At 68.2% G+C, this 56,189-nt stretch carries 52 protein-coding genes and 1 pseudogene (2 of these 53 only partly in view); 31 read left to right on the top strand and 22 right to left on the bottom strand.

Going from position 1 to position 56,189, the window contains the following annotated elements; translation table 11 throughout:
* A protein-coding gene (locus tag AB6807_RS25825) for an LLM class flavin-dependent oxidoreductase (RefSeq protein ID WP_371086771.1) crosses the window boundary here: on the top strand, window positions 1-1,016 show its 3' portion. The gene continues 28 nt to the left of window position 1, outside the view; only the last 1,016 of its 1,044 coding nucleotides appear in the window; the start codon falls outside the window, past its left edge; it ends in the stop codon at window positions 1,014-1,016.
* A 159-nt stretch (window positions 1,017-1,175) separates the two neighbouring features.
* Window positions 1,176-1,553 carry a helicase SNF2 gene (locus tag AB6807_RS25820; protein ID WP_371086770.1) on the top strand — a complete coding sequence of 126 codons (378 nt, stop codon included), beginning with the start codon at window positions 1,176-1,178 and terminating at the stop codon, window positions 1,551-1,553.
* 109 nt (window positions 1,554-1,662) lie between these two features.
* Here AB6807_RS25820 and AB6807_RS25815 read toward each other — a convergent pair whose 3' ends face one another.
* Window positions 1,663-2,052: a DUF427 domain-containing protein gene (locus AB6807_RS25815; protein WP_116907208.1), complete on the bottom strand. Its 390-nt coding sequence runs from the start codon at window positions 2,050-2,052 to the stop codon at window positions 1,663-1,665.
* 226 nt (window positions 2,053-2,278) lie between these two features.
* Window positions 2,279-3,190 carry a class I SAM-dependent methyltransferase gene (locus tag AB6807_RS25810; RefSeq protein WP_371086769.1) on the bottom strand — a complete coding sequence of 304 codons (912 nt, stop codon included), beginning with the start codon at window positions 3,188-3,190 and terminating at the stop codon, window positions 2,279-2,281.
* A gap of 138 nt (window positions 3,191-3,328) precedes the next feature.
* Between AB6807_RS25810 and AB6807_RS25805 the strand changes: the two genes are divergently transcribed.
* Window positions 3,329-4,297, top strand: a complete 969-nt coding sequence (locus AB6807_RS25805; RefSeq protein WP_116907210.1) for a tripartite tricarboxylate transporter substrate binding protein — start codon at window positions 3,329-3,331, stop codon at window positions 4,295-4,297.
* Window positions 4,298-4,376: 79 nt separating this feature from the next.
* Window positions 4,377-5,009: pseudogene (locus AB6807_RS25800) on the top strand (FABP family protein); the annotation flags it as partial.
* A gap of 166 nt (window positions 5,010-5,175) precedes the next feature.
* Here AB6807_RS25800 and AB6807_RS25795 read toward each other — a convergent pair.
* Complete coding sequence (locus tag AB6807_RS25795) at window positions 5,176-6,093, bottom strand: LysR substrate-binding domain-containing protein (RefSeq protein WP_371086768.1); 918 nt, start codon at window positions 6,091-6,093, stop codon at window positions 5,176-5,178.
* 114 nt (window positions 6,094-6,207) lie between these two features.
* Here AB6807_RS25795 and AB6807_RS25790 point away from each other — a divergent pair, with 114 nt between their 5' ends.
* The 4 genes from AB6807_RS25790 to AB6807_RS25775 all read left to right on the top strand — a co-directional run bounded on the left by AB6807_RS25790 (window position 6,208) and on the right by AB6807_RS25775 (window position 11,170).
* The gene (locus AB6807_RS25790) at window positions 6,208-7,599 is read left to right on the top strand and encodes an acyclic terpene utilization AtuA family protein (protein WP_371086767.1); all 1,392 of its coding nucleotides are present in this window, start codon (window positions 6,208-6,210) and stop codon (window positions 7,597-7,599) included.
* On the top strand, window positions 7,596-7,973 hold the full coding sequence (locus AB6807_RS25785; protein ID WP_371086766.1) for a hypothetical protein: 378 nt from the start codon (window positions 7,596-7,598) through the stop codon (window positions 7,971-7,973). Before AB6807_RS25790 ends, AB6807_RS25785 begins: the two co-directional genes overlap by 4 nt.
* A 52-nt stretch (window positions 7,974-8,025) precedes the next feature.
* On the top strand, window positions 8,026-8,991 hold the full coding sequence (locus AB6807_RS25780) for a Bug family tripartite tricarboxylate transporter substrate binding protein (RefSeq protein ID WP_371086765.1): 966 nt from the start codon (window positions 8,026-8,028) through the stop codon (window positions 8,989-8,991).
* A 79-nt stretch (window positions 8,992-9,070) separates the two neighbouring features.
* Entirely contained in the window at window positions 9,071-11,170 is a 2,100-nt protein-coding gene (locus tag AB6807_RS25775; RefSeq protein ID WP_371086764.1) for an alpha/beta hydrolase domain-containing protein, read from the top strand.
* Window positions 11,171-11,176: 6 nt separating this feature from the next.
* Here AB6807_RS25775 and AB6807_RS25770 read toward each other — a convergent pair whose 3' ends face one another.
* The gene (locus AB6807_RS25770) at window positions 11,177-11,983 is read right to left on the bottom strand and encodes an NAD(P)H-dependent oxidoreductase (protein WP_371086763.1); all 807 of its coding nucleotides are present in this window, start codon (window positions 11,981-11,983) and stop codon (window positions 11,177-11,179) included.
* Window positions 11,984-12,072: 89 nt separating this feature from the next.
* Between AB6807_RS25770 and AB6807_RS25765 the strand changes: the two genes are divergently transcribed.
* The 4 genes from AB6807_RS25765 to AB6807_RS25750 all read left to right on the top strand — a co-directional run bounded on the left by AB6807_RS25765 (window position 12,073) and on the right by AB6807_RS25750 (window position 15,870).
* Window positions 12,073-12,966, top strand: a complete 894-nt coding sequence (locus AB6807_RS25765) for a LysR family transcriptional regulator (protein ID WP_371086762.1) — start codon at window positions 12,073-12,075, stop codon at window positions 12,964-12,966.
* 93 nt (window positions 12,967-13,059) lie between these two features.
* Window positions 13,060-13,455 (top strand): hypothetical protein, encoded by a 396-nt coding sequence (locus AB6807_RS25760; RefSeq protein WP_371086761.1) that lies wholly within the window; start codon window positions 13,060-13,062, stop codon window positions 13,453-13,455.
* Between the two features lie 46 nt (window positions 13,456-13,501).
* On the top strand, window positions 13,502-14,206 hold the full coding sequence (locus AB6807_RS25755; protein ID WP_371086760.1) for a hypothetical protein: 705 nt from the start codon (window positions 13,502-13,504) through the stop codon (window positions 14,204-14,206).
* Between the two features lie 242 nt (window positions 14,207-14,448).
* Window positions 14,449-15,870 (top strand): NHL repeat-containing protein, encoded by a 1,422-nt coding sequence (locus tag AB6807_RS25750; protein ID WP_371086759.1) that lies wholly within the window; start codon window positions 14,449-14,451, stop codon window positions 15,868-15,870.
* A 254-nt stretch (window positions 15,871-16,124) separates the two neighbouring features.
* Here the strand turns inward: AB6807_RS25750 and AB6807_RS25745 are convergent, their stop codons facing one another.
* Window positions 16,125-17,102: a YhcG family protein gene (locus AB6807_RS25745; RefSeq protein ID WP_371086758.1), complete on the bottom strand. Its 978-nt coding sequence runs from the start codon at window positions 17,100-17,102 to the stop codon at window positions 16,125-16,127.
* 274 nt (window positions 17,103-17,376) lie between these two features.
* On the opposite strand from AB6807_RS25745, the gene AB6807_RS25740 reads away from it, so the two are divergent.
* Together AB6807_RS25740 and AB6807_RS25735 are read left to right on the top strand one after the other, a co-directional pair.
* Window positions 17,377-17,655 carry a hypothetical protein gene (locus AB6807_RS25740; protein ID WP_371086757.1) on the top strand — a complete coding sequence of 93 codons (279 nt, stop codon included), beginning with the start codon at window positions 17,377-17,379 and terminating at the stop codon, window positions 17,653-17,655.
* Between the two features lie 12 nt (window positions 17,656-17,667).
* Window positions 17,668-17,916, top strand: coding sequence for a hypothetical protein (locus AB6807_RS25735; protein WP_371086756.1), 249 nt, complete (start codon window positions 17,668-17,670; stop codon window positions 17,914-17,916).
* Window positions 17,917-18,022: 106 nt separating this feature from the next.
* Here AB6807_RS25735 and AB6807_RS25730 read toward each other — a convergent pair whose 3' ends face one another.
* Window positions 18,023-18,364: a hypothetical protein gene (locus AB6807_RS25730; RefSeq protein ID WP_371086755.1), complete on the bottom strand. Its 342-nt coding sequence runs from the start codon at window positions 18,362-18,364 to the stop codon at window positions 18,023-18,025.
* A gap of 468 nt (window positions 18,365-18,832) precedes the next feature.
* Between AB6807_RS25730 and AB6807_RS25725 the strand changes: the two genes are divergently transcribed.
* Window positions 18,833-19,813 carry an OmpA family protein gene (locus AB6807_RS25725; RefSeq protein ID WP_371086754.1) on the top strand — a complete coding sequence of 327 codons (981 nt, stop codon included), beginning with the start codon at window positions 18,833-18,835 and terminating at the stop codon, window positions 19,811-19,813.
* A 50-nt stretch (window positions 19,814-19,863) separates the two neighbouring features.
* Here AB6807_RS25725 and AB6807_RS25720 read toward each other — a convergent pair whose 3' ends face one another.
* Window positions 19,864-20,439: a hypothetical protein gene (locus tag AB6807_RS25720; RefSeq protein ID WP_371086753.1), complete on the bottom strand. Its 576-nt coding sequence runs from the start codon at window positions 20,437-20,439 to the stop codon at window positions 19,864-19,866.
* Between the two features lie 209 nt (window positions 20,440-20,648).
* On the bottom strand, window positions 20,649-21,143 hold the full coding sequence (locus AB6807_RS25715) for an Lrp/AsnC family transcriptional regulator (protein ID WP_207786605.1): 495 nt from the start codon (window positions 21,141-21,143) through the stop codon (window positions 20,649-20,651).
* 65 nt (window positions 21,144-21,208) lie between these two features.
* On the opposite strand from AB6807_RS25715, the gene ilvB reads away from it, so the two are divergent.
* The gene (gene ilvB / locus AB6807_RS25710; RefSeq protein ID WP_371086752.1) at window positions 21,209-23,008 is read left to right on the top strand and encodes a biosynthetic-type acetolactate synthase large subunit; all 1,800 of its coding nucleotides are present in this window, start codon (window positions 21,209-21,211) and stop codon (window positions 23,006-23,008) included.
* Between the two features lie 352 nt (window positions 23,009-23,360).
* On the opposite strand, the gene AB6807_RS25705 is transcribed toward ilvB, so the two are convergent.
* Complete coding sequence (locus AB6807_RS25705) at window positions 23,361-24,335, bottom strand: helix-turn-helix domain-containing protein (protein WP_371086751.1); 975 nt, start codon at window positions 24,333-24,335, stop codon at window positions 23,361-23,363.
* 201 nt (window positions 24,336-24,536) lie between these two features.
* On the opposite strand from AB6807_RS25705, the gene AB6807_RS25700 reads away from it, so the two are divergent.
* Together AB6807_RS25700 and AB6807_RS25695 are read left to right on the top strand one after the other, a co-directional pair.
* A complete protein-coding gene (locus tag AB6807_RS25700) occupies window positions 24,537-25,328 on the top strand; it encodes an aldolase (protein WP_371086750.1) in 792 nt (263 codons plus the stop codon).
* Complete coding sequence (locus AB6807_RS25695; RefSeq protein WP_371086749.1) at window positions 25,325-26,629, top strand: MFS transporter; 1,305 nt, start codon at window positions 25,325-25,327, stop codon at window positions 26,627-26,629. The genes AB6807_RS25700 and AB6807_RS25695 overlap by 4 nt, the downstream gene beginning before the upstream one ends.
* 184 nt (window positions 26,630-26,813) lie before the next feature.
* On the opposite strand, the gene AB6807_RS25690 is transcribed toward AB6807_RS25695, so the two are convergent.
* The 10 genes from AB6807_RS25690 to AB6807_RS25645 all read right to left on the bottom strand — a co-directional run bounded on the left by AB6807_RS25690 (window position 26,814) and on the right by AB6807_RS25645 (window position 39,629).
* Window positions 26,814-28,049, bottom strand: a complete 1,236-nt coding sequence (locus tag AB6807_RS25690) for an NHL repeat-containing protein (protein WP_371086748.1) — start codon at window positions 28,047-28,049, stop codon at window positions 26,814-26,816.
* A 483-nt stretch (window positions 28,050-28,532) separates the two neighbouring features.
* Entirely contained in the window at window positions 28,533-30,257 is a 1,725-nt protein-coding gene (locus AB6807_RS25685; protein ID WP_371086747.1) for a hypothetical protein, read from the bottom strand.
* A 23-nt stretch (window positions 30,258-30,280) separates the two neighbouring features.
* On the bottom strand, window positions 30,281-30,988 hold the full coding sequence (locus AB6807_RS25680; protein WP_371086746.1) for an FMN-binding negative transcriptional regulator: 708 nt from the start codon (window positions 30,986-30,988) through the stop codon (window positions 30,281-30,283).
* A 17-nt stretch (window positions 30,989-31,005) separates the two neighbouring features.
* The gene (locus AB6807_RS25675; protein ID WP_371086745.1) at window positions 31,006-32,001 is read right to left on the bottom strand and encodes an alpha/beta hydrolase fold domain-containing protein; all 996 of its coding nucleotides are present in this window, start codon (window positions 31,999-32,001) and stop codon (window positions 31,006-31,008) included.
* Window positions 31,998-33,689 carry an ABC transporter ATP-binding protein gene (locus tag AB6807_RS25670; protein ID WP_371086744.1) on the bottom strand — a complete coding sequence of 564 codons (1,692 nt, stop codon included), beginning with the start codon at window positions 33,687-33,689 and terminating at the stop codon, window positions 31,998-32,000. The genes AB6807_RS25675 and AB6807_RS25670 overlap by 4 nt, the downstream gene beginning before the upstream one ends.
* Window positions 33,686-34,501, bottom strand: coding sequence for an ABC transporter permease (locus AB6807_RS25665; protein WP_165840255.1), 816 nt, complete (start codon window positions 34,499-34,501; stop codon window positions 33,686-33,688). Before AB6807_RS25665 ends, AB6807_RS25670 begins: the two co-directional genes overlap by 4 nt.
* Complete coding sequence (locus AB6807_RS25660; RefSeq protein ID WP_116907229.1) at window positions 34,498-35,442, bottom strand: ABC transporter permease; 945 nt, start codon at window positions 35,440-35,442, stop codon at window positions 34,498-34,500. The genes AB6807_RS25665 and AB6807_RS25660 overlap by 4 nt, the downstream gene beginning before the upstream one ends.
* Window positions 35,443-35,460: 18 nt before the next feature.
* On the bottom strand, window positions 35,461-37,086 hold the full coding sequence (locus AB6807_RS25655; protein ID WP_371086743.1) for an ABC transporter substrate-binding protein: 1,626 nt from the start codon (window positions 37,084-37,086) through the stop codon (window positions 35,461-35,463).
* A 54-nt stretch (window positions 37,087-37,140) separates the two neighbouring features.
* On the bottom strand, window positions 37,141-38,244 hold the full coding sequence (locus tag AB6807_RS25650) for a C45 family peptidase (protein ID WP_116907230.1): 1,104 nt from the start codon (window positions 38,242-38,244) through the stop codon (window positions 37,141-37,143).
* Window positions 38,245-38,264: 20 nt separating this feature from the next.
* Window positions 38,265-39,629: an aspartate aminotransferase family protein gene (locus AB6807_RS25645; protein ID WP_371086742.1), complete on the bottom strand. Its 1,365-nt coding sequence runs from the start codon at window positions 39,627-39,629 to the stop codon at window positions 38,265-38,267.
* 165 nt (window positions 39,630-39,794) lie between these two features.
* Here AB6807_RS25645 and AB6807_RS25640 point away from each other — a divergent pair, with 165 nt between their 5' ends.
* Together AB6807_RS25640 and AB6807_RS25635 are read left to right on the top strand one after the other, a co-directional pair.
* The gene (locus tag AB6807_RS25640; RefSeq protein ID WP_371086741.1) at window positions 39,795-40,721 is read left to right on the top strand and encodes a GntR family transcriptional regulator; all 927 of its coding nucleotides are present in this window, start codon (window positions 39,795-39,797) and stop codon (window positions 40,719-40,721) included.
* 19 nt (window positions 40,722-40,740) lie between these two features.
* A complete protein-coding gene (locus tag AB6807_RS25635) occupies window positions 40,741-41,997 on the top strand; it encodes a serine hydrolase domain-containing protein (protein ID WP_371086740.1) in 1,257 nt (418 codons plus the stop codon).
* Here the strand turns inward: AB6807_RS25635 and AB6807_RS25630 are convergent, their stop codons facing one another.
* Together AB6807_RS25630 and AB6807_RS25625 are read right to left on the bottom strand one after the other, a co-directional pair.
* Complete coding sequence (locus AB6807_RS25630) at window positions 41,998-42,399, bottom strand: hypothetical protein (RefSeq protein ID WP_371086739.1); 402 nt, start codon at window positions 42,397-42,399, stop codon at window positions 41,998-42,000.
* Between the two features lie 30 nt (window positions 42,400-42,429).
* The gene (locus AB6807_RS25625) at window positions 42,430-42,813 is read right to left on the bottom strand and encodes a response regulator (protein WP_116907235.1); all 384 of its coding nucleotides are present in this window, start codon (window positions 42,811-42,813) and stop codon (window positions 42,430-42,432) included.
* A gap of 243 nt (window positions 42,814-43,056) precedes the next feature.
* Between AB6807_RS25625 and AB6807_RS25620 the strand changes: the two genes are divergently transcribed.
* From AB6807_RS25620 to AB6807_RS25600, 5 genes are all read left to right on the top strand, one after another.
* On the top strand, window positions 43,057-43,398 hold the full coding sequence (locus tag AB6807_RS25620; RefSeq protein ID WP_165840257.1) for a response regulator: 342 nt from the start codon (window positions 43,057-43,059) through the stop codon (window positions 43,396-43,398).
* Window positions 43,399-43,519: 121 nt separating this feature from the next.
* On the top strand, window positions 43,520-44,323 hold the full coding sequence (locus tag AB6807_RS25615; RefSeq protein WP_371086738.1) for an acetoacetate decarboxylase family protein: 804 nt from the start codon (window positions 43,520-43,522) through the stop codon (window positions 44,321-44,323).
* A 22-nt stretch (window positions 44,324-44,345) separates the two neighbouring features.
* On the top strand, window positions 44,346-45,158 hold the full coding sequence (locus tag AB6807_RS25610) for an AraC family transcriptional regulator (protein ID WP_371086737.1): 813 nt from the start codon (window positions 44,346-44,348) through the stop codon (window positions 45,156-45,158).
* Window positions 45,159-45,194: 36 nt separating this feature from the next.
* A complete protein-coding gene (dusA, locus tag AB6807_RS25605) occupies window positions 45,195-46,196 on the top strand; it encodes a tRNA dihydrouridine(20/20a) synthase DusA (protein ID WP_371086736.1) in 1,002 nt (333 codons plus the stop codon).
* Window positions 46,197-46,424: 228 nt separating this feature from the next.
* Entirely contained in the window at window positions 46,425-47,210 is a 786-nt protein-coding gene (locus AB6807_RS25600) for an IclR family transcriptional regulator (RefSeq protein ID WP_116907239.1), read from the top strand.
* A 117-nt stretch (window positions 47,211-47,327) separates the two neighbouring features.
* Here the strand turns inward: AB6807_RS25600 and AB6807_RS25595 are convergent, their stop codons facing one another.
* Entirely contained in the window at window positions 47,328-47,969 is a 642-nt protein-coding gene (locus tag AB6807_RS25595) for a GntR family transcriptional regulator (RefSeq protein ID WP_371086735.1), read from the bottom strand.
* Between the two features lie 129 nt (window positions 47,970-48,098).
* Here AB6807_RS25595 and scpA point away from each other — a divergent pair, with 129 nt between their 5' ends.
* From scpA to bioB, 6 genes are all read left to right on the top strand, one after another.
* A complete protein-coding gene (gene scpA / locus AB6807_RS25590; protein ID WP_371086734.1) occupies window positions 48,099-50,261 on the top strand; it encodes a methylmalonyl-CoA mutase in 2,163 nt (720 codons plus the stop codon).
* Window positions 50,262-50,275: 14 nt separating this feature from the next.
* Complete coding sequence (locus AB6807_RS25585) at window positions 50,276-50,749, top strand: GNAT family N-acetyltransferase (RefSeq protein ID WP_116907242.1); 474 nt, start codon at window positions 50,276-50,278, stop codon at window positions 50,747-50,749.
* A gap of 44 nt (window positions 50,750-50,793) precedes the next feature.
* On the top strand, window positions 50,794-51,792 hold the full coding sequence (meaB, locus tag AB6807_RS25580) for a methylmalonyl Co-A mutase-associated GTPase MeaB (protein ID WP_371086839.1): 999 nt from the start codon (window positions 50,794-50,796) through the stop codon (window positions 51,790-51,792).
* An 81-nt stretch (window positions 51,793-51,873) separates the two neighbouring features.
* Window positions 51,874-53,418: an acyl-CoA carboxylase subunit beta gene (locus tag AB6807_RS25575; RefSeq protein ID WP_116907243.1), complete on the top strand. Its 1,545-nt coding sequence runs from the start codon at window positions 51,874-51,876 to the stop codon at window positions 53,416-53,418.
* Between the two features lie 20 nt (window positions 53,419-53,438).
* Window positions 53,439-55,487, top strand: coding sequence for an acetyl-CoA carboxylase biotin carboxylase subunit (accC, locus tag AB6807_RS25570; protein WP_116907244.1), 2,049 nt, complete (start codon window positions 53,439-53,441; stop codon window positions 55,485-55,487).
* On the top strand, window positions 55,487-56,189 hold the 5' portion of the coding sequence (gene bioB / locus AB6807_RS25565) for a biotin synthase BioB (RefSeq protein WP_371086733.1). The gene runs 344 nt beyond the window's last position; only the first 703 of its 1,047 coding nucleotides appear in the window; it begins with the start codon at window positions 55,487-55,489; its stop codon lies off the right edge, out of view. The genes accC and bioB overlap by 1 nt, the downstream gene beginning before the upstream one ends.

The raw sequence follows: 56,189 nt of genomic DNA, 5'->3' as shown, positions 1-56,189 counted from the left end.
GCATCGACCTGGCCGGCTACTCGCGCGAAGCCACGCTGGGCGACCATCGCGCGTTCCTGGCCTTCTTCGAAGAGGCCGAGCGGCTGGGCTTCGACGGCGCGTGGTTCCATGAATTCAGGCTGCTGCCCGCCGGCGGGCCGTACCCGTCGCCGATGCTGCTGGCCGCGGCCTTGCTGGCGCGCACCGAGCGGTTGCGCGTGGGCATCTCCGCGCTGGTGCTGCCGCTGCACCACCCGCTGCTGCTGGCCGAGCAGATCGCGCAGCTCGACGTGCAGAGCGACGGCCGCTTCGACGTCGGCATCGGGCGGGGCACCGATCCGTCGACGCTGCGCGCGCTGCAGATCGACCCTTCGACCACGCGCGAGCGCTTCGAGCGCGCCTGCCTGCTGCTGCGCGATGCGCTCTGCGGCAAGGCGGTGTCTTCGTCGGAAGGCCCATGGCGTTTCGACGCGCAGACCGTCGGCCCCGCGTGCGTGCAGCGCCCGCATCCGCCGCTGTACATCGCGGGCTCCACGGCCGAGACCATGGGCTTCGCGGTGGCGCATGGCTTTCCGCTGCTGCTGAGCCTGGAGCCGCCGGAGACCGCGCAGCTCGCGCATGTGGATGCGGCTTTCGCTGCCTTTACGCCCAGCGGAAGCGAAGGGCGCGCCGTGATGCTGGCGGGCTCGTCGCTGTCGCGCTACGTGTGCATCGGTGCGACCGAGGCGCAGGCCAGGGCGCAGGCCGACCGGCTGCTGCCGCTGCTGTACGCACGCCGGCTGCATTTCGCGCGGCTGCGCGGCGTCATGCCCGAGCAGGTGCCGCCGCTGGACGTGGAACGCGTGCTGCGCGAGCAGGTGCTGCTGGGCGATCCGCAGGCGTGCGCGATGCAGATCGGGCAGCTGGTCGCGCGCACAGGTGTGCGGCAGCTGCGGTGCGTGTTCAACGGCAACGGGGTGCTCGAGCGCGACGAGGCGCTGGCGGGCATGCGGCTGTTCGCGCAAGAGGTGATGCCGGGGCTGCGCCAAGGGGTTTGAGGCGTCGGCGAATGTCTCCTGATTGTTTCCGGCACATGAACACCGCGGTTCCTTTTGCATAGGGTTTCTACCGAGGGTATCGGCGCACAATTCTTCCCATGGACCAGCCCTTCAGCTGATCCAGGTAAAGCAAACCGAAACCAATTGAAGGAAATCCAAATGACCGCCTCGAAGCTCCTCTCCGCCATCTCCCTTGCACTGCTGGCTGCTGCCGGCGCCGCCCATGCCGAAAGCTATGACGGCGTGCATCAACTGACCTCGGCCACCAGCCGCGCCGCAGTGTCCAGCCAGGCCGTGGTTGCAGCGCACAGCGCCGACCCCTATGCCGAAGGTGCCAACCAGGGCCCGGTGCAACTGGTCTCCAGCACCAGCCGCGCAGCTGTCCGCGCCGAAGCCGTGGCCGCCGCCCACAGCGACAACCCCTACGCAGAAGGCGTGACCTCCCGCGTGGCCCCGGTGCTGGCCAGCGGTATCGACCGCTCGACGGTGCGCGCCGCAGCCCGTGCTGCTGCTCGCGGCGACGCACTGCCGCTGTAAATCGCCTGGACCAGCCCTTGTCTAGGGCAAAGGCAAAGGTACGAAAGCCGGGCCCTGCGAAAGCGGGGCCCGGCTTTTTCGTTGCCAGGAATGAAAAGGGGTGGGCCGCTTAGACGACCCGCTCCTCGATGGGCCCCACCCGGTCCGGATAGAAAGCCACATGGTCCTTGATCTGCGCGACCGAGTCGTAGGGCGTCTCGTAGGTCCACACCGCGTTCTCGGAGCGCTCGCCGCCCGCGGGAATGCTGTAGTAGTTGGCCTCGCCCTTGTACGGGCAGTAGGTGGCGTGCGAGGTGCGCTGCAGCAGCGTCATCTTCACGTCCTTGCGCGGTATGTAGTGCACGGTGCCGAAGTGCGCTTCGCGCAGGGTGAGCGCGTCGCGCGTGTCGGCGATGACATGGCCGTCGACCGACACCACCACGCGAAGCGGGTTCTTCGCGATGGTGATGGGATGTTCGGGGCCGGGAATCTTGATGGTGCGTTCTGGCGTGGCGAACATGGGGCAGCTCCTTCGGGTCGGGGTGACGCAAGAATCGGCGGATGCGCATCTTGCCGCGATGCGCGGCCGGTTTGAAGCCCCCGCGGAATCGGCCTGTTCCCAGCGTGGTTAAAGGCCCGCGGAAGGGCTGCAGACTGAGTTCTTTCGCATTCAGCCGTTGACGAGCAGTCACGAAAACGTGGCCGTGAAGGCACGTGCGATCGCACGTTCGCGCTTGTTCGAACGTTCAGGCCGTGGCCGCGCGCGGTCCACGCAAAGCACGCGGCTTGACGAATTTCAGCGTCATGCGGTCCGACTCGCCGATGGCCACGTACTTCGCCCGGTCGAGCTCGCCGCCGCGCAGCGTGGGCGGCAGCGACCACACGCCGTTCGCGTGGTCGCGGGTGTCGCGCGGGTTGGCGTTGACCTCGCTGCTGCCCGCGAACTCGAAGCCCGCCGCCTTCGCGCGCTCGACCACCAGCGCCTGCGGCACGTAGCCCTGCGAAATCACGCGTGCCAGCGGCGTGCCCGGTGCCGCGCGGTGCTCCTCCACGCCCAGCACGCCGCCGGGCTTGAGCACGTCGAAGAAGGCGCGCAGGCTCTCGTCGAAGTGCCCGTCCTCGATCCAGTTGTGGATGTTGCGAAAGGTCAGCACCGCATCGGCGCCGCCGGGCGGGCGGATGTCGGTGAAGGCGGCGGTGGGCATGGTGCCGAGCACGACGCGGCCGTACACCTTGGGGTCGCGCGCGAGCTTCTCGGCAAAGGCGGCGCGTGCGCGCTGCTGGCCGGCCGAGCCGTGGGCCGGCTCGTGCGCTGCGTACAGACGGCCGTGGTCGTGCAGGTAGGGCGCGAGGATCTCGGTGTACCAGCCGCCGCCGGGCGCGATCTCGATGACCGACGCATCGGGGCGAATGCCGAAGAAGGCCAGCGTTTCCAGCGGGTGCCGCGCACCGTCGCGCGCCCGGTTGGCGGCGCTGCGTTGCGGGCCGTCGACCGCTGCCTGCAAGGCTTTGATGGCGTCAGGCGGCAGGTCGCCGGCGTCGGCCGCCAGGGCATGCGCGCGACCGGTGACGCCCGCGAACGGCAGCAGCGCGGCCATGGCCACCAGGCCGCGGCGACGGGCGGAAAAGGGTGCGGAAAAGGGTGCGAAAAAGGTCATCGCCGGATCATGCGGGAATCGGCATTCGGCTGCTGGCACGGGCGATGCGAGCGCTTTCGGGGATTTTTTGGGGATGTTTCGGTGATAAAACTTCGCGCCGTTCCACCAGAGTTTCCACCGCGCCCCAAGACCACCGAAGTGAAGATGAACAAGCTCGCCACCTTCCTCCTCGCCAGCCTGCTGGCCGTCGGCGCCTGCGCACAGGAGTGGCCGTCGAAACCCGTGCGCATCGTCGTCCCCGCGCCCGCGGGCAGCTCGCTCGACCTGATCGCGCGCACGCTGGCCGACCGCCTGCGCGTGATGTGGAAGCAGCCCGTGGTCGTGGAGACCAAGGCGGGCGCGGGCGGCCTCATCGGCATGGACACCGTGGCCAAGGCGCCGCACGACGGCTACACGCTGGGCATCGGCTTCAACGGGCCCATCGCCTTCGGGCCCTACATGTACGCGCGCATGCCGTACGCGCCAGCGCGCGACCTGATGCCCATCGTGCTCACCACCTCGCAGCCCAACGTGCTGGCGGTGCAGGCGAGCAACCCGGCGAACACGCTGGCCGAGTTCGTCGAATGGGCGAAGCGGCGCGGCGACCGGTTCAGCTATGCGTCGGTGGGCGCGGGCAGTTCGTCGCACCTCACGATGGAGCTGTTTCGCAGCGTGGCGCACATCGAGGCGGTGCACGTGCCCTACACCGGCTCGCCGCCCGCGGGCCTGTCGCTGGCCGCGGGCGACACGCAGGCGCTGTTCGCGGTGCAGCCCGCGCTGCTGCCGCTCATCCAGGGGCAGCGCGTGAAGCTCATTGCCGTGACCAGCGCGCACCGCTCCGAGCTCATGAAAGACCTGCCCACGGTGGCCGAGTCGGGCTACCCGGGCTTCGAGTCGCTCGCATGGAACGGCCTGTTCACCGCCACCGGCACGCCGGGCGAGGTGGTGCGCCGCATCAACACCGACGTGAACACCGTGCTGCACGAGCCCGCCGTGCGCGAGCTGCTGGCCAACCAGGGGCTGGTGGCGGGCGGCGGGTCGAGCGAGGCCTTCGCGGCCTTCATCGACAGCGAAGGGCGCAAGTGGGGCGCGATCATTGCAAGGGTGGGCATACGGCTCGACCAGTGAGGCGCGCGGCGCGCGCGGGTTTATTAACCCGCGAACCTGCAAAGACATTCGAATCAAGAAAACCACGAGAAAGAATCCCATGGCCAGCTACCCCGACGACATCTACACCGAACCCGAGCCCGACCCGCACACGCTCGCCAACCTGGGCCCGCTCGCGGCGCTGGCCGGCCTGTGGGTGGGCGGGCACGGCCACGACGTCAGCCCCAAGGCCGACGGGCCCGAGGCCGAGGCGTACATCGAGCATGCGGACTTTCAGCCCATCGACGCGCAGACCAACGGGCCGCAGATTTTCTACGGGCTGCGCTACCACCTGCGCATCGTGAAGCCGAACGAGGTCGAGAGCTTTCACGACCAGGTCGGCTACTGGCTGTGGGAGCCGGCCACGGGCGCGCTCATTCAGACGCTGTCAATTCCGCGCGGCCTTACCTGCATGGCCACCGGCCACGCGCAGGCCGACGCGCGCAGCTTCCGGCTGGAGGCGGTGCGCGGCGGCGAGACCAACGGCATCCTGGCCAACCCCTTTCTCGAGCATGCGTTCAAGACGCTGAGCTACAGCATCGAGGTGACGGTGCACGACGACGGCGGATGGTCTTACGTGCTCGAAACGGTGCTGAGCGTGCGCGGCCAGGCCGAGCCCTTCAAGCACACCGACCGCAACACGCTGCGCAAGATCGGCGAGCCCACGCCGAACCCGACCGCCCGCGCGGCGCTGGCCGAAGAAGCCGCGAAGGCGGCGGCAGCCGAGGCGGCGCAGGCGGTGTCGGCCATTGCCGCGGAGGCGGCGAACTCGGAGGGCGCTGCGGGGGCTGCCGGTGTTGCGGGTACTGCGGGCACGGCCGGCGTGCCCGACGCGGTGGCCTGAACCGCCGCCGCCCGCCTCAGTCCAGCTTCAACGACCCGAGTCGCTGCACGATGAGGTCGTGCAGCGTTTGCGCCGCCACTGAAAGGCTGCCCTCGCGCCGCTGCACCAGGTACAGCGTGCGCGTCAGCGCCGCCACCGGCAGCGGCCTTGTCACCAGCGTTTCGCGCTGGAAGTGGAACAGCGTCAGCGCCGGCACCACGCTGATGCCCAACCCCGCCTCGACCAGCCCCATGACGGTGGCCAGGTGTTCCACCTCGAACACCGCGTTCATGCGCTGCGGGTGCAGCGCCACGTCGAGGGCCTGCCGCACGCTGCTGTTGCGCGCCATCTGCACGAAGGGGTAGGGCGCGATCTTCTTCACCGTCAGGCGCGGCTCGCGCGCCAGCAGGTGGTCGGCGCGGCACACCAGGTGAAAGCGGTCGCTGCACAGCTTGCGCGCGCGCAGGTCGCTGTCGGCCGTGCCACCCGCGCCCGAGGCCGCCAGCGCGAAGTCGGCCTGCCCGTTGCGCACCAGCGCGATGCAGGCGTCGGACAGCGCGTCGTCCAGGTCGACGCGAATGCCGGGCCAGGCCTGCATGAACTCCGCGAACACCGCCGGCAGCCAGCCCGCCGCGAGCGACGGCAGCGCGGCCACGCGCACGCGGCCCTTGCGCCGCTCGACGTGGTCGGCCAGGTCGTCCATGGCGCTGCCCATGTCGTCGAGCAGGCGGCGCGCCGAGCCCTCGAACAGCAGGCCCTCGGGCGTGAGCTGCACGCTGCGCGTGTCGCGGTCGAACAGGCGCGTGCCCACCGCGTCTTCCAGCGTGCGAATCAGCGCGCTGAACGCCGGCTGCGACAGGTGGCAGGCATGCGCCGCGCGCGTGAAGTTGCGGTGCTCGGCCAGCGCCTGGAAGGCGCGCAGCTGCCGGGTGGAGAGGTCGGGCGTCTTTCGCATGTCTGGAGGATGGAAGGAGGGCGAAGGTGGCCGTCCTTGTTATTTGAAAAGCAGATCAATTGATCCGAACTTTCGATTTTACGGATGACCAGGCGCTGCCTACAGTGCACGCCAATGAACCCTACAGAACCGCCCAGGCTGTTGATCGGTTGCGCCGCCGGCTTCTCCGGCGACCGCACCGACGCCGCGGGGCCCGTGGTCGACACGCTGATCGCGCGGCTGGCCGCCGGGCCCGAGGGCCAGCGCGCCTTCCTGATCTTCGAGACGCTGGCCGAGCGCACGCTGGCGCTGGCCCAGCTGCGCCGCCGCGCCGACCCCGACGCGGGCTACGAGCCGCTGCTCGACGACATGCTGCGGCCCGTGCTGGCGCGCTGCCTGGCGCACGGCATTTGCATCGTGAGCAACTTCGGCGCGGCCAACCCGCGCGCCGCGGCGCGCCACATCGCCCGCATGGCGCGCGAGCTGGGCGCCGACGCGCCGCGCATCGCCGTGGTGGAGGGCGACGACCTGTCGGGCCCCGCGCACCGCGCGCTGCTGACCGAAGCGCTGGGCGAGCAGATGAACGGGCTGCGCGTGGTCAGCGCCAACGCCTACATCGGCGCGGAGCCCATCGCCGCCGCGCTGGACGCGGGCGCGCAGATCGTGGTGTGCGGCCGCGTGGCCGACCCCTCGCTCACCGTGGGCCCGGCCATGTCGCACTTCGGCTGGCGCGCCGACGACTGGAACCGGCTGGGCCGCGCCACCATGGCGGGCCACCTGCTGGAGTGCGGCGCGCAGGTGTGCGGCGGCTACTTCGCGGACCCGGGCTACAAGAACGTGCCGGGGCTGGCGGCGGTGGGCTTCCCTATCGCGGAGATCGACGCCGACGGTCGCTGCACCATCGGCAAGGCCGACGCCACCGGCGGCCTCGTGAGCGAGGCGACGGTGAAGGAGCAGCTGCTGTACGAGGTGCACGACCCGGCCGCCTACCTGACGCCCGATGTGGTGGCCGACATCTCCGAAGCGGAGGTGCGCGCGCTGCCGGGTGAAGACCGCGTCGAGCTGTCGGGCGTGCGCGGGCACGCGCGGCCGGGCCGCTACAAGGTCAACGTGTGCCATGAGGGCGGCTGGCTGGCCGAGGGCGAGATCTCTTACGCAGGGCCACGTGCGGAAGCACGCGCGCGCCTGGCTGCCGATGTGCTCAGGCAGCGTTTGACGGGCCTCACGTTGCGCGTGGACCTGATCGGCGCGCTGAGCATCTTCGGCGACGACGCCGGCCGCGCGCTGGCCGACACGCCCGACACGGGCCTGCGCGACGTGCGCCTGCGCGTCGCGGCCACGCACACCGAGCGCGCGCAGGCCGAGCGGCTGGCGCGCGAGGTGATGGCGCTCTACACCTGCGGCCCCGCGGGCGGCGGCGGCGTGCGCACCGCGCTCACGCCACGGCTGAACACGCTGTCGTGCCTGTTGCCGCGCGATGCCATTCCGGTTCGCTTCGAACTGCTGACCGCGGAGGCCTTGGCATGAACACGACCGACACCGCCACCACGCCGACTGTCGAGGTGCCCCTGTACCGCGCCGCCCATGGCCGCACGGGCGACAAGGGCGATCGCTCGAACATCAGCGTCATCGCCTGGCACGCCGAGCTGTTCGACGTACTGGTCGAGCAGCTCACGCCCGAGCGCGTGGCCGCGCAGTTTCGCCACCGCGCGCCGTCGCAGGTGCAGCGCTTCGTGCTGCCGAAGCTGCACGCGATGAACTTCGTGCTCGACGCCGTGCTCGACGGCGGCGTGAACGACGCGCTGAACCTGGACGCGCATGGCAAGGCGCTGTCCTTCCTGCTGCTCGACATGCCCGTTCGCGTGCCGCGCGCGCTGGTGCCCTTGCTGGCGGGGCCGTAGCGGCACGCCTTTCCTTTCTTCCTTTTCACCCATGCCATCCGGAGACAAAACAATGAAACGATTTCCCCTCACCGTGCTGACAGTCGCGCTGGCCCTGGCGCCCTTGCTCGGCCACGCGCAGGCCTTTCCCGAGAAGGCCATCACCTTCGTCGTGCCCTTCGCGGCCGGCACCGCCACCGACCAGATCGCGCGTGCGCTGGGCAACCAGATTGCCACCGAGACCAAGCAGGCCGTCATCATCGACAACAAGGCCGGCGCCAGCGGCTTCATTGCATCGCAGGCCGTGGCCAAGGCACCGGCAGACGGCTACACGGTGCTCATCACCACCAACACCACGCACGCGGCCAACGAGCATCTGTTCAAGAAGCTGCCCTACGACCCGGTGAAAGACTTCGCACCCGTCGCCGCGCTGGGCAAGGGCGGCCAGATCATGGTGGTGAACCCGTCGTTCCCCGCGAAGAGCGTGGGCGAGTTCATCGCGCTCGCGAAGAAAGACCCGGGCAAGTACAGCTTCGGCAGCGGCAGCTCGTCGAGCCGCATGGCGGGCGAGCTGCTGCAGCAGATGGCCGACATCAAGCTGCTGCACGTGCCCTACAAGAGCAACACGCTGGCCGTGACCGACCTGCTGGGCAGCCAGATCAACATGATGATCACCGACACCGCCACCGGCCTGCCGCAGGTGAAGGCGGGCAAGCTGCGCGCACTGGGCATCTCCAGCGCCGCGCGCTCGCCGCTGGCGCCCGACGTGCCCACCATTGCCGAGGCCGGCGTGAAGGGCTACGAAATGGGCTACTGGTTTGCCGCCTACGCGCCGGCCAAGACACCGCCCGCCGTGGTCAAGCGCCTGAACGAACTGCTGGTGAAGGCCGCGAAGAGCGAGGCCGCCAGGACCGCCTTCTACGAGCCCACCGGCACCGAGGTGTTCACCACGTCGCCCGAAGAGCTGGGCAAGTTCCAGACGGTCGAGTCGCAGAAGTGGGGTCGCATCGTGAAGGCCGCCGGCATCGAGGCCGAATAGCCGCCGAAGCCGAGTACGCCGTAGCGGAGACCGGCGCCGCGCCCTGACAAGACACAAGACACACAACAGGAGACAAACCATGAAACGCTGGAGCCTCGCGGCTGCCACGGTGGCTTCGGCCGCCCTTTTTCTAAGCGCCTGCGGCGGCAGCGGCGGTGGAGGAGGGGGCGGCTTGCTGCTGCCACCGCCCACCACCACCACGCCCCCACCCGTGACCACGCCACCCGTGACCGCCACCGCGCCCCGATACAAGCTCGCCATCACCGCCACCGAAGACGTGCCCGGCACCTTCGGCAGCGCCGGTGCCTACGAGAAGCTCAGCGGCACCTTCACCGGCGAGGTCGACCCCAAGGACCCGCGCAACGCCATCATTCAAGACCTGCAGCTCGCGCCGCTCAATGCCAACGGCAAGGTCGAGTACACGTCCGACTTCGTGCTGTTCAAGCCGAAGGACATGGCCAAGGCCAGCGGCGTGCTGCGCTACGACGCGCCCAACCGCGGCAACATCGTTTCCCTCGACCCGTACTTCGCCTCGCGCGGCTACGTGTTTCTCACTGCTGCATGGCAGGGCGACGTGCCGGCCGGCCCCGGAAAGCTCACGCTCAAGGTGCCGGTCGCGAAGAACCCCGACGGCAGCAGCATCACCGGCACCTACCGCGCCGAGCTGCTGCCCACCGCCGCCACCAACGATTCGCTGCCGCTGCCCGGCGGCCCCTTCAACGCGGCCATGCAGGCCTACGCCACGGCCAGCCTGGACAACACGCAGCCCGGCTACGTGCTCACGCGCCGCGTGAACGAGGGCGACGCGCGCCAGCTCATTCCCGCGAGCGAATGGAAGTTTGCGAAGTGCAATACGGCCACGCCGTTCCCCGGCACGCCCGACGAAACCAGCGTGTGCCTGAAAGACAAGTGGGACCCGGCGTACCTGTACGAGCTGGTCTATATCGCCAAGGACCCGAAGGTCATGGGCCTGGGGCTGGCCGCGTTGCGCGACATGATCGGCTTCTTCCACCGCAGCGCCAGCGATGCGGCCGGCACCGCCAACCCGGTGGCCGCGGCCATCCGCAATACCATCGCCTCGGGCGTGTCGCAGTGCGGCAACTTCATGAAGACCTTCGTGCACCTCGGCTTCAACGAGGACACCGGGGGCGCCAAGGTGTTCGACGGCGTGTTCGCGCAGATTGCGGCGCGCCAGACCAACATCAACATGCGCTTCTCGGTGCCCGGCGGCGGTGGTGGCGTGCGCGCCGACCACACGGCCTTCGGCCAGGCCGGTGCGCGCGGCCTGTCGAAGGACTACGTGGACGACGTGGCCCAGCGCCGCGGCGGCATCCTGTCGCGTTGCGAAGCCAGCGGCACCTGCCCCAAGCTTTTCATCGGCTTCAGCGGCACCGAGTTCTGGACCCTGCAGGGCTCGCCGCTGCTCACCGATGCGTGGGGCGGCGTCGACCTGGTGCAGCCCGGCAACGCGCGCATCTACTACTACGCCAGCTCGCACCACCTGCTGGGCCTGGCGTCGGTGCCGGGCGCGGGCGCCGGCGCGCTGTATGCCACCAACGCCAACACCAGCGTCATTCCGGTGGTGCGCGCGCTGTACCAGAACCTCGAAGACTGGGTCGTGCGCGGCACCACGCCGCCCGACAACCAGGTCCCTCGGCTGGCCGATGGCACGCTGGTGCGCCCGCAGCAGGTGAGGTTTCCGGCGATTCCGGGCGCGAGCTACACCGGGCTGGTCAACACCTACTCGCTGCTCGACTGGGGCCCCGGCTACCGCCCGCAGGACGAGAGCGGCATCGCCACGCAGGTGCCGCCGGCCAGGCTGGGCCGCGACTACGCGATATTGGTGCCGCAGGTGGACGCCGACGGCAACGACGTCGCCGGCATCCGCAGCCTGGACGTGGCCGTGCCGCTGGGCACCAACACCGGCTGGAACACCACCAACGTGCCCGGCCGCATCGACCAGGCGGGGCTGTTCGGCGCGTACTTTCCGTTCGCCAAGACGCTGGCGCTGCGCGCGGGCGATCCGCGCCCGTCGGTGCAGGAGCGCTACGTGGACCAGGCCGGCTACGTCGCCGCGCTCACCTCGGCGGCCAACGACCTGGTGGCCAGGCGCTTCATGCTGCGCGTGGATGCCGACGCGGCGATTGCGAACGCGGTCGCCAACCCGGTGCTGCCTTAGCCGCTGCTAGCCCGCACGCGGGGCCATGTCCGATGTGTGTGACGTGTGCACCGCGAACCCCGTCTGCCCCGGCGCAATGTCGGGCCGCAGCGTGAGCGCGGGAATGTCGTAGTCGCCCGCGTTCTGCGGGCGAAACGCAATCGGCTCGGTGGTGAACAGCGCGTCGAGCCGCGCGCCCAGTTCTTCGGTGATGCGCGCATAGGCCGCCTCGTCCACCTTGTGCGTTCGATGCACCACGAAGGGCGGCAGCACGTCGAAGCCGGGGTAGTAGAGGACGCCGTGCTGAATGGGAAACAGCAGGTCGTCCATCGGCCCGTTGATGCCGCGCGGCGCGTAGTGCGAGACCCAGCCGCCGGTCGTCACCACCAGCATCGCGCGCTTGCCGGCCAGCGTGCCTTCGCCGAAGCGGTCGCCCCAGTGCGTGTCCGAATGCTCGCCCACGCCGTACGCGAAACCATAGGCGTAGATGCGCTCCACCCAGCCCTTCAATATGGCGGGCATCGAGTACCACCACAGCGGAAACTGCAGCACCACCGCGTCGGCCCACAGCAATTTCTGCTGCTCCGCGGCCACGTCGGGCGTTTGCGTGCCGGCCTCGAACGCGCGCAGCGAATCGAGGGACGGGTCGAAGCGCGCGGCGTTGTCGCGCGCGGGAAAGTCGTCGGCGTCCAGCGCGGGCTTCCAGCGCATGGCGTACAGGTCTGACACCTGCACCGAATGGCCCGCGGCCTGCAGGCGCTCGCGCATGAAGCGGTGCAGCGAGCCGTTGAGCGAGGCGGTTTCGGGGTGGGCAAGAACCAGCAGGATGTTCATGGTTTCACGAGAGAACGAATGAGGAAGCCCGCAGGTTAGGGAATCAGGCGATATATTGGAAATGAATAGTCTGAATTCCAGCCATTGCCATGAACAATTTCAGCCGCCTCGACCTCAACCTGCTCGTCACGCTCGACACCCTGCTGGCTGAGCGCAACGTGACCCGCGCCGCCGAGCGCCTGAACCTGTCGCAGCCTTCGGTGAGCGTGCAGCTCGCCAAGCTGCGCGAGGCCTTCGGCGACCCGCTGCTGGTGCCCGCGCAACGCGGCATGCGCCCCACCGCGCGCGCCGACGAGCTGCGCGAGCCGCTGAGGGAAGCGCTCGAGTCGCTGGGCCGCGCGGTGGCGCCCACCAAGCCGTTCGACCCGGCCGAGGCCACCACCGCCTGGCGTGTGGCCGCGGCCGACTATGCGGAGTCGGCCATCCTGCTGCCCGCGCTCGCCGGCCTGCGCGCCGCCGCGCCGCACACGCGCCTGGCCGTGGTCGACGCCGTGCCGACGCGCATGGCGCGGCAGCTGGAGCAGGGCGAGATCGACCTGTTCTTCCACACCAGCGTGGGCGCGCCGCCTGGCCTGCACCGGCGCGTGCTGTTCCATGAGCGCTACGTGCTGGCCGGGCGGGCAGGGCACCCGCGCCTGAAGCGGCGCCCCACGCTCGCGCAGTTCTGCGCGCTGGAGCATGTGGTGGTGTCGCTGGGCGGCGGCGGCTTCGCCGGGCCGACCGACGACGCGCTGGCCGAGAAGGGGTTGGCGCGCCGCGTGGCGCTGTCGGTGCCGCATTTTCTTTTCATGATGACCGTGCTGGCGCAGACCGACATGGTCGCGATGCTGCCCGAGCGGCTGGCGCGCGGCGCGCCGGGGCTGAAGGTGGTGGAGGCGCCGCTGGAAGTGCCGGGGTACGAGATGGCGATGCTGTGGCACGAGCGCAGGCATCGGGATGCGGGGCATCGGTGGTTGCGGGAGTGGATTGCGGGGAGCTTGTGAGGGCGATGTCGGAAGACACGGCCTCGTCCGCGCAGAAGAGCCTGCGGGAGATGGTGTGGCAGGATCGCGGCATTCGTTTCGTAAGGCGTTTTCATGGCATCAGCGGAATCCCTTCATAGCTTGCTTGTTGTCGCTTCCAGGCTGCTCGACAGCGCCGCGTCCCAGATGCATGAGCTTGGGCTCGGCGAGGAGATTGGTCATGTCGGAAGCGCTCTCGGCGAAGTGTTCGAGATCAAGCGAGCGCTGTACGTGCTTCGGCCTGAACTGATGCCTGAGCAATTGGCAGAGACGGTTTCTCCCGATGTATCCGCAGCGAATCGCCGGCTGACCCACTGTTTGGCTGACGCACTTGAACTCGACGAAGCAGGTGACACCGATGCGGCGGTTGCCAAGCTTCAGAACTACTTGGAGGCGGAGACGTCCCTCGAGCATCGCGAAATCGCGCAGTCCGAAATCTTGCGGATGCAGAGTGCCGGTAACGAGAACTGAGGGCAGCGCCCGGCCCTCAACCGACCTTCAGCCAACATCTGAAAACATGCTGCGAAGTGGAGCTCTCGAGCGCTGGTGGCCGACCACTCAATCACTGGATTTGGTTCTGGGAACCGTGTCCCAAGTCGCGGCAGCGGTAGAGGCAGAAGTAAGCCGTTTCGTTCACGGTGAGGCGCTGAGCAAAGCCTGGTCTCACTATGCAGATCTGGATGCGGCGTTTGGAGCGGCCACAGAATTTGCAAACGTGCCCACCCATTTTCTGGCGCTGCCCACGCATTCCGACTGGACCGTGCTCTGGAATAACAGCTTCCTCTGCAGCGGCTACGACTCGCTTTGCGCTTGCATCACCGCGAATCACGGACTGACCACCGTCCACTGGTCCGCGCATGATTCAACGACCACGACTCAGCCCGGCGCTACGTTCACTCATCGGAGCTTGCTCGATGCGACGTTGATGGAGCGCTCGGTGTATGCATCTCAGCAAGACGGCAAGTGGCTCTTCGCTGAAGCGGGCCCTTCTTTGCCTCAGGAGGATGTCGGGTCATACCGCTCCCGGACCAAGCGCGACCGCCTCGACGAATCGCGAATGGCGAGCTTTCTCGGAAGGCTCGGAGCCGCGCCTTGGGACGAAGCGTTCTACGCACTGTCGGCGCAGCCGTGCTTCGTTCTGCAGCGACAGGCTGCGCCGATGACGATCACCCGGCGGCCGCGGTCTGCAGTCATCCGCACACATACGTCTGAATCGCCCTGAGGCGGGCGATGCCCGCGCCACCGGTTGGCAAAGCGACGCTATCGACCGATACGGCATCGATGAGCTTCAAGCGCTGGGCCTTGTGTGGGGCACGCAGCCCACTGCTCTGCGCAATCTTGGATACCTATTTCCAGGTATTGGCAAAAAACATTTGTTTGCAAAAAATGTAATTTGGAAACTTCTTGCTACGTTGGCTCGAAGCATTTCCTTTTGCGTGTCAATAAATCCAAAGAGGGCAGAGGATGCAATTCAGTCAATCGAGTTTCTATGGGCGCTTAGGTGCCGTGGCGGGCGCTATCGCGCTGTTGGCGTCTTGCGGTGGAGGCGGCGGCGGCAGTGGCGGCGCCTTTTTCCCGCTGACGACGCCAACGCAGGTGCAGCCCGAGGTTCCGGCGCAGGAGCAACCCGTGGCAGAAGTGCCGGTGGTTGAAAAGCGCGCGGTCGGCGGCACGGTGAGCGGCCTGGTCGGCACGCTGGTGCTGCAGAACAACGCGGGCGACGACCTTCAACTGACGGCCGACGGCAAGTTCAGTTTTGCCTCGGGCGTCGCCATCGGCTCGGGCTACGCGGTCAGCGTGCGCACCCAGCCGTATTGGCAGGTTTGTTCCATCACCCAGGGCAGCGGCACCATCAAGGCCGATGTCGGCGATGTTGCCGTGGTCTGCGCGAAGGGCGTGCCGGGTGTTTCGACGCTTGCCGGAAGAGGCACCCGTGGCCTGGTCAATGCCAATGGCATCGCGGCGGCGTTCTCCGATCCTTTCGGCATCGTCGTCAACAAGAGCGGCGAGCTGTTCGTGGCGGACGAAGGCAACAACCGCGTGCGCAAGATCATGCCCAACGGCGACGTCTCCACCTTCGCCGGCAGCGGCGCTGCTGCCTCGGTCAACGGCAACGGCATCTCGGCCTCGTTCAACAACGTGACCGCCCTTGGGCTTGCACCTTCGGGCGATCTCTACGCCGCCGAATTCATGGGCAACAAGATCCGCAGGATCACACCCGCGGCCGACGTGAGCGACTTTGCGGGCAGCGGCGCCCCTGGCAACGACAGCGGCAATGGCATGGCCGCCACGTTCACGGGCCTCATCGCGATGACGGTCGACGGTAGCGGGAACATCTACGTGGCGGAACTCAACACGTCCCGCATCCGCAAGATCACGCCTGCGGGAGACGTATCCCCGGTGGCCGGCTCCGGTTCGTTCGGCTTCGCCGAAGGCACGGGAGCTGCGGCATCGTTCTACCGACCCTATGGCGTGGCAGCCGACGCCGCGGGCAATCTTTTTGTCGCCGACAGCACCAACAACAGGATTCGCAAAGTAACGCCAGCCGGTGTGGTGGAGACCTTCGCGGGGACGGGTGTTGCCGGTTCTGCGAACGGCCAAGCCGACGTCGCTACCTTCGATCGGCCGGGCGGTGTGGCCTTCGATGCCTTCGGCAACCTCTACGTGGCCGACACCGGCAACAGCGTTCTGCGCAAGATCACGCCGGAAGGTGTGGTGTCCACGTTTGCAGGAAAAGCCGGCGTGATGGGCACCCAGAACGGCATCGGCACGGATGCGAGGTTCAGCGAACCGTCTGCACTGACGGTCGGCGCCGACGGCACGATCTATGTGGCGGATACCCTGAACCACCTTATTCGCAAGATTTCACCTGTCGCGGCGCCTTGAGTTGCGACATCTGACCGAAGCGCGTCGCAAGGCGCGGCCGACCAGTTCGAGCAGATCGCGGCCGGTCTGAAAAGAGCAGACCGGCCGTCGTCTGGAACGAATGCAAGCCGCGCCTTGGCACGCTCGGTTGCGGCCGGCGTGGGCGGTGAGCGCAGGCAGTCCGCAAATGCCTGCCCCGCAATGGATCTCGCAGTTGCGTACGCCTTGTCGACGTTGTCGCTCAGTGCGCTCGCGGAGCAGAACAAGGCCCCGATCTACGCCTTGCCCCCATCCCTTTTTCGTGCTTTGGGTGCAACGACCTCCACGGCATCCGGCGCACTCAACGCATAGAACTCGTGCAGCTTCGCTGCCAGCAACTGCTTGTCCGGCAGCTGCGTCTGATACTGCGCGACCAGCGCGGGCGAGAGTGTGCGGCTCAGCGCGTACTCCACCACTTCGCTGTCCTTGCTGGCACAAAGCAGCAGGCCGATGGCCGGGTTTTCGTGCGGCTTCTTCACATCGCGGTCCAGCGCTTCGAGGTAGAAGTTCAACTTTCCCAGGTGCTCGGGTGCGAACGCCGTGACTTTCAATTCGATGGCCACAAGGCAGTTCAGGCCACGGTGAAAGAACAGCAGGTCCAGCGCAAAGTCCTGCCCGCCCACCTGCACCGGGTACTCACTGCCGATGTAGCAGAAGTCCCGGCCCAACTCGGTGAGAAAGCGGCCCAGGTTCATCAGCAGGCTGCGGTGCAGTTCGGCTTCGGAGTGCCGCTCGGGCAGCGCCAAAAAGTCCAGAAGGTAGGCATCCTTGAAGTGCTGCGCCGCCTGAGGCTGCATTTCTCTCAACGCTGTTGAGACTTTCGCGGGTTGAAGCACGGCGCGCTCGAACAGGCCACTGTCAATCTGCCTGGCCACTTCGCGCACTTGCCAGGCTTGCTGTGCCGCCATGCGCAGGTAGAACTCGCGTTCTTCTTCGCGCTTGGTGCGGCTCAGGATGTGCAGGTGCGACGACCAGGAAATTTCTCTCAACAGTGTTGAGAGTTTTGAACCCGGCGGGTAGGCCTGAAAAAACTGGCGCATGCGCCACAGATTCTGGGCCGAGAAGCCGCGTCGGCCGGGCTCGCGCTGGGCAATGTACGCAGCCAGTTGCGCCACGGTGCTCTTTGCCCACCCATCTGCCTCGATGCGGTGGTGCAGGTATTGGCCGATACGCCAATACAGCTCGATCACTTCGGTGTTGGCCGCCCGTGTCACGCGCTGTGGTGGCTTGGTCCATGCCTCGATTGTCCCGTACGGGCTTCCGCGCGCGATGAGCGTGCACCCCCTTTGAAAGCCCAAAAAATCTATCCCAAGATAGGAATTAAATCGTGTTACATCGAGGCTACAACCGCCTCGAACCACCGCATCGGCTCGCACAATCGTGGCTAACCCTTAAGCCAACCCCATCGTGATGCTGCCCGGTACAAGGTCGTCGACACGAATGCTCGACACCCCTGGCAGCGGCTGCGCACACCACGGACGAATGACGATGGCTACCTATGAGTTCACCCGCCGCGAGACGGCCCGATTTGCGGTTGTCGATGCCCACGGCGTGGAGTCCGCCGTCATCCAGTTCACCACCTTCGAACGCCGCCTGAGCATCAGCAAGGACTACGACCAGGAAACCCCGCGCGGCGTGGAATACGAACTGGCCGACGGCTCACGCGTGCGCCTGAACGGCAACGGCAACGGCGACTTCGATGCAGAACTGGGCATACGCCGCTACTTCGTGGTTCGCGAAGCCGAGCCGCTGGCTCCGCTTCAATAAGTCGCCAGCCCCATGCCCCTTCATGAATACGCACGCCGCGAGGCGCTCACGTTCCGTGTGTCGGAGGGCGACGGCAATCTGCATGCGGTGGTCCAGCTCACGATCTTCGAGCGCCTGCGGCTCCGGACCGGCGAGCTCGTGTATGACCTGCCGGTGAAGGTCGAGCATCAACTGGCGAACGGCGAATCCATCCTCGGCATCGACGCGCAGACCTTCGCTTCTGTCGACGGCATGCGCCGTTACCGTATCGCTGCGGCGTAGCTGCTTTCAATTTCGGCCTGCAGCGCTTGCAGGCAGCGGCAGTGCACAGCCGAAGCAAATGCGGCGATGCAAGACAGTGCCTGCATCGCCGCTCGCAGCGTGCGCTTCAGACCTTCGCGTTGGCCTTGGCCTTGGCCGTCCAATCGCCAGCGCAACGCTCGAAGAGTTCCGACGCCTCCCTCACGAGGTCGGACGCGATCCAGAGCATGTTCTCCAGATGCGTGGGCCCGTCGGCACCTGTCCATTCGATGCCTTCGCCGCGGCAGCACCACAGCAGCGATCTCAACTGCTCCAGCTTGTTCTCGAGGAGATCGGCCGCGTCGGGGCCGGCGTGGCCTGCATCGGTGGCCGCGGACGGGGCCGCAGCGGGCGGTGCAGAAGCAGCTGCTGTGTGAGCCGCTGCGGGAGATTCCGGCGTGGAGGGCCGGGCCATAATTCGTTTAGCCATTTGTCGTGCTTGCTTTCCAAAGTTGGTGCACTTCAGGTGGTCAGACGGTCGGGGTGCTGATACGCCCCGGCCGTCGCCTTCTTTGCCTCGCGTTCGCATCCGATGCATGCCGCACCGAAGGCCCGCCGCGAAGCCAGCGGCTCTCTCATTCATTCATTCATTGGTTCGACGTTCTGTGTGTGCAATGCCTTTCCTTGCCCACCGGGCGAAGTTTTGAGTGGTTGGGGCGTCCACTTTAGAGAGGCAATGCGCGGTCGGGGAAACTGAAAGCGCTAGTAAGTCTCAGACGGCGCGAATCAATGGTTGCCCAACGTTGCACGCGCTCGGTGAACACGTCGATCGGGCAAGCGACCCGGCGTGCGCGACGGCATAGGCCATCCGTCGAATGCCCAACAGCCGATGCCCGACCTAGCATCCGACACGTTGCCGCTCCGTTCGACGCCTCCGATGAAAAAGCTCGCCTCCCACATGGCAACGTTTGCCGTCGCCGCCTTGCTGTGCGTGGCCGCGCCCGCCGCCGAACCCGGCAAGGACCACCCGCTGGTCGGTCGCTACGAAGGCGCGGTGCTCGACGGCTACAAGGCCGCGGCATATGACGAGGTCGGCCTCATCAAGGAGCCGTTCCAGAACTGGGGCGGCGGCAAGCCGGAGCTGCTGCAGGTCGAAGGCAAGGTCACGCTCTACCTCTACAAGCTGCCCAAGGAGCGCTCGCTGCTCGAGGTGCAGCGCAACTACGAGTCGAGCCTGAAGGCCAAGGGCTTCGACGTGCTCTTCACCTGCGGCACGGCCAACGCCTCTTGCTACAAGCCGCGCCCCAACAGCGTGGACACCAACACGCCCTACGACTTTGCGCTGGCCTTCGACAACCCCGAGTGGCCGCGCCTGGGCAGCCGTGGCGACTACGCGCGCAACTACTTCGCGGTGAGCGGGCGCTACCTGCTCGCGAAAAAGACCGGGCCCACGGGCACGGTGTACGCCAGCATTGCGCTGGCCGAGCACAACGCCGACGTGGGCAACCACGCCTTCGTGCGCGTGGTGGAAACCAAGGCGATGGAAGACAACAAGATCGTCTTCGTCGACGCCTCGGCCATGCAGAAGAGCCTGGCCGACACGGGGCGCATCAACCTCTACGGCATCCTGTTCGACCTGGACAAGGACGTGATCAAGCCCGAGTCGCAGCCCACGCTCGACGAGATGACCAAGCTCATGCGCGGCAACCCGCCGTTGAAGCTGTCGGTGGTGGGCCACACCGACGCGCAGGGCGATGCGAAGCACAACGACGACCTGTCGAAGCGCCGCGCGCTGGCGGTGATTGCGGTGCTGGTGAAGGCGGGGGTGGACCCGCGCCGCTTCACCACGCGCGGGGCGGGTGCGTCGGAGCCGGTGGCGCCGAACGACAACGAGGCAGGGCGCGCGAAGAACCGGCGCGTGGAGCTGGTGCGGCTCTGAACTGCTGGAGCAGCTGAACGGCTGAACGGCTGAACAGGGCGGCGTGCAGGTCAGCGCTGTAGCGCGGCGAAGCGATAGCGCCAGTTGCCCGGCGCTGCGTCGACCAGCGCGTTCAGGTGCTTCTGCAGCCGCGAGGCGATGTGCTGCAGCGAGGCGCCGTCGTCCAGTGGCTTGTCGCCCGCAATCTGCGCGATCCACAGGTCGGGGTCGTCGGTGCCGGCTTCTTCGGGCACCTCCCATCCACCGGCCGCGCCCAGCAGGTAGCGCAGGTGGTATTCGACGGCAAAGCCCGGGTCCAGCGCGCCTTCGCGGCGCACGCGGTCCAGCCGCGCGATGGTGGCGGCGAGCATCTGGCTGTCGAAGCTGCGGCCGCCCTCGTCGCTGCACAGCTGCGAATCTTCGACCGCATGGCCGACCAGCTCGCGCCAGTAGGCCTCGTCGTGTTTGCCGTCGCGCTGCGCCATGTGGCGGCTGGCAAAGCGCGCCATCAGCGCGGCATCGGCGATGAGCGGCGACAGCACCAGGTCGCTGCGAAAGTCGAAGCCGAAGAAGTACATCGTGTCGTCGAGCGTGATGGCCTCGATGGCGCCCACGTGGCCGTCGCGCCCGGCGAGGGGAGGGGGCACGGCGTGGCCGGCGGGCTCGTGCAGTGGACTGGGCGCGGTGTCGGTTTCGGCAGCCCGTGATGCAGTGGGTGCCGAGGTGGGAGCCGGGGATTTTTTCCTGAAGAAGTCGAACATCCGAAGATCCTTTGGGAGTTCCAGTGCGCCGCCATGTTCGCACCTCCGCACACGAGTGCGGAGTTTTTCACCTCCGCACACGAGTGAGGAGTTTTCTAGATCACCGGCACGCTCGCCTCTTTCAGCACCCGCAGCACGAAGTGCGACTTGCTGTGCCGGATGCCCGGGATCTTGTAGAGCTTTTCTCGCAGCAGCCGCTCGTAGTCGCGCGTGTCGCGCACCGCGATGCGAATGTAGTAGTCGTAGTCGCCCGACACCAGGTAGGCCTCCTGGATCTCGGGGATGGTCGCCAGCGTGCGGCCGAAGTCGTACAGGGTCTCGTCGGTGTGGCTCTCCAGCGTGACCTGCACGATCACCGAGTCGTGGTAGCCCAGCTTGGCCGGATCGACATCGACCGTGTAGCGCTTGATGACGCCCGTGGCCTCCAGCTTCTTGATGCGCGTCCAGCAGCTGGTGGGCGACAGGCCCACCTCGTTGCCGATGTCTTGCAGCGTCTTGCGCGAGTCGAGCAGCAGCACGCGCAGGATCGCCAGATCGGTCTTGTCAAAAGATCCTTCGCCGTCACCAGGGATTTGCCGATTGATTTTCATGAATCGCGCTCAATGAGCCAAAAGAAAGAAGCATATTTTGCGCGCAAACCGGAAGAATTGACGGCATGCGACTGCTCGACCTACCCCTCACGAACACCCTGTCCCTCCACCCCGAGGCGCCAGCCCGCATCCGCAACGGTGCCGAAGCCCTGCTCGACACGCTGGTCGAGTGCGGTGTGGACACCATCTTCGGCTACCCCGGCGGCGCGGCGCTGCCGCTGTACGACGCGCTGCACGGCGAGCCGCGGCTGCGCCACGTGCTGGTGCGCCACGAGCAGGCCGCCGTGCACGCGGCCGAGGGCTATGCGCGCAGCACCGGCCGGGTGGGCGTGGTGCTGGTCACCTCGGGCCCCGGGGTGGGCAACACCATCACCGGGCTGCTCGATGCCATGAGCGACTCGGTGCCGGTGCTGTGCATCAGCGGGCAGGTGGCCACGGCGGTCATCGGCACGCAGGCTTTTCAGGAAAGCGATGCGCTGGGCATGTCGCGCTCGGTCACCAAGTGGAACAAGCAGGTGCGCTCGGCCGACGACGTGCCTTCGCTGGTGCGACGCGCGCTCGAAATCGCCAGCACCGGCCGCCCCGGCCCGGTGCTGCTCGACGTGCCGAAGGACATCCAGCTCAACCGCCTGGGCCACGCGGCCGAGCCGGCGGCGCTGCAGCGGCCGCTTCGCCCCCTGCGCACCAGCCGCGCGCCGCTGCCCCCCCGGGCCATGATGCAGCGCGCCGCCGACCTGCTCTCGACCGCGCGCCGCCCCGTCATCTACGGCGGGGGCGGGCTGGTCAACTCGGGCCCGCAGGCGTGCGAGGCTTTCGTGAAGCTGGTCGAGCTGCTGCACGCCCCGTGCACGCTCACGCTGATGGGGCTGGGCGCGTTCCCCGCGTCGGACCCGAAGTTCATCGGCATGCTGGGCATGCACGGCATGCTGGAGGCCAACCTGGCCATGCACGAGGCCGACCTGGTGGTGTGCGTGGGCGCGCGCTTCGACGACCGCGTGACCGGCAAGCTCGACGAGTTCTGCCCGCACGCACGCAAGATCCACATCGACATAGACCCCGGCAGCATCAACAAGGTGGTGCAGGTCGACGTGCCGATGGTGGGCGACTGCGGCGCCATATTGAACGGCCTGCTCGACCTGCTGCCCGCCGAGGGCTTCGCGCCCGAGCGGCTGGCGCCGTGGTGGGCGCGCATCGAACGCTGGCGCGCTGAAGACTGCCTGGCCTTCGCGCCGCGCGAAGACGCGATCCTGCCGCAGCAACTGATGTCGACGCTGAAGCGCGCCATCGACGCGGGCGGGCGCGACACCATCGTCTCGACCGACGTGGGCCAGCACCAGATGTGGGCCGCGCAGTATTTGCGCTTCAACAGCCCGCGCCACTGGCTGACCTCGGGCGGGGCGGGAACCATGGGCTACGGCTTGCCGGCGGCCATCGGCGCGCAGATCGGCCACCCCGAGTCGCTGGCCGTGTGCGTGAGCGGCGATGCCTCGGTGCTGATGAACATCCAGGAGCTTTCCACCGCCGTGCAGCACCGCGCGGGCGTGAAGCTGGTGCTGTGCAACAACGGCTACATGGGCATGGTGCGCCAGTGGCAGGAGCTGAACCATGGCAACCGGCTGAGCCATAGCTGGAACGAGGCGCTGCCTGATTTCGTGGCGCTGGCGAAGGCCTTCGGCTGGGGCGCAAGGCGGGTGTCGGACCCGGCGGAGCTGGAAGAGGCGCTGGCGGAATGCCTGGCGAGCGAAGGGCCGTTCTTTCTGGACGTGCAGGTGGCGGCGCAGGAGAACTGCTTCCCGATGATGCCGTCGGGGCATGGGCACCATCGGGTGATGCTGGCGAAGGACAGGTGGTACGAAGGGGCGTGAAGTGTTGTTCCCTCTCCCGCTTGCGAGAGAGGGGGGAATGCATCAGGGCGCAATCAGCGGCATTTGCGCATTGTTCCCTCTCCCGCTCGCGGGAGAGGGCTAGGGTGAGGGCAGGGGGCCTGGCAACATCGCGCGGCCTTCATCGCCGCTCACCCTCACCCCAACCCTCTCCCGCAAGCGGGAGAGGGAGTAATGCCTCAGGGCGCAGTCAGCGGCATTTGCGCGTTGTTCCCTCTCCCGCTTGCGGGAGAGGGCTAGGGTGAGGGCAGGGGGCCTGGCAACATCGCACGGCCTTCATCGCCGCTCACCCTCACCCCAACCCTCTCCCGCAAGCGGGAGAGGGAGTAATTCATCAGTCCGGCGACCTGCGATACGCCCCCGGCGGCATGCCGAACTCGCTCCTGAAGCACCGGCTGAAATGGCTCGCGTCGCCAAAGCCGTTGCGATACGCGATCTCCGAAACGCTCAGGCGGTCGAGCCTGCGGTTCTGCAGCTCGCTCTTCGCGCGCTCCAGCCGCCGCGCCTTCAGGTACGCGCCGTACTGCGTGCGCTGCGCCTCGAACAGGCGGTGCGCGAGCCGTCGCGAAATGCCCAGTTCCTTGCACACCGCGTCCACCGACAACTCCGGGTCGCCCAGGTGGGCCTCGATGAAGGCCACCAGCCGCTGCCAGCGGTCGCGCTCGCGGCGCTTGCCGTCGGCGGCTTCGTCGTTCACTGTTTCGCAGTAGGTCGCCGCCAGCAGCGACACGAACGACTGCTCTGAAAAATACGCCAGTGCCGGCGCAGCCTGCGGCGTGCCCGCAAACACGTGGCCCATGTGCGCGAGGGCGGCCTGCGCAAAGTGCGAATCGGCACGCGCGATCGACGGCACGAAGCGGTCGTGCAGGTCCGCGTAGATGCCGAAGAACCGGCCGGCGGGCACGCGCAGCATCACCATCTTGCCGGGCGCGTTCAGCGTGCAGGTGGACGGCAGCCGCGTGGTGCGAAAGGTGATGTCGCCCGGGCGAAAGGGCATGCTTATTCCGCCCTGGTCGATGGTGCCTTCGCCCTCCACCGCGATCATCGCCAGCACGTCGCCCATGCCGCCGGCGCTGACCAGCGCGGTGTCGTGGCGCACCGCGAGCGGGGTCGAGGTGAAGCTGATGGCCAGGCCGCCGCCCACCAGGCGGCAGGCCTCCAGGCTCATGCGCGGGTTGCTGTCCCGCACGCTCATCTCGCCGGGGTAGACCAGCGTGTCGAGCGCGGTCGAGTAGCCCTGCACGTCGCCCGGATAGAAGGGACGGAAGCAGGGCGCGAAGCTCAGTTCGGGTGCGGTGTCGTGGTGCATGGTGGGGCTCCTGCCGTGGGTGCGCACGCTTCGTGCCAGGCGGGCTCGGCGGCTGCAGTCTAGGCGCGCGGCCATCGCGGCGGCGTCGAGACTTTCCACTAGTTGGCACGCCCGATCAATGCGCGTGCGCCCACGCGCAAGAGCAAACCGCGCATCGCTTCCTACATTGGCCCACCCCGCCAATGAAAGAGGAGCCATCGCTTGACCGATACCGCAACGACCCCACCAGGCAGCCTGCAAGACAGCCCGCACGGCAATCCATCCTTGTCCCCGTCTTCTTCCCTCGACGGCCTCAGCTACGGCCACTGGAGCGAGGCCGAGAAGCTCGCCCTCAGCTGCCGCATCCTCGCCAAGGAGGGCCACTCCGAAACCCTGGCCGGCCAGGTGACGGTGCGCCAGCCCGACGGCACCTTCCTGACGACGCCGCTGGCGCATGCCTTCGGCGAGATCCGCGCGCACTCGGTCATGCGCATCGACGACTCGCTGCGCGTGCTGGAAGGCCGCGGCGTGCCCAACCCCGCGGTGCGCTTTCACCTGTGGGTGTACCGGCGCCGGCCCGACGTCAACTGCGTGATCCACACGCACCCGCCCTACGTGTCGGCGCTGTCGATGACGGGCGAGCCGCTGCAGGTCGCGCACATGGACGCCACGCCCTTCTTCGACGACTGCGCCTTTCTCGCCGAGTGGCCCGGCCTGCCGATCGCCGACGTGGAGGGCGAGATCATCTCGGCCGCGCTTGGCCAGAAGCGCTGCGTGCTGCTGGCCAACCACGGCTTCCTGGCGGCCACGCCGAGCATCGAGGAGTCGCTGTACCTGTCGGTGCTCATCGAGCGCGCGGCGCGCAACCAGCTCATCGCGCAGTCGGCCTACGGGCGGCTCAAGCTGGTGGACCCGGTGCTGGCGAAGGAGTCGCACGACTTCCTCCTGCAGCGCAGCATCGTCAACGCCAGCTTCGCGATGTTCGCGCGGCAGATCACGCAGGAGCAGCCATGAACACCATCGCCCCGCCGCTGCAGCCGGCCGCCGCGCAGCACCCGCGCCAGAGCATGTGGAAGATCGGTGCCGCCACCATGGTGGGCACGGCCATCGAGGCCTTCGACTTCCTGGCCTACGGCACCGCCGCCGCGCTGGTGTTCAACAAGCTCTTCTTTCCGCACTTCGACCCGACCGTGGGCACGCTGGCGGCCTTCGGCACCTTCGCCAGCGGCATGCTCGCGCGCCCGCTGGGCGGCATCGTCTTCGGCCACTACGGCGACCGGCTGGGCCGCAAGTCGATGCTCACGCTGAGCCTGCTGCTGATGGGCATCTGCACGGTGCTGATCGGCCTGTTGCCCACCTACGAGTCGATCGGCATGTGGGCCGCGCTGCTGCTGGTGCTGCTGCGCATCGGCCAGGGCCTGTCGTTCGGCGGCGAACTCGGCGGCGCGATGCTGATGGCGGTGGAGCACGCGCCGCCCAAGTGGAAGTCGCTGGTCGGCAGCATGCCGCAGATGGGCGCGCCCATCGGCGTGCTGCTGTCGTCGGGGGCCTTCGCGCTGGTGACGCGGTTGCCCGAGGCGAGCTTCCTGAGCTGGGGCTGGCGGCTGCCGTTTCTGGCGAGCGCGGTGCTCATCGTGCTGGGCGTGTTCATTCGCATGAAGGTGCAGGAGTCGCCCGAGTTCATGCAGGTGAAGGTGCACCACAAGACGGCGGCGCTGCCGGCGCGCGAGGTGGTGGTCGCGCACCTGAAGCCCTTGCTGCTGAGCATCGGGGGCAAGCTGGCCGAGGTGACGCTGATCTACACGATCCTGGTGTTCTCCATCTCGTACGCCACCAGCCGCCTGGGTTTCTCGCGCGCCGATGCGCTGCAGGCGCTGATCGCGGGCTCCGCGGCCATGGTGTTCACCATACCGGCCAGCGGCTGGCTCGCCGACAAGGTGGGCGCGCGGCGGCTCTATGTGTTCGGCGGGCTGCTGCTGGCGCTCATGGCGGTGCCGCTGTTCCAGGCCATCGGCAGTGGGTCGCTCACGGCGTACACGGTGGCGATGGTGGTGGCGCTGTCGGTCAACTACCCGCTGATGTTCGCGCCGCAGTCGCACCTGTACGCGGCGCAGTTTCCGCCGGAGCTGCGCTACTCGGGCATTTCCATCGGCATCCAGTTCGCGGCGGCGCTGGGCGGCGGGCTGGCGCCGATCATCGCGGCCACGCTGGTGGCGACGTATTCGAGCATCGTGCCGGTGGGCGTGTATGTCGCGGTGCTGGGGCTGCTGGCGGCGGGCTGCGCGTGGGGGATGCGGCCTACCTCCAATGAGTGAGCGTCATTGCCGGTCACGAATGCCCGTCACGAGTGCCCGTCCACCCGCATCTGGAACAGGAAGTACGGCGGTATGCACGCGCCGTGCCCCTCGGGCTGCCCATCGGCCTGCGCGCAGATGTAGTCGTCGCGGCAGGCCTGTTCGGCAGAGCCCCGGCGCAGCGGCCGGGGCGCGTGCGTCGAGCTCAGGGCGCCGGAACCGGCGTGACCTTGCGGATCAGATTGCCGTAGGTGTCGGCGACATACAGCGTGCCCGCTGCGTTGACCGTGAGCCCTTGAGGCTGATTGAACGTGGCAGCCGCGCCGATGCCGTCTTGCCCACCCCGAACACCCTTTTGGCCGGCGATCGTGGAGACCACCCCTGCCGGTGTGATCTTGCGCAGCAGGCTGGTCCCGAAATCGGCCACGTAGACATTGCCGTCCGCATCGACAGCGACGCCGCGGGGATCGGAGAAAGTCGCGGAGTTACCGGGTCCATCGGTGGCGCCGGGCGTGCCGGTCCCTGCAAGGGTTGTGACCACCCCGGTGGGGGTGATCTTGCGAATTCGATGGTTGCTGCTGTCGGCGACGTAGAGGTTGCCTGACGCATCGATGGCGATGTTGTAGCCGCTCCCGAATTTCGCGGCAGCTCCGGTGCCGTCGGCAAAGCCCGGCGGGCTGCTGCCGGCCAGCGTGGTGACATCGCCAGCCGGGTTGATCTTGCGAACGACGCCGCCGCCGTACTCCAGAACGTACAGATTGCCGGCGGCATCCACGGCCACCGACACGGGCTTGTTGAAGGTGGCGCCGATGCCGTTGCCATCGGTCGAGGCTTTCGTGCCATTGCCCGCCACCGTGCCCACATCGGCCGCCGGCGTGATCTTGCGGATTCGCTGGCCGCCGGCGTCCGCGACGAAGGCGGTGTCGTTCGCGTCCACGGTGAGGCTGGCGAGGTCTTCGAACGACGCGTGGATGCCGTTGCCGTTCACCGTCGAACTGCCTCCATCGCCGGCAAACGTGATGACGTCGCCCTCGGGCGAAATCTTGCGCACGATGATGTTGCCCCAGTCACTGACGAGCAGACCACCATCCTTGGTGACGGCGATGCCCCAAGGCCAAAAAAACGATGCAGTCGTACCCTTGCCGTCCGCGGCGCCCGGGGTGCCGTCGCCGGCGAACCTTTCGACCTTGGCCGCCGCGGCCGAGCAGGCCACGGCGACGTCGCTCACGTCGGCCGAGGCCTTGCCGGTGTCCTTGGTGACGGTGCAGAACTGCCAGAGGGGCTGGGTACGGATGCTGACCTTGTAGTCCGAGCCTTCGACCAGGGTCGTTGCAAAGGTGAACTTGCCATCGGCCGACAGCGTGAGGTCGTCGCCCGCATTGTTCTGCAGCACCAGGCGACCGGTAAGGCCGGTGACCGTGCCGCCGATGGAATGGTTCACGACGGGCGGCACGGTGGCCGGGGGTGGCGGTGCGACCACCGGCAGAAAGCCTCCGCCACCGCTACCTCCACCCCCGCCGCATGACGCCACCAACATGACCGCACCGGCCACGGCACCGATGCGCGCGACCGAACTTGCTTGACTGAAAAGCATCTTGACCCCTCTTTATGGTTGTAAGACTCGGCAAAAAGAAGCCCCCTGCCGACGAGCGTGCAGGGGGTTTCTAATTGTCAATTATTGTTAGCAAGCGTGTCAGCGGGTATCCCCAGAATTTGGTATTTCTCGTGGTCGGCCCTGATGTCGGGCGCCAGCAAGGGCGGGGGGCTCGGCAGCATCGCGCAGCCTTCATCGCCGCTCGCCCTCACCCCAACCCTCTCCCGCAAGCGGGAGAGGGAGTAACGCATCGGGGCGGGATCGACCGTTTTGTGTTGTCCCCTCTCCCGCTTGCGGGAGAGGGCTAGGGTGAGGGAGAGGGCGCAATTCTCACGAGTGCCCGTCTACCCGCATCTGGAACAGGAAGTACGGCGGAATGCACGCGCCACGCCCCTCGGGCTGCCCATCGGCCTGCGCGCAGATGTAGTCGTCGCGGCAGGCCTGCTCGGCGGAGCAGTTGCGCAGGTTGCCGGGGCGCGTGTGTCGGGCCAGGCATTCGCCGAAGGGCTTCTTCGCGGCCAGGCAGCTGTTGAAGTCGCTGAGCACGGCAATGCCGCCGCAGGTGCCGTTCTTGTCGTTCGGGTTGCAGGGCCCCGAGCACATGCCGCCGGGGAAGCCGACCGATGTGGTCTCGCACACCGAGGCCGCGCCTTCGCAAGCGATGCGCGGCAGCTTCTGCGCGCGGTCCAGCCACGGGTTGGCCGATGGCGTGATGCGCGTGGGCTCGCAGCGTGCGCCGACCGTGGCCCGCTCAGGCGCGGTGTTCGGCGCATCGGGCTCGGCCAGCGGACGGAACGGATCGGGCCTGGCGCTCAGCAGCGACCCCCGCACGTAGGTGCCGCGCCGCGCCAGTTCGTCCTGCACATGCGGCGAGTGCGGCACGGCCAGCGCGTTGCCCGTGGTGAAGGTGCGCGACGCACCGCGCCGGTCCACGCCCAGCAGGTGAAAGCCCGCGACGGCGCGGCTCTGGTGGCAGCCCGCGCAGCTCAAATCGTCCAGCCGGCGCAGCACGGCCTGGGGCGACGCCAGCGTGCGGCTGCCTTCGACCGCCTGCCATTCGTTCGCCGCGAAAACCTGCGCGAAGGGCTGGTTGGCCAGCCGCTCCAGGCCACGCGGCGCCACCGAGGTGGCCTCGGTCGCCAGGAACTTCTCGGGGATCTGCAGCGTGGCTTCGTCGAGCGCGCGAAGCTGGGCCGGCTGGCGCAGCCATTGCTGCAGTTCCTTGCGCAGCGGCGCGTCGGCTTTCAGCCTGGCGACGTCGGGCGTGTTCTCCAGTGGCGCCACGTCGAAGCGCCTTGCATCGGCGTTCCAGCGGAAGGCGCGCAGCATGTACTCGGCGTGCCCACCCAGGTCGGGTCGCACCGCCGAAGGCCAGCGCACGCTTTGCAGGTTGGTGGTGATCTGCGAAATGCGCGCGGCTGCGAGCCGCTGCGGCGCGAGCGGTCCCTCGGCCGACACCAGCCAGCGGCCCAGCGCTTCGTCGGGCATCGAAGTGCCCGGCGGCTGCCAGCGTTTCGCGGCACTGGCGCAACTGCCGTTCGCATCGGGCGCATCGCCGCGCAGCTCGACGTTGACGGTCATCGGCAGGCGCGACTGCATCGCGGCCGTGCGGTACGCCAGCCGGTACACCAGCCGCGTCTCGCCGCAGGCGCCTTGCTGGAAGGGGCGTCGGTCCATGCGGTTGGCCACGCCCACCAGCTCGAAATACGCATCGGGGCTCGCGAGCCAGCGCGCGTCGAACAGGCGGTGCGGGTACTTCGAGATGCCGACGCCGGCCTGCCTGTCGCGACGCTGGATGCCGGCCAGGCTCGCGGCGATCGGCTCGGTGATGGAGCGCCACGCGGGCGAGCGCGTCAGCGCCTGGTTGGTCGCGATGCCTTCTGAAGATGCGGCCACATCGCCGACCCAGCGCGCGAAGCCGGCGCCGGATTTTTCGGCGGCTTGCAGCGCGGCGGGCGAAGTGACGAGCAGCACCGGCTCCGCGGCATGAATCGCGGGCGCGGCGAGCAAGAGAGCCAGTGCGAGACCGGCGGGCAGCTGTTTGAAAAATGGCACGCGGACGATTGTGCCGCGCTGCTTCAGGCGGCCTGCGCCTGCGCCTGTGCTTGGGCTTGGGCTTGGGCTTGTGCCTGTTCCATCTGCCGCCGCATGAGCCCGGCGACCGCCACGCTCTGCGCATCGCCCAGCCGCTCCAGCGCGGCGATGACGCCGCGGCGGTCTTCTTCGGAGCGGTCCTGGTTGAGCTTGAACTTGCCCTCGAGCACGCGCACCGGAATCTCTACCGCCGCGATCATGTCGAGCCGTGGCGCGACGAAGTCGAAGGGCATCGTGTCGTAGTCCCAGTTGCCGCCGAAGCGCTCGCGCAGCGGCGTGTCGTACACGGCCACGGTGCGCTGCAGCACGGCGTGCACGGCCATGCGGTCTTCCACCACGCGCGGCGTGCCGCGCGCGTGGATGGCGGTGTAGTTCCACGTGGGAAAGGTGCTTTGCTTCACGTACCAGCTGGGCGTGACGAAGGCGTGCGGCCCCTGGAAGATGGCCAGCGCCTCGCCGCCCGCGCACAGGTCGGCGTACTGCGGGTTCTTCTTCGACAGGTGGGTGGTCAGCAGGCCGGGGCCGTCTCGTGAGTCGTCTTGCGCACCGCCTCCTGTATCGAGCAGGAAGGGCAGGTGCGTGGCGTTGACCCCCGAGGGGCCGACGGTCACCAGCGTGGCGAAGCTCCATGCGCGCATGCCGGCATGCAGCGTCGCCAGGTCGGCCTCGATGTAGGGCTTGGGCGTGTACATGCGCGTTCGGCCTCGGCTCAGCGGTTGCACAACGCGCGCAGCCAGCGCACCGAATCGTCGAAGGCGCGGCCGGCCACGTCGGCGACCGACACGGCTTCCAGGAAGCCGTGGATGGTGCCGGGGTACAGCGTGTCGGTCACGGCCACGCCGGCGTCGCGCAGCGCTTGCGCCATCAGCACATTGTCGTCGTACAGCGGGTCGCACTCGGTCACGACCATGCACGCGGGCGGCAGGCCGTCGAGCCGCGCCTTCAGGCTGTGCACGCGCGGGTCTGCGGCGTCGCCGGGCCTGCGCAGGTACAGGCCGTAGAACCACACCATCATGTGCAGCGACAGGCCGTACTCGCCCGCGCCATAGCGCACCACCGATTCGCGGTACAGCTCGGTGCTGTACGCGCCGTAGTTCAGCAGCATGCCGCGCGGCAACGCATCGCCTGCGTCGCGCAGCACCAGGCAGGCGCCGACCGACAGGTTGGCGCCGGCCGAGTCACCGCCGATGAAGAGCTGCGCGGGGTCGATGTCGAGCGTGCCCGCGTGGCTGTGCAGCCAGCGCATCACGTCCACGCATTCGTCGTGCGGCCGCGGAAACTGCGCCTCCGGTGCGCGCGTGTAGTCGATGCCGACGACCGCCATGCCGGCGCGGCCCGCGTACTCGCGCATCACGCGGTCGTGCGTGTCGAGGCTGAACAGCACGAAGCCGCCGCCGTGGATGTACACCAGCGCGCCCGGCAGCACCCGGTCTTGCGGGTAGTGCACGCGGATGCGCACCTTGCCGTGGCGCGTGGGCACCTGGTGCTCCACGGTGCGCGCCATCTGCGGACCGCCTTGCGTCCACGGCGCGCGCACCTTCTCCGCGTTGGCGCGGCCCTCGGCGATGGGGATGGTGTGGCGCTTCGGGTAGCGCGCGCCCTCGGCGCCCATGAGCCGCATGAACTCGACGATCTGCGGGTCGAGCGGCGGCGGTGCCGAAGGGTTCTGCCAGCTGTAGGTGGAAGAGGATGGCGTCGGGGTCACGCGAAGGCTTTCTCGGGAACGGAGGGGGGAACAGACGGGGGAACAGGCAGGGGCGCGATGCCCGCGGCGGCCAGCGTTGCCAGGGGCCGCGGCGTGGCCGCCAGCAGCGCCTGCGTGTACGCATGCCGCGGGTCGTCGAACACGGCGTCTCGCGCGCCTTGCTCCACGATGCGGCCGCGCTCCATCACGATGACGCGGTCGGCAATCTGCTCGACGGCCGCGAGGTCGTGGCTGATGAACAGGCACGCGAAGCCGTGGTGCGCCTGCAGGCTCTGGAACAGGCGCAGCACCTGCGCCTGGATGGTCATGTCCAGCGCGGACACGGGCTCGTCGGCCACCACGAAGGCGGGCCGTCGCACCAGCGCGCGCGCAATGGCCACGCGCTGGCGCTGACCGCCCGACAGCTCGTGCGGGTAGCGCGCGCCCAGGCCGTCCAGGCCCACTTCGTCCAGCGTCTCGTGCACGCGCTTCAGGCGCGCGGCGGCGTCCAGCGCGGGCAGGTGGCGCAGCGGCTCGGCCACGATGTCGTGCACGCGCATGCGCGGGTCCAGCGAGGAGAACGGGTCCTGGAACACCAGCTGGCAGGCCAGCCTGAAGCGGTGCAGCGCGGCGCGGCCGGCGGTGCGCACGTCTTCGCCGCGAAACAGGATCTGCCCGCTCTGCGACGGCGCCAGCCGCAGGATGGCACGGCCCAGCGTGGTCTTGCCTGAGCCGCTGCCGCCCACCAGCGCGACCATTTCTCCGGGGTGGATGTCGAGGTCCAGTGTGTCGATGACGCGCTGCGGCGGCTGGCGCTTGAACAGGCCTGTGCGCGCGCCGGGGTAGCTCACGCACAAGCCGCGCACCTGCACCAGCGGTTGCTGCTGCTGCGCCGTGGCTTCGGGCCGGGCGGCCTGGCGGCGCGGCAGTGCATCGACCAGCTTGCGGGTGTAGGCCTGCTTCGGCTCGACCAGGATGGCGGGCACATCGCCGGTCTCCACCAGGTGGCCCTTTTCCAGCACGATGGCGCGCTGCGCGTAGCGGCCCACCAGCCCGAGGTTGTGGGTGATGAGCAGCACGGCGGTGCCGTTGTCGCGCGCCAGCTCGACCATCAGGTCGAGCACTTCGCGCTGGCTCAGCGTGTCGAGCGCGGTGGTGGGCTCGTCGGCAATCAGCAGGCGCGGCTTCAGCAGCATCACGCTGGCCAGCATGATGCGCTGGCGCATGCCTCCAGAGAACTCGTGCGGGTAGGCGTGCATGCAGCGCTCGGGGTCGGCAATCTGCACGCGGCGCAGCATGTCGAGGACTCGCGCGCGAATCTCCGGCGCGCCGAGGCTGGTGTGCATGCGCAGCCCCTCGGCCATCTGTTCGCCGATGCGGTGCACCGGGTTGAGCGACACCATCGGCTCCTGGAACACCATGCCGATGCCCGGCCCGCGAAGGGGGCGCATGGCTTTCACGTCCCTGGTGCTCAGGTCTTCGCCGTCGAACACGATGCGCCCGCCGGTCTGTGAGATGCCCGGCGGCAGCAGCTGCAGGATGGCGCGCGCGGCCATGGTCTTGCCGCTGCCCGATTCGCCCACCACGGCAAGGAACTCGCCGGGCTTCACGTCGAAGCTCAGGTCGTGCACCAGCGGCTGGGTGCCGTGGCGCAGCTCGATCTTCAGGTGCTCGACCGACAGCACCGCGGGGTTGGATGGATGGTTCATGCCTTCTCCGTGCGCGGGTCGAGCCGGTCGCGCAGCGATTCGCCCAACAGGTTGATGCCCAGCAGCGTGAGCGCGATGCACAGGCCCGGCACCACGCACAGCCACACGGCCGAGGCCATGTAGGGCCGCGCGCTGGCGAGCATGTTGCCCCAGGTGGGCGCGGGCGGCGGCACGCCCAGGCCGAGAAAGCTCAGCGCGCTTTCCGACAGCAGCACCCAGCCGAACATGCTGGTGGCCAGCACGGCCACCGGCGCCACGCAGTTGGGCAGGATGTGGCGCCACATGGTGTAGAGCTCGCCGTTGCCGATCATGCGGGAGGCCTCCACGTACTCGCGCTCGCGCAGCGACAGCACGGTGCCGCGCACCACGCGCACCACCGAGGGCGCATACGCCAGGCTCAGCGCCAGCACGATGCCCCACTTGTTGGCGCCCACGATCACCATCACGCCCAGCGCCAGCAGCAGGCCCGGAAAGGCCAGCAGCGTGTCGTTGAAGGCCATGAGCACGCGGTCGGTCCAGCCGCGCACGAAGCCCGCGACCACGCCCACCACCAGGCCGATGCCCGTGGCCAGCGTGACCGTGAGCAGCGCGACCAGGCAGCTGGTGGCCGCGCCCTGCATGGCGCGGCTGGCCACGTCGCGGCCGAACTCGTCGGTGCCCAGCCAATGGGCCATGGAAGGGGGCTGCAGCTTGGCGCGCAGGTCGATGCCCAACGGGTTGTAGGGCGTCCACACGGCCGCCACCACGGCCAGGACCAGCAGCACCGCGATGAGCACGCCGCCGACGAGGGTATGGGTCTTGATCTTCTTCACTGCACCGAGACCCGCGGGTCGAAGAGGGGGTAGCACATGTCCACGAGCAGGTTGATGACCACGTAGATGCATGCGGTGAACAGCAGGCAGCCCTGCAGCACGGGGTAGTCGCGCGCGAAGATCGAATCGATCATCAGGCGGCCCAGGCCGGGCAGGGTGAACACGGTCTCCAGCACCGCGATGCCGCTGAGCAGGTGGCCCAGGATGAGGCCGATCATGGTGAGCGTGGGGTTGAAGGCGTTGGGCAGCACATGGCGGCGCAGCACCTGCGACTCGGGCACGCCCTTGGCGCGCGCATGCGTCACGTATTCGAGCCGCAATATCTCGATGGTGCTGGCGCGCGACATGCGCGTGAGCACGCCGGTTTCCACCAGCAGCAGCGTGACGATCGGCAAGATCACGTACAGCACGCCCTGCGAGAAGCTCTCCGACAGCGGCACGTAGCCCACCACCGGCAGCCAGCCCAGGTACTGGCCGAAGAACATCAGCAGCAGCAGGCCCAGCCAGAAGCTGGGCACCGACAGCATGAGCGTGGCCGCGCCGATGATGGCCAGGTCGGTCGGCTTGTCCTTGCGCCAGGCGGCGACCAGCCCGGCCGGCACCGCGATGAGCGAGGCCAGCGCCACCGCGACCAGCACGATGACGGCGCTGACGTGGAAGCGGTCCCAGATCAGCGGCAGCACCGGCAGGCCGTTGGTGGTCGACACGCCCAGGTCGCCCGCGAGCGCATGGCGCAGCCACACGAGGTACTGCACGGGCAGGGGCTGGTCCAGCCCCATCTGGTGGCGCATGGCCGCGAGCTGCGCGGGGTCGGCGCCTTCGCCGAGCATCAGCAGCACCGGGTCGCCCGGAATGAGCCGCATCAGGGCGAACACCGCGATGGAGACCAGCAGCAGCGTCGGGATCGTCATCGCGATCCGGCGCAGGAGGTAGGCGAGCATGAAGCCGTGGCCCTTCGACTAGCCGGCGGCGGCGAGCCGCACGTTCCAGAAGCGCGGCTTGGCCGGCGCCCAGCCCTTGAAGCCGACCACGCTCTTGCGCATGGCGGTGGCGTCGCTGGCGTTGAACAGCACGACCATCGGCACGTCCTGCAGCATCTGCTTGTGCATTTCGTCGAACAGCACCTGGCGGCGCGCCTTGTCGCGCGACACCATCGATTCGGTGAGGCGCGCTTGCGCATAGGGGCTGTCCCACACCTTGCGCGGCTGGGCGGCCTTGTCGCCGGAAACCATTTCGTAGTTCAGCGAGGGGTCGATGCGCGCGGAGTACACGAAGGCCATGCTCTGGTACTGGCCCTTGGTGTAGCGGTCGAGCTGGGTGGCCCAGTCGAGCACCTCCAGCTCCACGTTGATGCCGGCCTCCGACGCCATCGCCTGCACCAGCACGGCGGCGGAGTACAGCGCCTCGTAGCGCTTGTTGGCGATCACGCGAATGGGCTGGCCGCGGTAGCCCGCTTCGGCCAGCAGCTTCTTCGCGGCCGTGAGGTCGCGCTTGAAGCCGGCGGCCTGCGTGGCGTCGTAGTAGGGGCTCGACGAAGGCACCACCGAGTTGTTGACGGCGGAGAGCCCTTCGGTCACGGTGCGGGCGATTTCAGGGGTGTCGAGCGCCAGCGCCAGCGCGCGGCGAATGCGCACGTCTTTCAGCACGGGGTCGTTGGTCTGCAGCAGCAGCGCGACCATGGTCATCACGGGCGTGGTGTCGACCAGCACATCGCTGCGCTTGCGCATCTCGATCACGTCGGAGGGGCTGGGGCTGATGAAGGCGTCGATGCCGCCGCTGTACAGCGCGGCCTTGGCCGCGGCCGAGTCGGGAATGACGACGAAGCGCAGGTTTTCGACCTCGGCCTTCTTGCCGCCGGTGAGGCCGTCGCGCGGCTCGGCGCGCGAGGTGTAGCCGTCGAAGCGGGTCAGCTCGATGTACTGGCCGCGCTTCCATTCCTTGAGCTTGTAGGGGCCGGTGCCCACGGGCTCCTTCCAGCTGCCGTCGGCGTTGAGCGAGCTGCGGTGCAGGATGGCGGCGCTGCCGCAGTCGGGCCGGGCCATCATCGTGAGAAAGAGGGCGCTGGGGCGCTCCAGCTTGAAGACCACGGTCTTGGGGTTGGGCGCCTCGACCGACAGCACCTTGGTCATGCCCTTGCCGTCGAACTCCGGCAGGCAGCGCCAGTTGGTGGCGGGCTTGAGGTAGCGCTGCCAGTTCCACACCACGTCGTCGGCCACCAGCGTGGCGCCGTTCTGGAACTTCACGCCGTCGCGCAGCGTGAAGGTGTAGGTGAGGCCGTCGGCGGAGGTGTCGACCTTGCTCGCCAGCATCGGGCCCACCGAGGTGTCTTCGCGCAGCGCCACCAGCCCTTCGCCCACGTGCAGCAGCACGTTGTCGGTGTTGTCGTCGCGGTTGCCGCCGGGGTCGGTGCTGCGGATGTCGGAGTTGATCTGCACGCGCAGCGTCTGCCCGGCACCGCCACCGGCGGCCGGCTGGGCCATGGCCGGAACGGCTGTTGCAAGGCCCAGCGCCAGCGTCAGCGTGGCGGTGCGCAATGCACGGGGCGGGCGGGAGGCAAGGGGCAAGGGAGGCACTGGAACTTTCATGACAACACTCCTGGCGTGGGCTGGGCCGATCAGATCAAGGGAAGCGCGAACAACTCAGAGGGAATACTCGGTGAAGCGGTGCGTGGGCTTGAAGGGCGCGGGGGCGATGCGCATCTTTCGTGCCGCCGGGTCCATCACGATGGTCGCGACCGTGGCCGACGACGCGCCGCCGGGCCCCGCGCTCGGGCTGCGGCACACGGCGCGCGGCGCGCCGAAGCGGTCTTGCAGCGCGACGAGCACGTCTTCTTCGGTGAGGCCGCCGGCCCGTTCGCGCTGCAGGTGCAGCGCCTCGGTCACGCGGCGGTCGCGGTACAGCGAGTCGGGCGTGGTCTCCAGGCTGCGGTCGACCACGCGGGCCAGCGCGGCCGGCGTCTTGAAGTGGTTGGCGTGCACCAGGATGCCGCCCTCGGGCTGCTGCCAGAACACCTGGTCGGGACAGGTCTCCAGGCTCACGGCCTCGCCTTCGGCGTGCGTGAGGATCATGTTGTTGGAAATGGAGCGCGCCGTGCGGCACACCACGCCCAGCGCGTTCGCGTACAGGTCCGACTGCAGGATGCCGCGGCGAATGAGCGCCAGCGGCACGCCCTGCTGCTTGCCGTCGCTGTCGGCCTTGATGAAGTTGCCCGTGACGGCGATGCCCGCGCTGTTGAGGCCGGCGCGTGCGAGCGTGCCCGCCTCCGCGAAGGTCAGGATGGCGGGGCCCTTGGCCGGCTTGATGCGCAGCACCACGCCGAGCTCGAGGCTCTCGACGCGCCAGTCCCAGTTCTGCGCGTGAATGAGCTTGCCGCTGGCCGAGGCCGACGGCATCACCACCACGCCGGTGCAGCCGTCGGGCGGCTCGGTGGCTTCGAGCTGCTTGAAGGCGTAGAGCATTTCGCTGCGCGCGTTCAGCGCCACGATGTCTTCGGGCGGCACGCCCGCGCCTTCGGCCACGCCTTCGATCTCGCGCAGCATGCCGGCGTCGAAGGCCTCGATCATCGGCATGAAGCGGCGCGCCAGCGCGCGGGTGCGGTCCCAGCCCAGGCCCACGCGCTCGAAGGCGGCGCGGTAGGTGCGCAGGCTCAGGTCGATGCGGTCGCCGGCGGCGCGGCCGTACTGCCGGCCGCATTGCGCGGCGTCGCCTTCGATGTCGTAGAGGGGGAACGAGTCGATGTCCATCTTGTGCTTTCTTGCGGAATTCAGGCGGCCACGTCGGTGGCCTGCGCGGTCTGCGCGATGGCGGCGCGCAGGCTGTCGACGATCTGGTCGATGTGCTTGCGCTCCAGCGTGAAGGGCGGCGACAGCGCGATGGTGTCGCCCACCGAGCGCACGAGCACGCCGGCGTCCAGGCAGTGCTGCGCCACGGCCTGCGCATGCGTGCCGGGGCCGGCGGCCCACGGTTGCAGCTCGATGCCGGCGAGCAGGCCCACGTTGCGCACGTCGGCCACGCCCGGCAGGCCGCGCAGCGCGTGCAGGCATTCCTCGAAGTAGGGAGACAGCGCGCCGGCCTGGGCGATGAGCCCGTCTTGCATGTACGCGTCGAGCGTGGCCATGGCGGCGGCGCAGGCCAGCGGGTGGCCCGAGTAGGTGTAGCCGTGCGACAGCTCCACCGCGCTCACGCTGCCCTGCATGAAGGCGTCGTGCACCGCGCCGCGCATCAGCACCGCACCCATGGGCACGGCGCCGTTGGTCAGGCCCTTGGCGGTGGTGATGATGTCGGGCACCACGCCGAACAGGTCGGCCGCAAAGTTCGCGCCCAGGCGGCCGAAGCCGGTGATGACCTCGTCGAAGATCAGCAGCACGCCGTGCCTGTCGCAAATTTCGCGCAGGCGCTTCAGGTAGCCGCGCGGCGGCGGCAGCACGCCGGTGGAGCCGGCCACGGGCTCGACGATGACGGCGGCGACGGTCGATGCGTCGTGCAGCGTGAGCAGCGCTTCGAGCGCGTCGGCCTTCTCGATGCCGTGCGCGGGCTCGCCGCGCGAGAAGGCGTTGCGCGCCAGGTCGAGCGTGTGGGGCAGGTGGTCCACGCCGTTGAGCAGCGGCCCGAAGGTGCTGCGCTGGCGGCCGATGCCGCCCACCGAGATGCCGCCGAAGCCCACGCCGTGGTACGCCCGCTCGCGCCCGATGAGGCGGTAGCGGCCCGCGTCGCCGCGTGCGCGGTGGTAGGCCACGGCGATTTTCAGCGCGGTGTCCACTGACTCGGAGCCCGAGTTGGTGAAGAACACGTGGTCCATGCCCGCGGGCGCCATCTGCGCCAGGCGCTCGGCAAGCTCGAAGGCGCCGGGGTGGCCGATCTGGAAGTTGGAGGCGTAGTCGAGCACGTCGATCTGCGCCTTCATGGCCGCGCTGATGCGCGGGTTGCGGTGCCCGGCGTTGACGCACCACAGGCCGGCGATGGCATCGAGCACGCGGCGGCCGTCGGCCAGGTCGTAGTACAGGCCTTCGCTGCCGACGATCAGGCGTGGCGCTTGCTTGAACTTGCGGTTGGGGGTGAATGGCATCCAGAAGGCCTCGAGCGAGGCGGGTGCTTGGGAACGCGAAGACAGGGTGTCGGCTGGGGCCACGAGGTTTTCTCCGTTGGGAATCGACCCGGTGCCCGGGCCGTCGTGGCGCTGATCTTGAAATTTAAATTGTATTTTTGGTGCGAGTTGTACATGGTTTTTTAGCACCAAAAATACAAAACCCCGGCGATGATCGGCCCCGGACCGCGACGTACGGAGAACCCCTGAATGGCCGAACAGTTGGAACAATTCGAGAAGGCGATTCCGCCGCTCACCCAGCGCGTGAGCCGCTACATCCTCGACCAGGCGCTGGCCGGCGGCTACGAAAACGGCCGCCACATGACCGAGTCCGACCTGGCCGGGCGGCTCGGCATTTCGCGCACGCCGGTGCGCGCGGCGCTGCGCTTTCTGCATGAGCGCGCGCTGCTGGCCCACGTGCCCAACCGCGGCTACACGCTGGTGGCCGACCGCGAGGCGCTGGGCCGGGCCCGGCGCGAGATGCCCGAGGACGAGGAAAAAACCCTGTACTACCGCCTGCTGCGCGACCGCCTCGCCGGCAAGCTGCCCACGCGCGTGAACGAGCTGGAGCTGGCGCAGACCTACGCCGTGCCGCGCCCGCTGCTGCGCACCGTGCTCACCACGCTGCTGCAGGACGGCGTGCTGCGCGGGCGCCACTACCAGCGCTGGGAGTTCACCGAAACGCTGGACTCGGTCGAAAGCGAACGCGAGAGCTACCGCTTTCGGCTCACGGTCGAATGCGCGGGCCTGCGCGAGCCCGGCTTCCAGGTCGACCTGCAGCGGCTGCTGGCCTGCAGGGAGCGGCAGCAGGGCCTGCTGGTGCATGCCTCGCGCTATTCGTGGATGGACTTCTTCGAGGCCAACGCGCAGTTCCACGAGCTGCTGGCCAGCGCCTCGGGCAACCGCTTCTTCCTGGACGCGGTGCAGCAGCAGAACCGGTTGCGTCGCATGTCGGACTTGTCGGACTACCCGCTGGTGAACATCGACCTGCTGCACAAGTCGTGTCACGAGCACCTGGAAATACTGGACGCGGTGGAGCGCAACGACCTGGCCACCGCGGCCGAACACATGCGGCTGCACCTGAGCCGCGCCAGCGACCTGCTCGAACGCCGCGTGCAAGGCGTGCTGGGCGACTGAACACCCTTTCTTCCCTTTCATGACACACGACGACAACACCGCGCTGGCCGATGGCTGGCGCCATGGATTTCCCACGGCCGGCGCACCGGTCGAACGCCCGCGCGCGCGGCCGATCTTCCAGGCGCCGCAGAACCGCTGGGCGTTCTCGCACCTGCGCGAGTTGCAGCCGACGCGCAACGTCGCACGAGCGCCGGGGCAGGGGCAGGAACAGGTTCAGCGGCCGGTGTCGGTGCTGCCGCGCGCGATGCGACCGGAGCTCGACGCCTTGCGCTTCGCGCGCTTCGGCGATGGCGCGCCGACCGACTGGCTCGGCGCGCTGGAGGCCATCTGCGCCGACGGCGCCGTGGTGCTGCACCGCGGGCGCATCGTGTACGAGCGCTATTTCGGCGCGCTCGACGAGCATGGGCAGCACATGGCGATGTCGGTCACCAAGTCGGTGGTCGGCACGCTGGGCGCCATGCTCGCGGCCGACGGCACGCTGGACGAACACGCGCGGGTCGCGCACTACATCCCCGAGCTGGCCGCCAGCGCCTTCGGCAGCGCGACCGTGCGCCAGGTGATGGACATGACGACCGGCATCGACTACTCGGAAGACTATGCCGACGCCGAGGCCGGCGTGTGGAAGCACGCGCGCGCCGGCGAGCTGCTGCCGCGCCCGCCGGGCTACGCGGGTGCCGAGGGCTATCGGCAGTTCCTGCAGACGGTGCAGGGGCAGGGCGTGCACGGCGAGGCCTTTGCCTACCGCACCGTCAACACCGACGTGCTGGGCTGGCTCATCGGCCGCGTCACCGGCGAGCCGTTGGCGAAGGTGCTGAGCGAGCTGATCTGGTCGCGCCTGGGCGCCGAGCAGGACGCGGCCTTTGCGGTCGACGGGCAAGGCGCCGACTTTGCCGGCGGCGGCCTGTGCACCGGCCTGCGCGACCTGGCGCGGCTGGGCGAAATGATGCGGCTCGGCGGCTTCTTCAACGGCACGCAGATAGTGCCGGAGGCGGTGGTGGCGGACATCCGGCGCGGCGCAGACCCGGCGCGATTCGCGCTCGCGGGCTACACGCGGCTGGCCGGCTGGAGCTATCGCAACATGTGGTGGGTGGCGCACGACGCGCACGGCAGCTTCACCGCGCAGGGCATCCACGGGCAGGCGCTGCACATCGACCCGGTGGCCGAGATGGTGGTGGCGCGCTTCGCCTCGCACCCGCTGGCCGCCAACGCGCATTTGCCGACCTCGATGCCGGCGTTTCGCGCGATGGCCGCGCACCTGATGGGCGAGGCAGGTTGATCAGCCGGTGATGAGCGCCGGGTCGACCACGCGCACGCGGTGGTCGACGTAGTAGCCGCCGAACTCGGTGTAGCGCAACACCAGCCGCGTGCACGACGCGCAGCGGTACACGTCGCAGCGGTTGTACGGAAAGTGCGCCACCGAGATGGGTGCGTCGGGCGAGTCGTAGCGCGTGCCGGCAGGGTGCCATTCTTCGAAGGTCGGCTCATGCAGCTCGGGGTCGCGCAGCGTGCCGACGCGCTGCATCAAGGCTTCGGGCCAGCGTTCTTCGGTGATGCTTTCCCAGGCGGTGGCGGCTTGTAGGCGACACGGGCAGGGCGTTACTGCGGACGCTTCGTCGCGCGTGGTGGCCAGTTGCTTCAGCCCGGCAGCGTCCAGCAGGGGTGGGGACGTGGTGTTCATGCCCCCGAGTTTGCTTGAGCGCGCCTTCGTCTACCGGCGAGGGGAAATGTTCAGCTGCTTGCAGAACTCGTAGAAGGCCTCGAGCTGCAGCGACTTGTCGAACACCGCATCCACGCCCGCGGACAAAGCGCCTTCGCGCACTTCGGAACTCGCATAGTTCATGAGCACCACCGTGCGCTGCGACGGCGACTTGTGCTCCTTCAGGTACTGCGCCACCGTCAGGCCGTTGCCCTCGGCCAGGAAGATGTCGATCACCGCCGCGTCCCAGCCCTCGGGGTTTTCCTTCAACCAGTGGATGGCGTCGTCGGAGGTGGTGGCGTTGCCGATGACATCGCATTCGCAAAAATGTTGCAGCCCGTCGGTCAGTGTGTCGGCGATCAGCGGGTTGTCTTCTATCAGGTAGATGCGGGTCATCTTTGTGGCGCTCTGAAGCTCTCTTGTGCTCTCGTGTCTCGTTGTCGTGGCCCGGCTTGTCTCGCGCCGAGGCCGCAATTGTCTCCCGCGAGGCGGGCCAGCGAGTCGGACAACACCGCCATCTGTCGTAGATCCCTGCGCGCGGACCACCCTGCGCAGCGCATGGCGGCGGTTTGTCTGGAAAAATGCAAATCAATGACAACCGAACCGTTTCCATCGTCGGCAGAACAGAAAAAACTCCGCGTGCTCCTCGTCGAGGACGACGCCGACACCCTTGCCACCACCTTGAAACTGCTCGAAGCCATGGGCCACTGGGCCACCGGCGTGCGCAGCGCGGAGGCGGCCATCGCGCGCTTCTTCGACGGTGCGTTCGACGTGGTGCTGGTCGACATCGGCCTGCCCGCGTTGTCGGGGCATGACTTTGCGGAGCGCCTGCTGAGCGACCACCGCGTGCCGGTGGTGTTCGTTACCGGGCAATCGGAACCGGCCACGGCCATGAAGGGCACGGTGTGGCTGCGCAAGCCGTACACGGTCGAGCAACTGACGGCAGTGCTGGAGCAGTCGCAGGCCGCGGTCGAGCCCTGAGTTCCTTGAGTTGTAGAGCCGGCGCCTGAGGTACGGCCAGGCCGCCGCATCACTGGCGCATCACTGGCGTACAAGACCGCGCGGCGGGCGTGACCTATCGTGCGGCGGTCTTGAACTTGCAATGCTTTCCCAGATGCCGCAGTCTTTCACCGCTCCGTTCACCGCTCCCTTCACTTCTTCCGGCCGCAGCGCGCTCGTGCAGGCGCCGCCCTGGCACTACGCCGGCTGGCTCGTCAACGTGGCCTTCGAGTTCGACGCCGCGCGCGGCGCCGCGCTGGTGCCCGCGGAACTCGGCGCGCCCACCGGCAACGGCTGCGTGCACTTCGCCGACTGGCAGGCCTGCGGCGACGACGGGCAGGAGCTGCTGGACCCGGTGTACGCGCAGTACCGCGAAACCATCGTCGTGCTCGAGCTCGCGGGCCGGCCCGGCGAGGCCGCGCGCTTCTATTGCCCGCTGATCTATGTGGACCAGGACATCTCGCTGCTGCGCGGTTGGCTGCAGGGCTGGCCCAAGAAGATCGGCCACACCTGGCTCACGCGCAGCCTGCCGCTGATTCACCCCGCGGCCTCGCCGCTTTCCAGAGGAAGCCGGCTGGGCGCGAGCCTGAGCGTGAAGGAGCGGCGGCTGGTCGATGCCTCGGTCACGCTCACGGGCGAGAAGGCCGAGCGGCTGGGTTTCCTGGGCGCGCCCACCATCGGCGCCGTGGGCTGGCCCGACCTGACGCAGCCCGGCAGCGTGGCGACGCCGCGCTACCTGCGCGCGGACATCATCGACCGCGTCGAGTCGGGCTGGACCGGCGGCACGGCGACCCTGAAGTTCCACGAACACCCGGTCGAGGAACTGGCCCTGCTCGGCGAGGTGCGGGCGAGCACGGCGAGCGCGGGCTGGATGGGCATCACCGTGCGCGGTGCGCTCGCAGCCTGATGCTCGCGCCGAGTTCACCGGAATGACCCACGGCGCCGCCTCCCGCGTCATCAGCCTGCCGATGGAAGACGGCGCGCAGGTCGAGGCCATGTTCGCCGCCGACCCCAAGGCCCACTTCGACCTGCACTGGCATGCCGAGTGGAGCGTGGGCGCCATCCTGGAAGGGCGTTGCGAATTCACCTGCGCGGGCGAGCGGCAGGGGGCCGAAGCCGGCGACATGGTGGTGATGGCCCCCGGCATGCTGCACACCGCCGGCGTCAGCGCCCAGGGCTTTCGCATGGTCATGCTGTATGTGCAGCAGGCCTGGGTGGCCGAGCAACTCGGTTGGCCTGAGGCGCGCAGGGGCGTGCTGCACCGCACGGTGCGACGGGACGAGGCCGCGGCCCATGCGCTGGCCGCCGCCGCGCGCGCGGAAGATGGGGCCGCGCTGGGCCGGCTGCTGGCGCGGGTTCTTCGCGCGCAGACGGGCAACGAGCTTGTCGCGGTCGAGCGGCAGATGAGCGATGCACGCGTCGAGGCGGTGTGCCGGGCCCTGGCCACCGAGGACGCCTGCCACATCGACCCCGGCGTGCTCGCGCTGCGGCTGGGCGTGTCGCGCGAGCACTTTCACCGGCTGTTCCGCGTGGCCGTAGGCATGACGCCCGCGCACTACGCGCGGCTGGCGCGCATCGGCCGGGCCAAGGTGCTGCTGCGCGAAGGGCAGGCGGCGGCGGAGGTGGCGGCGCAATGCGGCTTCACCGACCAGGCGCATTTCTCGCGCTGGTTTCGCCGGTGCTTCGGGGTGACGCCGGGGAACTACATGGCCGTGCGGGGGCGGGTGGAAAACGCTGCGTGAGAAACTCGGGGGCTCGCCCGCCCGATGTCCGGGCCCATGCAGACAACCACAGGATCGCGCGTTTTGGAAGAGAAGGTCATCTCCGTTGCACCCATGATGGACTGGTCCGACCGCCATTGCCGGTACCTCCATCGCCTGCTGTCGCGCCACGCGCTGCTCTACACCGAGATGGTGACCACCGGCGCGCTGATTCACGGCGACGTGCCCCGTCACCTTCGCTTCAACGCCGAGGAACATCCCGTGGCGCTGCAGCTAGGCGGCAGCGAGCCGGCCGACCTGGCGCACTGCGCCAGGCTCGGCGAAGAGTGGGGCTACGACGAGGTCAACCTGAACTGCGGCTGCCCCAGCGAGCGCGTGCAGCGCGGCGCGTTCGGCGCCTGCCTCATGAACGAGCCGACGTTGGTGGCCGATTGCGTGAAGGCGATGGTCGACGTGGTCGGCATTCCGGTCACGGTCAAGCACCGCATCGGCATCGACAAGATCGAGAGCTACGAGTTCGTGCGCGACTTTGTAGGCACGGTGAGCGAGGCGGGCTGCCAGACCTTCATCGTGCATGCGCGCAACGCCTGGCTGCAGGGCCTGAGCCCGAAGCAGAACCGCGAGATTCCGCCGCTGCGCTACGAGCTGGTGCACCGGCTCAAGCACGAGTTTCCGGCCCTTAAGTTCGCCATCAACGGCGGCATTTCGGTGAACGCGCAGGTGCACGAGCACCTGCGGCTGCTCGACGGCGTGATGGTGGGGCGCGAGGCGTACCACAACCCCTGGTGGCTGGCCGAATGGGACGCGGAGTTCTACGGCGCCGCGCCGCAGGCGCTCACGCGCGAAGAGGTCGAGTCGCTGATGTGCGACTACATGGCCCGCGAAGCCGCCGAGCACGGCACCCACTGGTGGTCGATTGCGCGCCACATGCTGGGCCTGCGCAACGGCCTGCCGGGCGCGCGCCGCTGGCGCCAGGTGTGGAGCGACCACAAGCTGAAAACCCTGCCGCCGCATGAGGTGATGGCACTCGCGCACGAGCCTGCCACGCAGGCGGCCTGAGCCGGGTTCTCTTGCCGATTTGGCGCGGGTGGGTTCGTCGCTCGCTCGTCGCACCCAGCGGATTTCCCCGCTTTTTCTCTCCGCAAACGTATGCGGACGCGCCGCCATGCGCCCCATGCACCATTTCAGTGAAACGCTGTTCCGAAATTCCTACTTCTTGATAAGTGGCGCGTCAATGGGTTTTTGCTGAAAAATGGGGGGGTCAGGGAAATAAAAAGGCATGGATACATGAATGACGCGATCGGCGGCAAAGAAGAAGTAAGCGCGCTCGCACGCGGTCTGGCGCTCCTCAAGGTGATAGGGATGGCGCCAGCGGCCATCGGCAACAGGGAACTGGCGGATGCCACGGGCATCCCCAAGGCGACGGTGTCGCGCCTCACCGCCACGCTGGTGGGCGCGGGCTACCTGCGCCAGTCGGAAGACAGCGAGCGCTTCAGCCTCGGCCCCGCGCTGCTCGACATGAGCAGCCGCTACCTGCGCAATTTCGACCTGCGGACCATGGCGCGGCCCTATCTGGGGGAGCTGTCGGAGTCGGCCGGCGTGAGCGTGCATCTGACGGTGCGCGACGAGCTCGACATGCTGGTCATCGACTCGCTGCGGCCGCGCTCGGTGGTGATCAGCTCGCGCATCGACGTGGGCACGCGCATGACCATCGCCACCTCCGCGGCCGGCCGGGCGTTCCTGGCCGCGCTGCCCGAGCCCGAGCAGGCGGTGCTGCTGGAGCAGATCCGCCTGGAAAGCGGGGAGAACTGGGGCGCCATCGAGCCGCGCCTGATGGCCGGGCTCGACGAGTACGCGCAACACGGCTACTGCGGCTCCTTCGGCGACTGGAATCCGCACATCCATGCCCTCGGCTTCGCGCTGGAAGGGCCCCGGGGCGAGCGCTACGCCGTGAGTTGCGGCGGGCCGGCCTACTTGCTGCCCAAGGACGCGATGGTCTCGCGCATCGTGCCGATCCTGCTGGAGACGGCGCAGCGCATCGCCGGCGAGGCCGGCACGCTGAACCTGGACTGAAAAAAGAGCGGTGCAGTACGCGGGGCACCGCGGAACCGGCTTTGCCGGGCTGCAGGTGCCGCCCCCGGTAGGGGGTTGGAGGAGCGACACGAAGTGCGCGCAGCCTGGGGGCGAGCTTTATACAGCGGCTTCCAGGCCGTTGCGGAAATGCTCCTGCATGCGCGCCATCGCCGCCTCGGCGTCGCGCGCCTCGATGGCCGCCATCACCGCGCGGTGCTCGGCCAGCGACTCGCCGATGCGCCCGGCCTTCAGCAGCGAGTTGTGCCGGTTGAGCTTCATCACCTTGCGCAGGTCGGCCACCATCTGGTCGCGCCACTTGTTGTTGGCAATGGCCAGCAGGCACATGTGAAAGCGCTCGTTCACCGCGAAGAAGTGCTCGCGGTCTTCGGGCGTGGCCGCGGCCTCCAGCTCGGCGTGCAGCGCCTTCAGCTCGGCGCGCTGCGCTTCGGTGGCGCGCTCGGCCACCACGCTGGCGGCGTCGCTCTCCAGCAGCGAGAGCAGGTGGTACACGTCGGCCAGGTCCTGCTCCGACACCTCGGTCACGTAGGCGCCGCGGCGCACCTTCATCGTCACCAGGCCTTCGGCCGCCAGCACCTTCAGGGCTTCGCGCAGGGGGGTGCGGCTGATGCCGTATTCCTCGGCCAGCTTGAGTTCGTCGATCCAGCTGCCGGGCTCCAGCTCGCGGCGGAAGATCCGCTGGCGCAGCAGCTCGGCCACCTCTTCATAGAGGGCGCGGGGAGTGAGGGTGACGGCGGACATGGGCCGGACTGTACTGCAAAAAAGCTGTTTGAATTAATAATTACGGATGGAGTAGACTCGCGCCCGGCTTGCAAATCCGTGCGAGCGAATTTGCGAAATACCTTGCAGACCCTGCGAACGGCCCCCTTCATGAGCAGCACACCAGCACCCACCTTCAAGCCCGCCGACCTCGAGGCCTGGGCCAAGTCCGCGGCCAAGTCCGCGCCCGGTGGCGACGTGAACGCGCTGAACTGGATCACGCCCGACGGCATCAGCGTGAAGCCGCTGTACACCGCGGCCGACCTGCAGGGCCTGAAGTACACCGACACGCTGCCCGGATTCGAGCCCTACCTGCGCGGCCCGCAGGCCACCATGTACGCGGTGCGCCCCTGGACCATCCGCCAGTACGCGGGCTTTTCCACGGCGGAAGAGTCCAACGCCTTCTACCGCAAGGCGCTGGCCGCCGGCGGGCAGGGCGTGAGCGTGGCCTTCGACCTGGCCACCCACCGCGGCTACGACAGCGACCACCCGCGCGTGACCGGCGACGTCGGCAAGGCCGGCGTGGCCATCGACTCGGTGGAAGACATGAAGATCCTGTTCGACCAGATCCCGCTGGACAAGGTCTCCGTGTCGATGACGATGAACGGCGCCGTGCTGCCGGTGCTCGCGGGCTACGTGGTCGCGGCGGAAGAGCAGGGCGTGTCGCAGGAGCTGCTGAGCGGAACCATCCAGAACGACATCCTCAAGGAGTTCATGGTCCGCAACACGTACATCTTTCCGCCAGCGCCGAGCATGCGGATCATCGGCGACATCATCGAGTACACGGCGCAGAAGATGCCCAAGTTCAACTCGATCTCCATCAGCGGCTATCACATGCAGGAGGCCGGCGCCAACCAGGCGCTGGAGCTGGCCTTCACGCTGGCCGACGGCAAGGAATACGTGAAGACCGCGCTGGCCAAGGGGCTCGACGTCGACGGCTTCGCCGGGCGGCTGAGCTTCTTCTGGGCCATCGGCATGAACTTCTACCTCGAGGTGGCCAAGATGCGCGCGGCGCGCCTGCTGTGGTGCCGCATCATGAAGGAGTTCGAGCCCAAGAACCCCAAGAGCCTGATGCTGCGCACGCACTGCCAGACCTCGGGCTGGAGCCTCACCGAGCAGGACCCGTACAACAACGTGGTGCGCACCACCATCGAGGCCATGGCCGCGGTGTTCGGCGGCACGCAGAGCCTGCACACCAACGCGCTCGACGAAGCCATCGCGCTGCCCACCGAGTTCAGCTCGCGCATCGCGCGAAACACGCAGCTCATCATCCAGGAAGAGACGCACATCACCAACGTGATCGATCCCTGGGCCGGCAGCTACATGATGGAGAAGCTCACGCAGGACATGGCCGACGCGGCCTGGACCATCATCGAAGAGGTCGAGGCCATGGGCGGCATGACCAAGGCGGTGGACAGCGGCTGGGCCAAGCTGAAGATCGAGGCCGCCGCCGCGGAGAAGCAGGCGCGCATCGACTCCGGCAAGGACGTGATCGTGGGTGTCAACAAGTACAAGCTGAAGACCGAGGACGCGATCGACAGCCTGTCCATCGACAACGTGAAGGTGCGCGACCAGCAGGTGGCGCGGCTGCAGGCCATTCGCGCCTCGCGCGACAGCACCAAGGTGCAGGCCGCACTCGACGCGCTGACCGACGCCGCCGAGAACAACACCGGCAACCTGCTGGCGCTGAGCATCGACGCGGTGCGCCTGCGCGCCACGGTCGGGGAAATTTCTGACGCGCTCGAAAAGTCTTTCGGCCGCCACCGCGCCGACACGCAGAAGGTGACCGGCGTGTACGCCGCGGCCTATGACTCGGCCGAAGGCTGGGAAGCGCTGAAGACCGAAATCAACGCCTTCGCCGAAGCGCAGGGCCGCCGCCCGCGCGTGATGATTTCCAAGCTCGGGCAGGACGGCCACGACCGCGGCGCCAAGGTGGTGGCCACGGCCTTCGCCGACCTGGGCTTCGACGTGGACATGGGCCCGTTGTTTCAAACGCCCGAGGAATGCGCGCGCCAGGCCATCGAGAACGACGTGCATGCCGTGGGCGTGAGCACGCTCGCCGCCGGCCACAAGACGCTGGTGCCGGCCATCATCGAGGAGCTGAAGAAGCAGGGCGCGGACGACATCATCGTGTTCGTCGGCGGCGTGATTCCGCGGCAGGACTACGACTTCCTGTACGAGGCCGGCGTCAAGGGCATCTACGGGCCGGGCACGCCCATTCCGGCCAGCGCCAAGGACGTGCTGGAGCAGATTCGCGCGGCCGTCGCGGCCTGAACCGAAGCACCGACGTGAGCGATCTCTTGTCGCGGCTGTCGCTGCAGCCGGTGGACTCCAGCGATTTCGAGGCCATGCTGGCCCTGCGCGTCGACGCGATGCGCCCGAGCCTGGAGCGCGTGGGCCGCTTCGACCCCGAGCGTTCGCGCGAGCGGCTGAGCGCGGGCTTCGTGGTGCCGTTCATGCACCACATCGTGCTCGACGGCGACCAGCGCGTGGGCTTCGTCACGCTCAAGCCCGAGGGCGCCGATGCGCTGCGGCTGGACCACCTCTACCTGCGCACCGGCTTCCAGGGCCTGGGCATCGGCGAATGGGTGCTGCGCTGGGCCAAGGCGCAGGCGCGCGAGCAGCAGCGCGACATCGCGCTCACCGCGCTCGTGAAAAGCGACGCCAACCGCTTTTACCTGCGGCACGGCTTCGTGCTGGAGGGCGAGGAGGGCGTCGACCTGCATTACCGCTGGCGCGTGGCGTCGGAGGCGGCGTGCTGAACACGGTGCAGGGGCTCGAACAGGCGCTCGCAGGCACCGAGGGAATGCCGCAGCGCCGTGCCATCGCCAAGGCGATCACGCTGCTCGAATCCACACGCGCCGACCACCGTGCGCAGGCCGACGAACTGCTCACGGCGCTGCTGCCGCGCACCGGCAGTTCGTTTCGCCTGGGCATCTCGGGTGTGCCGGGCGTGGGCAAGTCGACCTTCATCGAAACGCTGGGGCTGCTGCTGATCGACAAGGGGCACCGCGTGGCGGTGCTGACCATCGACCCTTCTTCCACCGTGTCGGGCGGCTCCATCCTCGGGGACAAGACGCGCATGGAGCGGCTGTCGGTGCACGAGCGCGCCTACATCCGGCCCAGCCCTTCGAGCGGCACGCTGGGCGGCGTGGCCGAGAAGACGCGCGAGGCCATGCTGGTGTGCGAGGCCGCGGGCTACGACGTGGTCATCGTCGAGACCGTGGGCGTGGGCCAGAGCGAGACGGCCGTGTCGGGCATGACGGACATGTTCGTGCTGATGCAGCTGCCCAACGCCGGCGACGACCTGCAGGCCATCAAGAAGGGCGTGATGGAAATCGCCGACCTCGTGGTCATCAACAAGGCCGACATCGACAAGGACGCGGCCACGCGCGCGCAGGCGCAGATCACCTCCGCCCTGCGCCTGTTCGGCCACCAGGGCAACCCCGAGCACGCGCACGCGGTGCACGACGCGCACAGCGGCGCGCAGGTGCGCTTTTGGCTGCCCAGGGTGCTGCAGTTGAGCGCGCTCGCGGGCACCGGTGTCGACGCCTTCTGGGACGCCGTGAGCCAGTTCAGGCAACTGCAGACCGCCAACGGCAAGCTCGCCACGCGCCGCGAAAGGCAGGCCACCGCGTGGATGTGGGAGCGCATCGACGCCGGGCTCAAGCAGGCCTTCAAACATCACCCACAGGTGCGCGAGCTGCTGCCGCAGCTCACGCAGCAGGTGGCGCAGGGCAGCCTGCCGGCCTCCACGGCGGCACGCAGCCTGCTGGCGGCGGCGGCCATCACCGCGCGCCCGTGAACGACCCCAGGCGGCACGGCTCGGCAAAGCACAACACAGCACATCGCACAGCAATTCAGGACCACAGCTTCGGAACACACCATGCAAGAACTGATTGAACAACTCGAACAGCGCCGCGCCAAGGCGCGCCTCGGCGGCGGGCAGAAGCGCATCGACGCGCAGCATGCCAAGGGCAAGCTCACCGCGCGCGAGCGCATCGAGCTGCTGCTGGACGACAACACCTTCGAAGAGTGGGACATGTTCGTGGAGCACCGCTCGGTCGACTTCGGCATGGCCGAGCAGAAGATTCCGGGCGACGGCGTGGTCACGGGCTACGGCATGATCAACGGCCGCCTGGTGTTCGTGTTCAGCCAGGACTTCACCGTCTTCGGCGGCGCGCTCAGCGAGGCGCATGCCGAGAAGATCTGCAAGGTGATGGACCAGGCCATGAAGGTCGGCGCGCCCGTCATCGGGCTGAACGATTCGGGCGGCGCCCGCATCCAGGAAGGCGTGGCCTCGCTGGGCGGCTATGCCGACGTGTTCCAGCGCAACGTGATGGCCTCGGGCGTGGTGCCGCAGATCAGCATGGTGATGGGCCCGTGCGCGGGCGGCGCGGTGTACTCGCCGGCCATGACCGACTTCATCTTCATGGTGAAGGACAGCAGCTACATGTTCGTCACCGGCCCCGACGTGGTGAAGACCGTGACGCACGAGAGCGTGACGGCCGAGGAGCTGGGCGGCGCCATCACCCACACCACGCGCAGCGGCGTGGCCGACATGGCGTTCGAGAACGACGTCGAGGCGCTCATGATGCTGCGCCGCCTGTACAACTACCTGCCGCTGAACAACCGCGAGAAGCCGCCCGTGCGCCTGGGCAACAACGGCCAGGGCGACCCGGCCGACCGGCCCGACTACTCGCTGGACACGCTGGTGCCCGACAACCCGAACAAGCCCTACGACATCAAGGAACTCATCCTGAAGGTGGTGGACGACGGCGACTTCTTCGAGCTGCAGCCGGATTACGCGAAGAACATCGTGATCGGCTTCGCGCGCATGGAAGGCCAGACCATCGGCATCGTGGCCAACCAGCCGCTGGTGCTGGCCGGTTGCCTGGACATCAAGAGCAGCATCAAGGCGGCGCGCTTCGTGCGCTTTTGCGATGCCTTCAACATTCCGGTGGTCACCTTTGTCGACGTGCCCGGCTTCATGCCCGGCACCGGGCAGGAGTACGGCGGCATCATCAAGCACGGCGCCAAGCTGCTGTACGCCTACGCGGAGTGCACGGTGCCGAAGATCACCGTCATCACGCGCAAGGCCTACGGCGGCGCGTACGACGTGATGGCCTCCAAGCACCTGCGCGGCGACGTCAACCTGGCCTGGCCGCGCGCCGAGATCGCGGTGATGGGCGCCAAGGGCGCGGTGGAAATCATCTTCCGCGAAGACAAGAACGACCCCGAGAAGCTGGCCGCCCGCGAAGCCGAATACAAGGCGCGCTTCGCCAACCCGTACGTGGCCAGCGCCCGCGGCTACATCGACGACGTGATCCTGCCGCACGAGACACGCAAGCGCATCTGCCGCTCGCTGGTGATGCTGCGCGAGAAGAAGCTCGAGAACCCGTGGCGCAAGCACGGCAACATCCCGCTCTGAGCGGCACGGAGAAGAAGAACATGTTCAAGAAGATCCTGATTGCCAACCGCGGCGAGATCGCCTGCCGCGTGATCCAGACCGCGAAGAAGATGGGCATCCTGACCGTCGCCGTCTACTCCGACGCCGACAAGGAAGCCCGCCACGTCGAGCTGGCCGACGAGGCCGTGCACATCGGCGCGGCGCCCAGCCGCGACAGCTACCTGCAGGCCGACCGCATCATCGCGGCCTGCAAGAAGACCGGCGCCGAGGCCGTGCACCCCGGCTACGGCTTCCTGTCGGAGAACGAAGCCTTCGCGCGCAAGGTCGAGGAAGAGGGCATCGCCTTCATCGGCCCGAAGCACTATTCGATCGCGGCGATGGGCGACAAGATTGCCTCGAAGAAGCTCGCGAACGAGGCCAAGGTCAACACCATTCCGGGCTGGAACGACGCCATCGAGACGGCCGAGCGCGCCGTGGAGATTGCCAACGACATCGGCTACCCCGTGATGATCAAGGCCTCGGCCGGCGGCGGCGGCAAGGGCCTGCGCGTGGCCTTCAACGACAAGGAAGCCTTCGAGGGCTTCACCTCGTGCCGCAACGAGGCGCGCAACAGCTTCGGCGACGACCGCGTGTTCATCGAGAAATTCGTCGAGGAGCCGCGCCACATCGAGATCCAGGTGCTGGGCGACTCGCACGGCAACGTCATCTACCTGAACGAGCGCGAGTGCTCCATCCAGCGGCGCCACCAGAAGGTGATCGAGGAGGCGCCTTCGCCCTTCATCACCGACGCCACGCGCAAGGCGATGGGCGCGCAGGCCGTGCAGCTGGCCAAGGCCGTGAACTACCAGAGCGCAGGCACGGTGGAGTTCGTGGTCGGCAAGGACCAGAGCTTCTACTTCCTGGAGATGAACACGCGCCTGCAGGTGGAGCACCCGGTGACGGAATGCATCACCGGGCTGGACCTGGTGGAGCTGATGATCCGCGTGGCCGCCGGCGAGCCGCTGCCCCTCACGCAGGAGCAGGTGAAGCGCGACGGCTGGGCCATCGAGTGCCGCATCAACGCCGAAGACCCGTTCCGCAACTTCCTGCCTTCGACCGGCCGGCTGGTGAAGTTCCAGCCGCCCGCGCAGACCATGTTCGCCAGCGACACCGAGCACCTGAACGGCGTGCGCGTGGACACGGGCGTGTACGACGGCGGCGAGATCCCGATGTACTACGACTCGATGATCGCCAAGCTCATCGTGCACGGCAAGGACCGCAACCACGCCATCGCCCGCATGCGCGAGGCGCTGAACGGCTTCGTGATTCGTGGCATCAGCAGCAACATTCCGTTCCAGGCGGCGCTGCTGGCGCACCCGAAGTTCGTGGCGGGCGACTTCAACACCGGCTTCATCGCCGAGCACTACGGCAAGGGCTTCCACGCGGAAGACGTGCCGCATGCCGACCCGTCGTTCCTCGTCGCGCTGGCCGCGTACGTGCACCGGCGCTATCGCGCGCGCGCCTCGGGCATCAGCGGGCAGCTGGAAGGCCACGGCGTGAAGGTGGGCGAGCAGTTCGTGGTGGTCGAGCTGGGGCCTGAGGGCAAGCATGTGCACCACCCGGTGTCGGTCACCGACTTTCACGGCAAGACAGGCGCGAGCGCGGTGGCCGTGGGCGGCAAGAGCTACAAGATCGACAGCGGCTTTGCGCTGGGCGCCATTCGCGTGACGGGCATGGTCAACGACAAGCCCTTCACCGCGCAGGTGGAGCGCGGCGCGGGCAAGAACCCGCTGGCGCTGCGCGTGTCGCACGACGGCACGCAGATCGAGGCGACGGTGCTGTCGCCGCTGGGCGCGCGGCTGCTGGAGCTGATGCCCTACAAGGCGCCGCCCGACCTGAGCAAGTTCCTGATGTCGCCGATGCCGGGCCTGCTGGTCGAGGTGTCGGTGCAACCGGGGCAGCAGGTGCAAGCCGGCGAGAAGCTCGCGGTGATCGAGGCGATGAAGATGGAGAACGTGCTGTTCGCCACGCAGGACGGCGTGGTGGGCAAGATTTCGGCCAACAAGGGCGAATCGCTCGCGGTGGACCAGATCATCATGGAGTTCAACTGATGGGGGCCAACGACCTGCAACAGGCGATCACGCTGCACCGGCCCGCAAAGCCGTTAGAGCCCGTGGCTCCCCAGGCCGACGTGCGCTGGTCCGTCGAGGCCATCCAGGCGCTGCTCGACAAGCCCTTCATGGAACTGCTGTTCGAGGCACAGACCGTGCACCGCGAGCACTTTCCAGCGGGCGATATCGAGCTGGCCACGCTGCTGTCGGTGAAGACCGGCGGCTGCCCCGAGAACTGCGGCTACTGCCCGCAGTCGGCCGAGTTCGACACCGGCGTGAAGGCGCAGAAGCTCATGGAGGTCGACGAGGTGGTGCGCGCCGCGCAGGCCGCGAAAGACGCGGGCGCCACGCGCTTCTGCATGGGCGCCGCCTGGCGCGCGCCGAAGGACCGCGACGTGGAAAAGGTGGCCGTGCTGGTCGAGGCCGTGAAGGGCCTCGGCATGCAGACCTGCGCCACGCTGGGCATGCTGCAGCCGCACCATGCGCAGCAGCTGAAGGCCGCGGGCCTGGACTACTACAACCACAACCTCGACACCGCGCCCGAGTACTACACCGACGTGGTCGACACGCGCACCTACCAGGACCGGCTCGACACGCTGGCCCACGTGCGCAGCGCCGGCATCAGCGTGTGCTGCGGCGGCATCGTGGGCATGGGCGAGGCGCCGGTGCACCGCGCGGGGCTGATCGCGCAGCTGGCCAACC

The organism is Variovorax sp. RCC_210, from assembly GCF_041355175.1.
Taxonomy (GTDB): Bacteria; Pseudomonadota; Gammaproteobacteria; order Burkholderiales; family Burkholderiaceae_C; genus Variovorax.
This window is presented reverse-complemented; position numbering and strand designations above follow the sequence as displayed.

Coding starts and splice junctions, on each gene's coding strand:
- AB6807_RS25770 (WP_371086763.1), bottom strand. CDS start 11,983: ATGAACATCCTGCTGGTTCTTGCCCACCCCGAAACCGCCTCGCTCAAC.
- AB6807_RS25695 (WP_371086749.1), top strand. CDS start 25,325: ATGAACACCATCGCCCCGCCGCTGCAGCCGGCCGCCGCGCAGCACCCG.
- AB6807_RS25790 (WP_371086767.1), top strand. CDS start 6,208: ATGAACCCTACAGAACCGCCCAGGCTGTTGATCGGTTGCGCCGCCGGC.
- AB6807_RS25730 (WP_371086755.1), bottom strand. CDS start 18,364: ATGGCTAAACGAATTATGGCCCGGCCCTCCACGCCGGAATCTCCCGCA.
- AB6807_RS25660 (WP_116907229.1), bottom strand. CDS start 35,442: ATGCTCGCCTACCTCCTGCGCCGGATCGCGATGACGATCCCGACGCTG.
- AB6807_RS25595 (WP_371086735.1), bottom strand. CDS start 47,969: ATGTCCGCCGTCACCCTCACTCCCCGCGCCCTCTATGAAGAGGTGGCC.
- meaB (WP_371086839.1), top strand. CDS start 50,794: ATGCCGCAGCGCCGTGCCATCGCCAAGGCGATCACGCTGCTCGAATCC.
- AB6807_RS25755 (WP_371086760.1), top strand. CDS start 13,502: ATGCTGCGAAGTGGAGCTCTCGAGCGCTGGTGGCCGACCACTCAATCA.
- accC (WP_116907244.1), top strand. CDS start 53,439: ATGTTCAAGAAGATCCTGATTGCCAACCGCGGCGAGATCGCCTGCCGC.
- AB6807_RS25810 (WP_371086769.1), bottom strand. CDS start 3,190: ATGACCTTTTTCGCACCCTTTTCCGCACCCTTTTCCGCCCGTCGCCGC.
- AB6807_RS25705 (WP_371086751.1), bottom strand. CDS start 24,335: ATGCACCACGACACCGCACCCGAACTGAGCTTCGCGCCCTGCTTCCGT.
- AB6807_RS25640 (WP_371086741.1), top strand. CDS start 39,795: ATGGCCGAACAGTTGGAACAATTCGAGAAGGCGATTCCGCCGCTCACC.
- scpA (WP_371086734.1), top strand. CDS start 48,099: ATGAGCAGCACACCAGCACCCACCTTCAAGCCCGCCGACCTCGAGGCC.
- AB6807_RS25670 (WP_371086744.1), bottom strand. CDS start 33,689: ATGAACCATCCATCCAACCCCGCGGTGCTGTCGGTCGAGCACCTGAAG.
- AB6807_RS25780 (WP_371086765.1), top strand. CDS start 8,026: ATGAAACGATTTCCCCTCACCGTGCTGACAGTCGCGCTGGCCCTGGCG.
- AB6807_RS25795 (WP_371086768.1), bottom strand. CDS start 6,093: ATGCGAAAGACGCCCGACCTCTCCACCCGGCAGCTGCGCGCCTTCCAG.
- AB6807_RS25575 (WP_116907243.1), top strand. CDS start 51,874: ATGCAAGAACTGATTGAACAACTCGAACAGCGCCGCGCCAAGGCGCGC.
- AB6807_RS25775 (WP_371086764.1), top strand. CDS start 9,071: ATGAAACGCTGGAGCCTCGCGGCTGCCACGGTGGCTTCGGCCGCCCTT.
- AB6807_RS25715 (WP_207786605.1), bottom strand. CDS start 21,143: ATGAAAATCAATCGGCAAATCCCTGGTGACGGCGAAGGATCTTTTGAC.
- AB6807_RS25725 (WP_371086754.1), top strand. CDS start 18,833: ATGGCAACGTTTGCCGTCGCCGCCTTGCTGTGCGTGGCCGCGCCCGCC.
- AB6807_RS25785 (WP_371086766.1), top strand. CDS start 7,596: ATGAACACGACCGACACCGCCACCACGCCGACTGTCGAGGTGCCCCTG.
- ilvB (WP_371086752.1), top strand. CDS start 21,209: ATGCGACTGCTCGACCTACCCCTCACGAACACCCTGTCCCTCCACCCC.
- AB6807_RS25625 (WP_116907235.1), bottom strand. CDS start 42,813: ATGACCCGCATCTACCTGATAGAAGACAACCCGCTGATCGCCGACACA.
- AB6807_RS25750 (WP_371086759.1), top strand. CDS start 14,449: ATGCAATTCAGTCAATCGAGTTTCTATGGGCGCTTAGGTGCCGTGGCG.
- AB6807_RS25820 (WP_371086770.1), top strand. CDS start 1,176: ATGACCGCCTCGAAGCTCCTCTCCGCCATCTCCCTTGCACTGCTGGCT.
- AB6807_RS25610 (WP_371086737.1), top strand. CDS start 44,346: ATGACCCACGGCGCCGCCTCCCGCGTCATCAGCCTGCCGATGGAAGAC.
- AB6807_RS25650 (WP_116907230.1), bottom strand. CDS start 38,244: ATGGACATCGACTCGTTCCCCCTCTACGACATCGAAGGCGACGCCGCG.
- AB6807_RS25630 (WP_371086739.1), bottom strand. CDS start 42,399: ATGAACACCACGTCCCCACCCCTGCTGGACGCTGCCGGGCTGAAGCAA.
- AB6807_RS25615 (WP_371086738.1), top strand. CDS start 43,520: ATGCTTTCCCAGATGCCGCAGTCTTTCACCGCTCCGTTCACCGCTCCC.
- AB6807_RS25735 (WP_371086756.1), top strand. CDS start 17,668: ATGCCCCTTCATGAATACGCACGCCGCGAGGCGCTCACGTTCCGTGTG.
- AB6807_RS25635 (WP_371086740.1), top strand. CDS start 40,741: ATGACACACGACGACAACACCGCGCTGGCCGATGGCTGGCGCCATGGA.
- AB6807_RS25600 (WP_116907239.1), top strand. CDS start 46,425: ATGAATGACGCGATCGGCGGCAAAGAAGAAGTAAGCGCGCTCGCACGC.
- AB6807_RS25680 (WP_371086746.1), bottom strand. CDS start 30,988: ATGTACACGCCCAAGCCCTACATCGAGGCCGACCTGGCGACGCTGCAT.
- AB6807_RS25655 (WP_371086743.1), bottom strand. CDS start 37,086: ATGAAAGTTCCAGTGCCTCCCTTGCCCCTTGCCTCCCGCCCGCCCCGT.
- dusA (WP_371086736.1), top strand. CDS start 45,195: ATGCAGACAACCACAGGATCGCGCGTTTTGGAAGAGAAGGTCATCTCC.
- AB6807_RS25760 (WP_371086761.1), top strand. CDS start 13,060: ATGGCATCAGCGGAATCCCTTCATAGCTTGCTTGTTGTCGCTTCCAGG.
- AB6807_RS25815 (WP_116907208.1), bottom strand. CDS start 2,052: ATGTTCGCCACGCCAGAACGCACCATCAAGATTCCCGGCCCCGAACAT.
- AB6807_RS25765 (WP_371086762.1), top strand. CDS start 12,073: ATGAACAATTTCAGCCGCCTCGACCTCAACCTGCTCGTCACGCTCGAC.
- AB6807_RS25740 (WP_371086757.1), top strand. CDS start 17,377: ATGGCTACCTATGAGTTCACCCGCCGCGAGACGGCCCGATTTGCGGTT.